General features: G+C 60.3%; 52 protein-coding genes and 3 pseudogenes (1 of these 55 running past the window's edge). 33 read left to right on the top strand and 22 right to left on the bottom strand.

Annotation, left to right across the window (positions count from 1 at the left end; translation table 11 throughout):
- The 5 genes from KHO31_RS16470 to KHO31_RS16450 all read left to right on the top strand — a co-directional run.
- On the top strand, positions 1-283 hold the final stretch of the coding sequence (locus KHO31_RS16470) for a sugar ABC transporter ATP-binding protein (protein ID WP_201121747.1). The gene continues 1,388 nt to the left of window position 1, outside the view; only the last 283 of its 1,671 coding nucleotides appear in the window; the start codon falls outside the window, past its left edge; it ends in the stop codon at positions 281-283.
- Positions 284-286: 3 nt separating this feature from the next.
- Positions 287-1,288 (top strand): ABC transporter permease, encoded by a 1,002-nt coding sequence (locus tag KHO31_RS16465; RefSeq protein WP_201076019.1) that lies wholly within the window; start codon positions 287-289, stop codon positions 1,286-1,288.
- Between the two features lie 46 nt (positions 1,289-1,334).
- Positions 1,335-2,267 carry a ribokinase gene (gene rbsK, locus KHO31_RS16460; RefSeq protein ID WP_407945941.1) on the top strand — a complete coding sequence of 311 codons (933 nt, stop codon included), beginning with the start codon at positions 1,335-1,337 and terminating at the stop codon, positions 2,265-2,267.
- Between the two features lie 133 nt (positions 2,268-2,400).
- Positions 2,401-3,504 carry a nucleoside hydrolase gene (locus KHO31_RS16455; protein WP_211623726.1) on the top strand — a complete coding sequence of 368 codons (1,104 nt, stop codon included), beginning with the start codon at positions 2,401-2,403 and terminating at the stop codon, positions 3,502-3,504.
- A gap of 316 nt (positions 3,505-3,820) precedes the next feature.
- Positions 3,821-4,024 (top strand): hypothetical protein, encoded by a 204-nt coding sequence (locus KHO31_RS16450; RefSeq protein WP_201076022.1) that lies wholly within the window; start codon positions 3,821-3,823, stop codon positions 4,022-4,024.
- Positions 4,025-4,082: 58 nt separating this feature from the next.
- On the opposite strand, the gene KHO31_RS16445 is transcribed toward KHO31_RS16450, so the two are convergent.
- The gene (locus KHO31_RS16445) at positions 4,083-5,213 is read right to left on the bottom strand and encodes a hypothetical protein (protein WP_211623724.1); all 1,131 of its coding nucleotides are present in this window, start codon (positions 5,211-5,213) and stop codon (positions 4,083-4,085) included.
- Positions 5,214-5,244: 31 nt separating this feature from the next.
- Entirely contained in the window at positions 5,245-5,982 is a 738-nt protein-coding gene (locus tag KHO31_RS16440; protein WP_211623722.1) for an HAD family hydrolase, read from the bottom strand.
- Between the two features lie 236 nt (positions 5,983-6,218).
- Here KHO31_RS16440 and KHO31_RS16435 point away from each other — a divergent pair, with 236 nt between their 5' ends.
- The 4 genes from KHO31_RS16435 (at position 6,219) to KHO31_RS16420 (ending at position 10,250) form a co-directional block, all read left to right on the top strand.
- Complete coding sequence (locus KHO31_RS16435; protein WP_211623720.1) at positions 6,219-7,463, top strand: Crp/Fnr family transcriptional regulator; 1,245 nt, start codon at positions 6,219-6,221, stop codon at positions 7,461-7,463.
- Positions 7,464-7,533: 70 nt separating this feature from the next.
- Entirely contained in the window at positions 7,534-8,298 is a 765-nt protein-coding gene (locus KHO31_RS16430) for a flagellar motor protein (protein ID WP_201076028.1), read from the top strand.
- A gap of 84 nt (positions 8,299-8,382) precedes the next feature.
- Positions 8,383-9,081, top strand: coding sequence for an OmpA family protein (locus tag KHO31_RS16425; protein ID WP_201076031.1), 699 nt, complete (start codon positions 8,383-8,385; stop codon positions 9,079-9,081).
- 275 nt (positions 9,082-9,356) lie between these two features.
- The gene (locus KHO31_RS16420; protein ID WP_201076033.1) at positions 9,357-10,250 is read left to right on the top strand and encodes a sterol desaturase family protein; all 894 of its coding nucleotides are present in this window, start codon (positions 9,357-9,359) and stop codon (positions 10,248-10,250) included.
- On the opposite strand, the gene KHO31_RS16415 is transcribed toward KHO31_RS16420, so the two are convergent.
- The 6 genes from KHO31_RS16415 to KHO31_RS16390 all read right to left on the bottom strand — a co-directional run bounded on the left by KHO31_RS16415 (position 10,173) and on the right by KHO31_RS16390 (position 17,376).
- Positions 10,173-11,354 carry an MFS transporter gene (locus KHO31_RS16415; protein WP_211623718.1) on the bottom strand — a complete coding sequence of 394 codons (1,182 nt, stop codon included), beginning with the start codon at positions 11,352-11,354 and terminating at the stop codon, positions 10,173-10,175. The genes KHO31_RS16420 and KHO31_RS16415 overlap by 78 nt on opposite strands.
- Positions 11,351-12,121, bottom strand: a complete 771-nt coding sequence (locus KHO31_RS16410) for a DeoR/GlpR family DNA-binding transcription regulator (protein ID WP_236071278.1) — start codon at positions 12,119-12,121, stop codon at positions 11,351-11,353. The genes KHO31_RS16415 and KHO31_RS16410 overlap by 4 nt, the downstream gene beginning before the upstream one ends.
- A 270-nt stretch (positions 12,122-12,391) precedes the next feature.
- On the bottom strand, positions 12,392-12,841 hold the full coding sequence (locus KHO31_RS16405) for a copper chaperone PCu(A)C (RefSeq protein ID WP_201076039.1): 450 nt from the start codon (positions 12,839-12,841) through the stop codon (positions 12,392-12,394).
- Between the two features lie 36 nt (positions 12,842-12,877).
- Positions 12,878-14,389, bottom strand: coding sequence for a PepSY-associated TM helix domain-containing protein (locus KHO31_RS16400; RefSeq protein WP_211623714.1), 1,512 nt, complete (start codon positions 14,387-14,389; stop codon positions 12,878-12,880).
- Positions 14,390-14,512: 123 nt separating this feature from the next.
- A complete protein-coding gene (locus tag KHO31_RS16395; protein ID WP_211623712.1) occupies positions 14,513-16,891 on the bottom strand; it encodes a TonB-dependent receptor in 2,379 nt (792 codons plus the stop codon).
- Between the two features lie 83 nt (positions 16,892-16,974).
- Positions 16,975-17,376, bottom strand: a complete 402-nt coding sequence (locus tag KHO31_RS16390) for a DUF2946 domain-containing protein (RefSeq protein WP_201076043.1) — start codon at positions 17,374-17,376, stop codon at positions 16,975-16,977.
- Between the two features lie 275 nt (positions 17,377-17,651).
- On the opposite strand from KHO31_RS16390, the gene KHO31_RS16385 reads away from it, so the two are divergent.
- A complete protein-coding gene (locus KHO31_RS16385) occupies positions 17,652-19,823 on the top strand; it encodes a tetratricopeptide repeat protein (RefSeq protein ID WP_201085719.1) in 2,172 nt (723 codons plus the stop codon).
- On the opposite strand, the gene KHO31_RS16380 is transcribed toward KHO31_RS16385, so the two are convergent.
- Both KHO31_RS16380 and KHO31_RS16375 read right to left on the bottom strand, forming a co-directional pair.
- Positions 19,813-20,271 carry a GNAT family N-acetyltransferase gene (locus KHO31_RS16380; RefSeq protein WP_201076047.1) on the bottom strand — a complete coding sequence of 153 codons (459 nt, stop codon included), beginning with the start codon at positions 20,269-20,271 and terminating at the stop codon, positions 19,813-19,815. The genes KHO31_RS16385 and KHO31_RS16380 overlap by 11 nt on opposite strands.
- Positions 20,272-20,369: 98 nt before the next feature.
- A complete protein-coding gene (locus tag KHO31_RS16375; RefSeq protein ID WP_201076050.1) occupies positions 20,370-21,326 on the bottom strand; it encodes a LysR family transcriptional regulator in 957 nt (318 codons plus the stop codon).
- Between the two features lie 104 nt (positions 21,327-21,430).
- On the opposite strand from KHO31_RS16375, the gene KHO31_RS16370 reads away from it, so the two are divergent.
- From KHO31_RS16370 to KHO31_RS16320, 11 genes and pseudogenes are all read left to right on the top strand, one after another.
- Positions 21,431-22,546, top strand: coding sequence for an aryl-sulfate sulfotransferase (locus tag KHO31_RS16370; RefSeq protein WP_201076051.1), 1,116 nt, complete (start codon positions 21,431-21,433; stop codon positions 22,544-22,546).
- 31 nt (positions 22,547-22,577) lie between these two features.
- The gene (locus KHO31_RS16365; RefSeq protein WP_201076052.1) at positions 22,578-23,906 is read left to right on the top strand and encodes a uracil-xanthine permease family protein; all 1,329 of its coding nucleotides are present in this window, start codon (positions 22,578-22,580) and stop codon (positions 23,904-23,906) included.
- Between the two features lie 66 nt (positions 23,907-23,972).
- Positions 23,973-25,079, top strand: coding sequence for a porin (locus tag KHO31_RS16360; protein WP_211623711.1), 1,107 nt, complete (start codon positions 23,973-23,975; stop codon positions 25,077-25,079).
- Between the two features lie 546 nt (positions 25,080-25,625).
- Positions 25,626-25,823, top strand: a complete 198-nt coding sequence (locus KHO31_RS16355; protein ID WP_201076054.1) for a hypothetical protein — start codon at positions 25,626-25,628, stop codon at positions 25,821-25,823.
- Between the two features lie 104 nt (positions 25,824-25,927).
- Positions 25,928-26,488 (top strand): TIGR01841 family phasin, encoded by a 561-nt coding sequence (gene phaP, locus KHO31_RS16350; protein ID WP_201076056.1) that lies wholly within the window; start codon positions 25,928-25,930, stop codon positions 26,486-26,488.
- Positions 26,489-26,643: 155 nt separating this feature from the next.
- Positions 26,644-27,387 (top strand): acetoacetyl-CoA reductase, encoded by a 744-nt coding sequence (gene phbB / locus KHO31_RS16345; RefSeq protein WP_201076057.1) that lies wholly within the window; start codon positions 26,644-26,646, stop codon positions 27,385-27,387.
- A gap of 29 nt (positions 27,388-27,416) precedes the next feature.
- Positions 27,417-27,575 carry a hypothetical protein gene (locus KHO31_RS16340; protein ID WP_201076058.1) on the top strand — a complete coding sequence of 53 codons (159 nt, stop codon included), beginning with the start codon at positions 27,417-27,419 and terminating at the stop codon, positions 27,573-27,575.
- Positions 27,576-28,014: 439 nt separating this feature from the next.
- Positions 28,015-29,010, top strand: coding sequence for an ABC transporter substrate-binding protein (locus KHO31_RS16335; protein WP_407945943.1), 996 nt, complete (start codon positions 28,015-28,017; stop codon positions 29,008-29,010).
- 83 nt (positions 29,011-29,093) lie between these two features.
- Positions 29,094-29,201: pseudogene (locus KHO31_RS16330) on the top strand (DNA-binding response regulator); the annotation flags it as partial.
- 192 nt (positions 29,202-29,393) lie between these two features.
- Complete coding sequence (locus KHO31_RS16325; protein ID WP_201076062.1) at positions 29,394-30,521, top strand: porin; 1,128 nt, start codon at positions 29,394-29,396, stop codon at positions 30,519-30,521.
- A gap of 110 nt (positions 30,522-30,631) precedes the next feature.
- Entirely contained in the window at positions 30,632-32,278 is a 1,647-nt protein-coding gene (locus KHO31_RS16320) for a methyl-accepting chemotaxis protein (protein WP_201085716.1), read from the top strand.
- Between the two features lie 282 nt (positions 32,279-32,560).
- Here the strand turns inward: KHO31_RS16320 and KHO31_RS16315 are convergent, their stop codons facing one another.
- Together KHO31_RS16315 and KHO31_RS16310 are read right to left on the bottom strand one after the other, a co-directional pair.
- On the bottom strand, positions 32,561-32,866 hold the full coding sequence (locus KHO31_RS16315) for a hypothetical protein (protein ID WP_201076106.1): 306 nt from the start codon (positions 32,864-32,866) through the stop codon (positions 32,561-32,563).
- Between the two features lie 263 nt (positions 32,867-33,129).
- Positions 33,130-34,377: a LysR family transcriptional regulator gene (locus KHO31_RS16310; protein WP_201076065.1), complete on the bottom strand. Its 1,248-nt coding sequence runs from the start codon at positions 34,375-34,377 to the stop codon at positions 33,130-33,132.
- A gap of 449 nt (positions 34,378-34,826) precedes the next feature.
- Between KHO31_RS16310 and KHO31_RS16305 the strand changes: the two genes are divergently transcribed.
- The 4 genes from KHO31_RS16305 (at position 34,827) to KHO31_RS16290 (ending at position 37,744) form a co-directional block, all read left to right on the top strand.
- On the top strand, positions 34,827-35,672 hold the full coding sequence (locus tag KHO31_RS16305; RefSeq protein ID WP_201076067.1) for a gallate dioxygenase: 846 nt from the start codon (positions 34,827-34,829) through the stop codon (positions 35,670-35,672).
- Positions 35,669-36,028, top strand: a complete 360-nt coding sequence (locus KHO31_RS16300) for a protocatechuate 3,4-dioxygenase (RefSeq protein ID WP_201076070.1) — start codon at positions 35,669-35,671, stop codon at positions 36,026-36,028. The genes KHO31_RS16305 and KHO31_RS16300 overlap by 4 nt, the downstream gene beginning before the upstream one ends.
- Before the next feature lie 163 nt (positions 36,029-36,191).
- On the top strand, positions 36,192-36,740 hold the full coding sequence (locus KHO31_RS16295; RefSeq protein WP_201076072.1) for a carboxymuconolactone decarboxylase family protein: 549 nt from the start codon (positions 36,192-36,194) through the stop codon (positions 36,738-36,740).
- Positions 36,741-36,883: 143 nt separating this feature from the next.
- Entirely contained in the window at positions 36,884-37,744 is an 861-nt protein-coding gene (locus tag KHO31_RS16290) for a helix-turn-helix domain-containing protein (protein WP_201076074.1), read from the top strand.
- A gap of 150 nt (positions 37,745-37,894) precedes the next feature.
- On the opposite strand, the gene KHO31_RS16285 is transcribed toward KHO31_RS16290, so the two are convergent.
- The 4 genes from KHO31_RS16285 to KHO31_RS16270 form a co-directional block, all read right to left on the bottom strand.
- Positions 37,895-39,088, bottom strand: a complete 1,194-nt coding sequence (locus KHO31_RS16285) for a porin (protein ID WP_201076075.1) — start codon at positions 39,086-39,088, stop codon at positions 37,895-37,897.
- A gap of 181 nt (positions 39,089-39,269) precedes the next feature.
- Positions 39,270-40,637: a c-type cytochrome gene (locus KHO31_RS16280; protein WP_201076076.1), complete on the bottom strand. Its 1,368-nt coding sequence runs from the start codon at positions 40,635-40,637 to the stop codon at positions 39,270-39,272.
- A complete protein-coding gene (locus tag KHO31_RS16275) occupies positions 40,634-42,412 on the bottom strand; it encodes a GMC family oxidoreductase (RefSeq protein WP_201076077.1) in 1,779 nt (592 codons plus the stop codon). Before KHO31_RS16275 ends, KHO31_RS16280 begins: the two co-directional genes overlap by 4 nt.
- The gene (locus tag KHO31_RS16270; protein WP_211623709.1) at positions 42,412-43,143 is read right to left on the bottom strand and encodes a gluconate 2-dehydrogenase subunit 3 family protein; all 732 of its coding nucleotides are present in this window, start codon (positions 43,141-43,143) and stop codon (positions 42,412-42,414) included. The genes KHO31_RS16275 and KHO31_RS16270 overlap by 1 nt, the downstream gene beginning before the upstream one ends.
- A gap of 668 nt (positions 43,144-43,811) precedes the next feature.
- On the opposite strand from KHO31_RS16270, the gene KHO31_RS16265 reads away from it, so the two are divergent.
- The 6 genes and pseudogenes from KHO31_RS16265 to KHO31_RS16240 all read left to right on the top strand — a co-directional run bounded on the left by KHO31_RS16265 (position 43,812) and on the right by KHO31_RS16240 (position 51,748).
- A complete protein-coding gene (locus KHO31_RS16265; protein WP_201076079.1) occupies positions 43,812-45,053 on the top strand; it encodes an ammonium transporter in 1,242 nt (413 codons plus the stop codon).
- Positions 45,054-45,230: 177 nt separating this feature from the next.
- Positions 45,231-46,133, top strand: a complete 903-nt coding sequence (locus tag KHO31_RS16260) for a LysR family transcriptional regulator (RefSeq protein WP_201076080.1) — start codon at positions 45,231-45,233, stop codon at positions 46,131-46,133.
- A gap of 106 nt (positions 46,134-46,239) precedes the next feature.
- Positions 46,240-48,216 carry an aconitase family protein gene (locus tag KHO31_RS16255; RefSeq protein WP_201076082.1) on the top strand — a complete coding sequence of 659 codons (1,977 nt, stop codon included), beginning with the start codon at positions 46,240-46,242 and terminating at the stop codon, positions 48,214-48,216.
- A gap of 136 nt (positions 48,217-48,352) precedes the next feature.
- Positions 48,353-48,826 (top strand): annotated as a pseudogene (locus tag KHO31_RS16250) (MFS transporter); the annotation flags it as partial.
- 261 nt (positions 48,827-49,087) lie between these two features.
- A complete protein-coding gene (locus tag KHO31_RS16245; protein WP_201076084.1) occupies positions 49,088-50,494 on the top strand; it encodes an MFS transporter in 1,407 nt (468 codons plus the stop codon).
- 930 nt (positions 50,495-51,424) lie between these two features.
- On the top strand, positions 51,425-51,748 hold the full coding sequence (locus KHO31_RS16240) for a hypothetical protein (RefSeq protein WP_201108374.1): 324 nt from the start codon (positions 51,425-51,427) through the stop codon (positions 51,746-51,748).
- A gap of 90 nt (positions 51,749-51,838) precedes the next feature.
- Here KHO31_RS16240 and KHO31_RS39705 read toward each other — a convergent pair whose 3' ends face one another.
- The 5 genes and pseudogenes from KHO31_RS39705 to KHO31_RS16220 all read right to left on the bottom strand — a co-directional run bounded on the left by KHO31_RS39705 (position 51,839) and on the right by KHO31_RS16220 (position 53,963).
- A complete protein-coding gene (locus KHO31_RS39705) occupies positions 51,839-51,967 on the bottom strand; it encodes a hypothetical protein (protein WP_268962505.1) in 129 nt (42 codons plus the stop codon).
- 50 nt (positions 51,968-52,017) lie between these two features.
- Positions 52,018-52,155: a hypothetical protein gene (locus KHO31_RS16235; protein ID WP_201108373.1), complete on the bottom strand. Its 138-nt coding sequence runs from the start codon at positions 52,153-52,155 to the stop codon at positions 52,018-52,020.
- Between the two features lie 214 nt (positions 52,156-52,369).
- A pseudogene (locus KHO31_RS16230) lies at positions 52,370-52,498 on the bottom strand (DUF3455 domain-containing protein); the annotation flags it as partial.
- Positions 52,499-52,521: 23 nt separating this feature from the next.
- Positions 52,522-52,923, bottom strand: coding sequence for a hypothetical protein (locus KHO31_RS16225; protein WP_201084409.1), 402 nt, complete (start codon positions 52,921-52,923; stop codon positions 52,522-52,524).
- An 809-nt stretch (positions 52,924-53,732) separates the two neighbouring features.
- Positions 53,733-53,963, bottom strand: a complete 231-nt coding sequence (locus KHO31_RS16220) for a tautomerase family protein (protein WP_201084408.1) — start codon at positions 53,961-53,963, stop codon at positions 53,733-53,735.
- 74 nt (positions 53,964-54,037) lie between these two features.
- Here KHO31_RS16220 and KHO31_RS40020 point away from each other — a divergent pair, with 74 nt between their 5' ends.
- Positions 54,038-54,517, top strand: a complete 480-nt coding sequence (locus KHO31_RS40020; protein WP_201139253.1) for a winged helix-turn-helix transcriptional regulator — start codon at positions 54,038-54,040, stop codon at positions 54,515-54,517.
- Positions 54,518-54,722: 205 nt separating this feature from the next.
- Positions 54,723-55,193: a hypothetical protein gene (locus KHO31_RS16210; RefSeq protein WP_201108371.1), complete on the top strand. Its 471-nt coding sequence runs from the start codon at positions 54,723-54,725 to the stop codon at positions 55,191-55,193.
- 864 nt (positions 55,194-56,057) lie between these two features.
- Here the strand turns inward: KHO31_RS16210 and KHO31_RS16205 are convergent.
- Entirely contained in the window at positions 56,058-57,125 is a 1,068-nt protein-coding gene (locus KHO31_RS16205; RefSeq protein WP_201084405.1) for a hypothetical protein, read from the bottom strand.
- Positions 57,126-57,671: the final 546 nt, after the last annotated feature.

Raw genomic sequence — 57,671 nt, 5'->3', positions numbered from 1 at the left:
GTTGGTGGTGGTGTCGAGCGATCTGCGCGAATTAATGTCGATTTGCGACCGGATCGGCGTGATGTCGGCAGGACAGATGACGGGCATGTTCGAGCGCGGAAGCTGGACCCAGGACACGCTGCTCGCAGCGGCGTTCGCAGGCTACACGAAACGCGACGCGCTGTTGCACGATCCGATCGAACCCGACGCAGGGGCGCCCCACGCGAAAGCGCCCGACGCACCGGCGCCCGACGCACCGGCGCCCGACGCAAGGGCACCCCAGAAAAAATCTGTGGAGTATTGAAGCATGACCGGACCAACCAGCCTGCCTACGTTGCAGAACGAACCGCCCAAAGACGCGAAGCCGATCGGCACGCGCCTTGGATTGTCGAATTACCTCGGCCTGCTCGGCGCGTTGCTCGGGATGATTGTGCTGTTCTCGCTGCTGAGTTCGCACTTCCTGAGCTATGACACCTTCAGCACGATCGCGAACCAGATTCCCGATCTTGTCGTGATGTCGATCGGCATGACCTTTGTCCTCATCATCGCCGGGATCGATCTGTCGGTCGGCTCCGTGCTGGCGCTCGGCGCGGCGCTCACGAGTGTCGCGGCCTTGCAGTGGCATTGGCCGGCGTTGCCCGCCGCCTTGCTCGGCATGGCGGGGGCGGCCTTGACGGGCTGCCTGACCGGCGCGATTACCGTGGCGTGGCGGATTCCGTCGTTCATCGTGTCGCTCGGCGTGCTCGAGGCAGCGCGCGGCCTCGCGTATCAGTTGACCAACTCCCGCACGGCCTATATCGGCGATGCGTTCGATTTCCTGTCGAACCCGATTGCGTTCGGCATTTCTCCCGCGTTCCTGATTGCCATCGTCGTGATGGTCGCGGCGCAGTTGGTACTGACTCGCACGGTGTTCGGGCGCTATCTGGTTGGCATCGGCACGAACGAGGAGGCGGTGCGCCTCGCGGGCGTCAATCCGCGTCCCTACAAGATTGCAGTCTTCGCGCTGATGGGCCTGCTGGCCGGCCTGGCGTCCCTGTTCCAGATCTCGCGCCTTGAGGCCGCGGACCCGAACGCCGGCCAGGGCATCGAATTGCAGGTGATCGCGGCCGTCGTGATCGGTGGAACGAGTTTGATGGGTGGTCGCGGCTCGGTAATCAGCACGTTCTTTGGCGTGTTGATCATCTCGGTGCTGGCCGCGGGCCTTGCCCAGATCGGGGCGACCGAGCCGACCAAGCGCATTATCACGGGGGCTGTGATTGTCGTGGCCGTCGTGCTGGATACTTATAGAAGCCGGCGTCGCGCCGCATAAATTGACCATTAGCGACCCATCGTGGATGGTCAGCAGGAGAGTGAACGTGTCAAAAGAAGCGAAGCAGGGCCGTGTGCTCGTGGTGGGCAGCATCAATACCGACCTGGTCGCCCGCGCACCGCATTTGCCGCGGCCCGGCGAGACGATTGGCGGACATGAGTTCTCGCAGGTTGCCGGCGGCAAGGGCGGCAACCAGGCAGTGGCGGCCGCCCGGATCGGCGCGCGCGTGGCGATGATCGGACGCGTGGGGACGGATGCGAACGGGGCCCAGCGGGTCAAGGATCTGGAAGCGGAGGGTATCGACTGCGCGGGTATCGAGGTCGACCCGGCACAGCCCACCGGCGTTGCAATGGTGACCGTGTCGGACGACGGACAGAACACGATCGTGGTGGTCGCGGGCAGTAACGGCGAACTCACGCCTGAGAACGTCGCGCGTCACGAAGCGGCGATCAAGGCTAGCGACGTCGTGGTCTGCCAACTGGAAACGCCTTGGGATTCCGTTCACGCAACGCTCGCTCTCGCCCGGCGAATGGGCAAGATCACCGTGCTGAACCCGGCTCCGGCAACCGGTCCGCTACCCGCGGAATGGCTGCCGCTCGTCGACTACCTCGTGCCGAACGAGGTCGAGGCCGCGATACTCGCTGGCCTGCCGGTCGAGTCGCAAAGCGGCGCGAGAAGGGCGGCGCTGGAGTTGCAACGTGGCGGCGCTCGCAATGTGATCGTCACGCTCGGCTCGCAAGGGGCTTATCTGTTGCCGGAAGGCGGCGAAGGCATGCATTTTCCCGCGCCGCAGGTCCGGGCGGTCGATACGACCGCGGCTGGCGATACCTTTATCGGCGTCTTTGCCGCGCAACTCGCCGCCCGGCAGCCGCTCGAAGGGGCGATCAGCCTCGCGCAACGCGCGGCTTCGATTTCCGTTACACGCGCCGGTGCGCAGCCGTCGATCCCGACTCGCGCGGAAGTCGAAAGCGCAGCCTGAAACGGATGCCTGTTGTGACATGAGGCAGTTCGACCTGCAACTCTGGGTAGCTTGACGTTGAATGACCGGCACCGTCTCCGGACGGTGTTCCTTTGGTTTAGTCGCGATCTCTACTGGAAGGAATGGACGAAACATGAAATTACAATATATAGGCATCCTTATTATATCGATGCTTCTTGCCGCTTGTGGGGGCAGCGTGACGGCAACCGATCCGCTAGCTAATGCGCCGAAGGTCATCATCGATTCAGACTTCAACACGATGGGCGACGACGGCCAGCTGTTCGCCATGACCACGCAGTTGATGGGGCAGGGTAAGGTCAACCTGCTAGGGCTGACCGTCGTGACCGGCAACGACTGGTTGCTCCAGGAAGAATCGGATGCGTTGAAGGCCGTGGAGCGCATGGGCGTGCAGAACGTGGTGGGTGTCTACGGCGGCGCCGACTATCCACTGCAATACGATGTGGCGAGCATTCGTGCACAGCAGGCCGCCAATCCGCAAGGCTATTTCGGTGCGTGGAGCCGGCCGGAACCGACCCAACAGTCCCAGCTTGTCGCGCCGCCTGATGGCTTCGCGGTGTCGACGAAACTGCAGGCACAAAGCGCTGCGGATTTCATGATTCAGACCATCAAGCGCTATCCGAATCAGGTCACCATTCTCGAGGTTGGGCCGCCCACCAATCTCGCCACGGCCATCATGAAGGCGCCGGAGATCGTGCCGCTGATCAAACAGATCGTCTACATGGGCGGTGCGATGGCCGTGCCGGGCAATGCGAATGCAGTGGGGGAGCTCAACTGGTGGTTTGATCCGCTTGCCGTACGTACGATTCTTCAAACGACGATTCCCCAAGCCGTCATTCCGCTCGACGTCACGGATACGGTGCCGCTCACCCAGAGCATCTTCGATCAGATCGTGGGCAACCCGAACAAGCAGACCGCGGTGACCAAGGCGTATGGCATCGTCAACGCCGGCGCGTTCGGTGATAACACTAACCTGTACGACACGCTGACGATCGCTTACTTCATGGACCCGACCTACGCCACGCAAACAAAGAGCGCTTACCTCGATATCGATACGACGAGCGGCGAGGACCAGGGGCACGTGATGGTCTACCCCGATCAACCAGCACCTGGCGCGTCACCGCAGAAGATCACGTACGTCACGCAGTTCGACAACAATCGTTTCTTCAATCTCTACGTCTATCTGCTGACGCGTCCCGTGCCGATCACGTTGCCTTGAAGGCGTCATGCGGAAGGAGGAGGGCGCTGTACGCTTAAGCGGATTTGTAAAACCGAATGATGGCATGACCGGCGACAGACTCGACCCGCCGGTCCCTCGACCGATACGCAGACCCCAATTACGGACCGTGCGGAAAGTCTTGCGCCTCTTTGCGCACTCACGTCGCGCACCGCCTCTGCCGCAACGCGCAGCAGCGGTTTGCCGCGCATGCTTACAGCGCTGCAGGTAATCCACGGAAACACAACCGTAGCCAAACTGTAGTGTTGCGTCTCTAGGATATCCCCATCGCCCATGTATCGATTAATGGAGGTGCCGGATGCTCAGTCATCACGAACTCGCGACGCTTATGCTGCTTGGCGACACGGACAAGCGGTTGGAGACTCTCGATCCGGACGTACTGGCGTTACGCCGCTACGAGCTCGTTGAAATACTGCAGCGTGATCCGCAAGGATCGACGCTGCAACTGACCCGTCAGGGCCGTGAATTGCTGCAGCGTCTGCGCACGGGCGCAGGGGGATGAGCGGGGGCGCAGGATTGAAGGCCGCTTCGCCAGATTCTCGATAGCAGCCTCCACGTGATCACTGCTGTGTGCTAGCAATGCCCATTGGAAAACCCATGACGAGAACGGCAACGCCTCTATCGGCCGCCATCATTTCCTTTACGACTTCAGCCGGCTCCTGGCTTGGAGGCACATAGGAGGGACCGGAAACCAGCCGCACCATCTCGGGTTGGGTTGATTGAGGCTGCGCGTCCGATTCCTGTCTGGCGTCGAGGCAACGCTCCACGGTGCTCACGCGGGCCCGTGCCAAACCGGCATTCGACTCGAATTGCTTACGTAGTTCCCGCGATAGTGGTGTGCGATCCGTGCTGCCAATCAAAAATACGACCACGCGAAGTTTGAGTTTTTGCGCGTCATGAATTGCCGCACGGAGTTGATTGAGTTTGTCGGCATTGTCGTGCTCGTCGCATTCAAGCAAATTTAATCCCTTCTCGAAACCCGTGAACTTGACCGATGAAACAAGCGTGGCTTGAGGGACCACCTGAGGGGGCGGTGGCGCAGGCGCAATGGGCGGCCAAGTGAATCCAATATGACATGCTGGGTTGCATGACGAGTCAGTGCAACAGCCGGTTGGCGTATTCTTAACAACTTCAGAGAAGGTCGTTGCTTTGACGAAAACGATGGCGAAAAATATCGCGAACATCAACGCGACGGCAGGCATGAGGTGGCGATGCTTTCCTTCGACGATCCCAGCCACGCCAGCCCAGGTTATAAGCAAGCGACGTTTCCACCAGGGTTTTATTTCATTGAGCTCATTGAGTAGCTTGACGCGTTGATATATTCCATACGTAACGATTTTTTTGTCCCGGTTTTTGAGTGTCCTTCCTTGACCAAAAATCACCTTGTCTTCAAGGTCGATCAGTATGTCGCCCGCGTAGTCGTACAAAGTTCGATTGCGTCCATCCAGACGCCAGAACACGAGTGCGATTACGAAGCCAAGCCCACACGCAAAGCGCGCGACCAGCACGAGATGGTCGTTGATGGCGGTGACAACGACGGTGGCCAGCGCGCCCAAACCGACCAACATGAAGTTGAACATCTTGGTGCGTTGTTCCGCATGGAAACTGAACCATTTCCATGCGTAGTCGAAGCGTAGCTTATCGAGTTCGGACGGCTCGTTTCTTCTCACCCGTGGTTTCCATGGCAGCATTTTGTTTACCTGCCCGAATGGTAGGTGGAAATTAATGTCGGCTGGACTGGGTGGCTGTCAACGCATTGAAGATGGCCGACGGACTGTCGACCGTAAACGTTCGTGGGTCGTCCGGCGAAAACCCCCAGCCGTACGATACGCCCAGAAATTCAAAACCAGCCGAGTGCGCCGCGACTTGGTCCGCCGGCTGATCGCCGATGTAGCAGCAATCGGAGGGGCTGACATTCAGTACGCGTGTCCCTTCTATCAGGCATGCATTCTTGCTCTTCGCAACAGGGAAACTGTCGAAGTAGAACAGGCAACGTGGATCAAAGTACTGCATGAATCTGCCGAGCGCCGGCTCGACGTTCGCTCGTGTGTTGGACGTGACAAGTCCCAGTGTGAGGCCCGCATCACGCAGGGCGTGGAGCAGATTCCCCGCCCCAGGGAACAGGTCCGGCCGATAGTCCGGCATGAACTGTTCTTCGTAGTCGCGCGTGCCCCGTTCGGCCAAGGCAGGCGGGAACCCGAGCGCGCGGAAAAATTCGACCATCGGGCTGACCCGTACGCCTTCGGCAATCATGCGTTTGAAGTCGTGAACGGTGGGTATGGCCAAATGCTTCAACCCATACTCGTGTGCCTTGTCTGCGCAAAACTTGAGGTGTTGCGGAAGCGAATCGAGCAGCACGCCGTCAACGTCAAAGAACACCGCCTTTAAGGCGCCAAATTGCATTGCCATGCCAACCCCGCTAGTTTTCTTGCCTGTCCTTTTTGGGTCCGTCAAAAGCACCCGGTTTCAACGATGAGAGTACCACGCGAGTGCGGCGGCGGAGCGAGGCGGTGGTCGGGACTAAAGCTGTGGCAAACGTTTGCGCTATTGCAGCGTTTAAGTCTGACGAATCGGACGGTTAAAGATTTGCGTTTTGCATGTCGTTATCCAGTCAAATAAGTCAGGACCATCGGACATGCCCGTGGCTCATGAAGGCACGGAATGCACGAGGAAATAGCTCTTCGGGGGAATGAATCTTGAATCACCAACGATCGCCATGGTCGCGCGCAGCGGCTCCAGGCGAAGTCATCTATGCCGAAGGCTTCGCAGGCGACGCCGTCATCTACGTGATCGCGGACGGCAAAGTCGAAATCTCCACCCAATGCGACGAAAAAAAGGTCATCCTCGCAACGCTCGGCAAGGGCGAGTTTTTTGGCGAAGCGTCGTTGCTGCCGGCCGAGCCGCGCGCACACACCGCGAAAGCCCTTAGCTTCTGTCAATTGACCGTCATTGCAGCAAACGTCGTGGAAGAAGAGCTCGAGCGCGTATCGCCGCTGCTTCGCCATATCGTGCGCACCATGATTCGACGGGTGAAGAAGAAGGACGACGTCCTTGCCACCAATACCCATGCTGATTTTCTGCCAGGTGTTCTCTCGTACGCGCACGTTCTGTCGCTGATGGCGGGTACCGAGAGCGCGGATCGGGTGGACGGACGCGCGCGCCGCGCTCAGGGGGAGGAGTTCTCGGTGCCCCTGCCTGAAGTCATCAAGAAGTGCCACGCGATTGCCGGTCATTCCCGTCCGCATGTGATGGCGATGCTCAAGCGCATGGAAAAACTCAACCTCGTGACGCTCGAACCGGGCCGCTCCGATCGCGTGAGCACCATGTCGGCGCGATATTCAGCGCAAGACGGTGCAACCGGTCGGCAGCTCGTGACCTTCGATCCCGTGCGGATCACGGAACGGGCTCAACAGGTGGCGGACCACGATCTCGACATTTCGATTAATAGCGAACTGGAACTGATCGAGTTGGCCGACCTGGAAGCCCTGATCGGCGTCGAGAAGACTCTGATTCTCAACAAGCTCTCGAATGCGGAAATCGCGGAGGATATCTTCGCGTTCCGCAAGACCAAGGTATTGAACTACGTCGAGGAAAAGGGCATCACGTATTTTTCCCGGCGCAATCCCCGTGGCGCAAGCGAGCTGAAGTCTCTGGCCGATCTGGAGTTCGTCGACCAGCGAACCCTGTTCGAAGCCGTGAGCGCTTTCGACACCTATGACCTCGCGAAACTGCTTTCCGCCGTGACGGGCGAGCCGGTCTGCGATCGCTTGTTCTCGGTGATGACCGAGGCGCGAAAGAAGGAGGTGTCGTGGGTCATGCGGCGTGAAATCAAGATCGATCCGCTCGAGATTGCCGAGATCGAGGAGCGATTCATCGAGACCGTACGCACGATCAAATCTCCGGCAGCCGCGGCAGCGTCGCTTTCCAATCTGGATGCCTGAGGCCAGGTGAACGGGCAATAGGCCGCCTTCACATCAGGTTGGATGGTCAGGCGGCCGTTCGAGAGGATGTATGGATCTTTTGACGCTATTCGGCGCGCTATTCGGCGTGACGGCCATCGTGGCCGGCTTCTCGCTCGAGGGTGGGCACTTCACCTCGCTATTTCAGCTGGAGGCATTCGTCATCGTCGTGGGCGGTACCTTCGGCGCGGTGATGATCCAGAACACGTGGGCCAGGTTTTACGACGGCATGAAGCAACTGCGCCTCGCTTTTGTGAGAGCGCGGCAGGTCGACCGGGAAAGCTTGTCCGTCCTGCTCGAGTGGGGCGATCAGGCGAAGCTGAACGGCATGCTCGTGTTCGAGTCGATTGAGGCGGGCGGGATCAATCCGTTTGCCAAACGCGGCCTGGAGCTTCTGGCCAACGGTGTATCCACTGCCGTGCTGGAAGACGCCTTGCAGCGCGAACTGGATGCCTATGAACGCAATCACATGGCGGCCGCGCGGATATGGCAGCAGGCGGGCGGCTATGCGCCGACGTTCGGCATCCTGGGGGCTGTGCTCGGCCTGATTCAGGTCACAGGTCATATGCTCGAACCGGCGCAACTCGGGCAAGGTATTGCCGTTGCTTTTGTGGCAACGCTGTACGGTCTCGCATTGGCGAACCTGGTGTTTCTGCCGTTGTACGGAAAGATCAGGGCGCAGGTGGATAGCGAATTGCGTTTCAGGCGTTTGTATCTCGATGGCCTGCTTGCGATATCGCGCAAGGAGTCGCCCCACACGATCGAAACGCGGCTCGCGGGCGACGTCCGGGAAAGATCGGCTGAGTTGCTCGGCTAATCGGTCTCGGAGCCGGCCTCGATCGGTTGATTAAAACACGCGAGACGCCCATTCAAACGCAATTCGAAAAAAGACGTTTCGAGCATGAACACCTCCTCGGGTAACAGGCGCCTTACGGCGGACAAATCCGGCTATCGGCACTACGACGACGACGGCGACGGCGAGGCGCAGTCCGGGCGCTGGTTGATTTCCTATGCGGACCTCGTCACCACGCTGATGGTATTGTTCCTTGCGCTTTATGCGCTGCAGTTGGCGAAAAACCGGGAGCTCGAAATAAAGGCGCTTGCGCGCCATGAGGTGAAAGCGGAGACGGCCACCGTCAGCACGCATGCTCCCGGCGTACCCGATGCCGCGAGGCGGCAACTGCTTTCGTTGCTGGCGCCGCTTCAGGACAACCGGCAGATTACGATTTCGAATGCCTCACAGGGCGTGGAAATCGCCATCAACGCGAAAGTTCTCTTCAACTCGGGCGACGCGCGTTTGTTGCCAGAATCGTTCGAGGTGTTGGATCAGATCGCCAAGCTACTGCGCGACCGATCAAAGAACAACATCCTCGTCGAGGGACACACGGATAGTGTGCCGATATCGACCGCGAAGTACGAATCGAACTGGGAGCTGTCGTCGGCGCGGGCCGGTGCCGTGGTTCGATTTTTTGCCGACAAAGGAATCGAACCTCACAGAATGGCCGCAATCGGCAGGGCGGACAACTTCCCCCTGATCATCGGTGACGATGCGGCAGCGCGAGCCGCGAATCGTCGCGTCACTATCCTCGTGGAATATTGAGCGACACGATAAGTGAGCACGTAGCAAACCACTCCATGTTGGTCGCTACGTGTTTATACCGAGAACCTGCGCACCAAACGACGCTTGCGTGCCGCGGAACAGACTGCCAAGATCGCGTTAAAGCCGCTCTTTCTCTGACGTGTTTCATTCTCCCGACGCATCCGGCCGTGTTGATCGGGCCGCCGGCGATCCATGCCGTGGGCTGACTGTTCCCGATCATGGCCGCCAGGTCGGCTGGCAGAGCAATTGAGCGCATCGTATTTACCGGGGATCCCATGTTTGCGTCGAGCCCGTTTGCCGAACTGTTGAGCCATGCGAGCCACTGGCTGCACGGCTACGCGCTCGCTCTGGTGATGCTGGCCGTGGGCGCGGTGCTGGAGCGACGCTGGCCGGCCGACTTATTGCAATCGCGCGCCGCGATGCGCTTTAACGTCGTCTATGCGGCGCTCTATCTGGCGCTCGCGGAAGCCATGCGGCCCCTGATGGCGGTGGCCAGCGTCGCGATCGTCAATGCGCTCGGCGGCGGCTGCGTCGTACTGGCCTCGCGGGGATGGGGCGCGCTGGCCTCCATCGTGATCGTGCTAATGACGTTCGATCTGCTCGAATATGCGTTTCACCGTTTGCAACATGCGTGGCCCGTGCTGTGGAAGCTGCATTCGCTGCACCACAGTGCCGCCGAGTTCAATATCACGGTGACGTTCCGGCATCACTGGTTCGAAGTGCTCATCAAGGGTTGCCTGCTTTATCCGGTGGTGGGTGTGCTGTTCAAGGTCGAGCCCTGGATCGTCGGCGTGACCACGATCATTTTCATGTTCGGCAATTACTTCGCGCATATGAACCTGCGCGTCGACCTGGGTCGCTTCACGATGTGGATCAACAATCCGCAATACCACCGCCTGCATCACTCAAACCGCTCCGAGCATTTCGACCACAACTTCACGCAATTGCTGCCACTGTGGGACCACCTGTTCGGCACGTTGTGGGTGCCGGCGAAGCACGAATGGCCGGCCACGGGCCTGGACGACGGCGCGCAACCGCGGTCGCTGCTCGGCGCGCTGAGCTGGCCGCTGCGCTCGCATGCCGATCGTGTTCTAGGCCAGCCTCGCGCTGCGCACCGCTTTGCCGCCCAGCAGGCAGACGATCGAGGTAGCCACGACGAGCACGCATAACGCAAGGCGCAAGCCGAGCAAGCCCGCGCCGAGTCCGATCAGGGGCGGCCCGACGAGGAAGCCGGCGTAGCCCGCCGTGGCCGCCATCGACACGCCGATAGCCGGCGTGGAAGTCGAGCGGCCCGCGGCACTGAAAATGACCGGAACGATGTTCGCAAGGCCGACGCCGACCATCGCGAAACCCGCGCAAGCCGTGAACACGGTCGGCAGGCTCAACACCAGCGCGAGCCCCGCCACCGCCAACAGACCGCCGAAGCCGATCACCTTGCTCGAACCGAAGCGTCGCACGGAGACGTCGCCGACAATGCGGCAAGCGGCCATCGAGAATGCAAACGCGGAATAACCGACTGCGGCGACACTGGCTTCTTCGTTCAAGGCCGAGCGCAGGTACACCGCGCTCCAGTCGGCGACCGCGCCTTCCACCAGCATGCAAAGGAAGGCGAGCATCGCAAGTTTCATCACACCGGCATTGGGCAGCGCAAAACCATTGGAGGAGGTGGCCGCCCGGGGGCCGAGATCGCGCAACGCGAGTAGCGCGGCGGCGACCATGAGGACGGCGATGAACAGGTCTGGCAGGACGAGACCGCCCATCACGCCGACGCCGCCTTTCTGGAGCATGGCGCCCGTTGCCGCGCCGAGCAGTCCGCCGGCACTCCAGGATGCGTGAAATGACGACATGATCGGCGACTTCCATTGCGTTTCGATCGTGCTGGCGTGGCCGTTCATCGACACGTCGAGCGCGCCGTTCGCCGCGCCAAGCGCGAGGAGCACGATGCACAGTGTTGCCAGGTTCGGCGCGAAGGCGGGTAGCGGCAGCGCCACGACAAACGCCGCGCCGAGCAGCGCGGTGGCCCGGCCGCTGCCGAAGCGCGGCGCCAACTGTCCCGCCAGCGGCATCGCGACGATGGCCCCCAGCGCAAAGGCGAACAACGCGATGCCCAACGAGGCGTCGCTGAGGGACAGGCTTTCCTTGATGCGCGGCACTTCGACCGCCCAGGCGCCGATCCCGAATCCGTTGGCGAGAAACACACCGAGGGTGGCCACACGCTCTTTGAGCGGCTTCATGAGCGGCGTACTGACCGGTGGTTGAGCGAGTGCCTTCATGAGCGCGCCACCATCACGTTGTCGCAGACCGCTTCGAGTAGGGCGCGCCGCTCGGCCGTCACGTCCGCTTCGACGAACAGATAGTCCACGGCGCATGCCGGCGCAACGGAAAACGGCGCCGCGGTCATCAGCTTTTCCGACGTCATGGCGATGGCCACCTGGCTGCTCGCTTTGACCATCGCCCGTTTCAATTCGGCGTCTTCGGCCTCGAACGCGGCGACCCCTTCGTCTGGATCGAACGCGCACGCGCCCAGGAAGCACAGGTCGGGTTTGATCTGCTGGATCTGCAGCAAGGCCGTGGCGCCGGTCGAGCCGGCCGCGTTCTGGGTAATGCGCCCGCCGATGAGAATGATGTCGAACCCCGGCCGGTTCAGGAGGCGTGCGCAGGCTTCTGGCGAGTTCGTCACGACGGTTAGATCCGCGTTGTCCGGGAGCGCCGTGGCGATGGCGACGTTGGTCGACCCGGCGTCCAGCAAAATGATCTGCCTCGGCCGGACGATCGATGCAGCGGCGACGGCGAGACAGGCCTTGCGGTCCACGGCTTCGCCCATGCGGACCGACGCGCTCTTGCCGGAAGGCGAGATCAGCAGCGCGCCGCCGTAGACGCGTTTGCAATGGCCCTGATCGGCCAGCTCGCGCAAGTGACGGCGGACCGTGTGTTCGGATGTCTGGAGTTCAGCTGCGAGTTCGGACGCCAATACGCGGCCGTGCGCCCGCAGCCGTTCCAGAATCAGCCGCGCCCGCTCCTCGGGGAGAAGCCCGTCCATTGCATCTTGTCGCGTTCGTTGCATGACTTCACCTTGTCTCATTGCGGAACGATCATAATCGAGCAAAATGTATCGTAAACGAGAAAGCCATGCAACGGTCGGCTGTGCGGACCGTTTGTGCGGGGCTTTGGCACGTTCAAGGCCTGCCGAAAATGCCTGTGGTTGGTCTTTTCGCGGTCAGTCGCGGCGCAATGGGGATTGCTCGCACCGCGCGCTCTGCGATCGGGACGCACCGAACGGCCTTGCAGCCGTCCAATGCGTCCCGGGACATCAGGGCGCCATCGTGCCGGCGCTCTTTACCATGCAAGCGGCGGTGACTTTCTCGCCGTCGCTGAACGAGAACGTCAGCGGGACCGTCGTGCCGATCTTGAGCGGCTGTTTCGGCTGTTCCAGCATCACGTGATAGTTGCCAGGTGCAAAGACGAGCGAACCATGCGCGGGCACCGCCACCTGATCGACCATCGCCATCGACGACGTGCTGCCCTGGCTTTGCGTCTGATGCAGCATGGCCATGCCGAAAGCGCCGGAGCTGACCCCGACGAGATTGACCGGTTGGTCACCGGCATTGCTCGCCTTGAAATACCCGCCCGATGGCAGATTGCCCGGCAGAGCGCGGATCCAGCAGTCCGATACGCTTGTGGTTGCCGCGGCGCCGGCGAACGCCTGAATGGACGATCCGGACAGCAAGGCGGCGAGTAGAAGTTTGTGCGATGTCTTCATGATGTGCTCCTGGGTTTCGACAGCGGAAATGAGTGTTTAAGCAGGTTGCCGCATGGCGCGGCCAAAAATCGTGCGATCGGCGAGCCACACCGCGAGCAGCGTGGCGCCCATCAATGGGAAGACGATGCCGAGCAGAACGAGGCCGGTTTTCCAGCCACGCATCGGCGGCGCGGCGCGCTCGCGCGAGGGTGCGCCGAGCGAGCGCTGCGGCCGCCGTTTCCACCACATCACACAGCCGGTCGCGGCCATTCCCGCTAGCCCAAGCGAAATCGCGGCGCAGAGAATCTGATTGGCGAGGCCGAAATAGCGGCCCATATGCAAGGACGTGCCGTACGACACGGCCTTCGACACAGCGCCGTAGTCGCCGTAGCGGATGTCTTTCAGCACCGCGCCGCTGTATTGGTCGATGTACAGCGTGCGCTCGTCCTTCGGGTCGGCGGGAAAGTACGAGACGGTGTAGACGCCCGAAGCAGAGGCGGGCAACACGATGTCGTAACCGCTCGAGACACCGAGCGAGGCCACGAGAGCAACGACGCGTCCGAGCGGCAGCGCTTGCGCCGGATGTGCATCGGCGGATTGCGGCACGAGCGTGTTGCCGACCGCCCATGGCGTGAGCGGCAATGGCAGGTCGTCCATGACCATGCCCGGCATCGAGTCCATGTTCGCTGCGTGTGCGCTGTGCTCGTCGTGTTCATCGATTGATGCGTGCGCTGGCTGCGTTTTCGCTGGCGTATCCGTGGTGCCCGCATGCTCATCGGCGCGCGCGCCTGGCAGTGCGGAGCGCAACGGCAGGCCGCCCCACGATCCCGGCGGCGCGCCAAGATTGGCGGCGGTCGCGAGCGCCTTGAACTGCTTACCCCATGAACCCGTCCACGGCAGGCCGCTCAGCACGAATACGAGCGCGCCAAGGGCAAGCCAGATCCCCATCACGGCGTGAAGGTTCTTCCAAAGCGCACGCCCTTGTAGCGAGAGCCGTGGCACTAGCGCGGCGCGTGCGGTGGTTTTCTCGCGCGGCCACCAGAGTGCGACGCCGGTGCCGATCATCACCAGCGTCCAGCACGCGGCCAGCTCCATCAGCAACTCGCCCGGTTTGCCGAGCAGCAGCTTGCGATGAAGCATGCGGTCCACCTGCATGAAACGGCGCTCGACGCTCAGCGTGCCCAATACTTCGCCGCTGTACGGGTTCAGATAGACGCTCTGTTTTTCGCCGTCTGCGAGGCGAAAGATGAACTCGGTGCTGCGATCCGCTGCGCTCGCGATGGGGGCCGTGACCGCGCGCGCATCGGCCGGCATCGCCGCGCGGGCTTTGGCAAGCAATGCATCTTCAGTCAGCCTGGGCGTGGCTTGCGGTTCGACGATCAGGCGGTGCGGGTAAAGTAGCGGCTCGATTTGCGGCTGGAAGCAATACAGCGTGCCGGTGATCGCAAGCACGACCAGAAACGGCATCACAAAGAGACCCGCGTAGAAGTGCCAGCGCCAGAGCGTGCGGTAGCCGGCACTCGCCGTGCCGGTTGTCGAGGTCGCGCGTTGAGCAGTGGTGGTGGACATTCAATCCTCCTGAAGCAAAAATGGGTCGATCGATTTGTTCGTGCAGCGAGGCATGCGCTGATTTGCAACTCGCGAGTGCATCGACTACAAGGCGAGTGCAAATGGCGCATGCCGATCGCGTGTTCACATGCGCAGCTTCGCTTCCACGTAGAACGTGCGGCCCGGATACGGGTGATAGACGAAGTAGCGCGCGTCGAACAGGTTGTCCACGCCGATACCGACTTCACTCAGCTTGGTCGGCTTGAACGTAAATTTCGCGTCCGCTACCGTGTACGAACTGGTGCCGCCGAATACATTGGGATTCGTGTCGGTATTGGTGAGCGTGTTGTATTCGCGGCCGGAGTAGCGCGCGGCGAGCGTAACCGCCGCGCGTTCGTCGATGTGATAAGTCGCGGCGAGATTGGCGCGCCACAGCGGGATCCGATAGAAGTACTTGCCCACGGTCGCCGGGTTCTGCGCATTCGCGATGATCTTCGACTGCGTGTAGGCCACGCTTGCCAGCAGATCCAGGCCGCGTACGAACACGTCCTGTCCCGAGTAACTCGTTTCCACGCCACGCGAGCGCACCTTGCCGATGTTCTGGAAGTTCGTCACGCTCGGAATCACGGTCGTATCGGTCTGACTGAAGATCGTGTTCTTCACATCGTCCTGAAACAGCGAGAAGCGGAACACGCCGTTCCAGTGCGCCCATTCGGCGGTCAACTCTTTCGAGAGATCGTCTTCGGGCTTCAGGTTCGGGTTGTTGTTGATGATCGACGAGCCGTTGATTTGCCCCTGGAACATCTCGCCCACGGTCGGAAACCGATAGGCGCGGCCAATGGAAGCGCGCAAGGTCAGATCGTCGGTGATATCGAACGACAACGAGGCTTTCGGCGAGAAGTGATGCTGGTTCACGTCGCTGTACGGAAAAGATTTACCGGGCAGCGCCTGCGAGCCGCCATAGGCTTGCCAGTCCTCATACCGTACGCCGTAGACCAGCTTCCAGCGCGGCAGAAAGTGCCATGCATCCTGTGCGTACAGCGCCTGAGTCTGCGTCTTACCCGCGAACGCATTGGCAAACGACGTGGCCGCACCGTCGCGCCAGTTCAGTGTGTTGTAGCTCTCGTTGTCGAGGAAGTAGTTGTCGTAGTGATAGCCGAAGCTCAGCGCGTGATTCGTCAACCCCGCTTGCGGCGTGACAGGTGTGTAAGTGGTGCGCAGATCGAGCGTTTTCCAGCCGGTACCGTCGCCGAAAATCACCGTGCCGGGACCGTTGCCCGGCGCACCTGAATTCGCGGTGCGCGCCACACTATTGCCAATGTCGTAGTACGAAGCGATCGCTTCACCGTTCCAGCCGGTGGCGTTGCGGGTCTTCAGCGTGAGCCCGTATAACCAGTTCTCGCTGTGGCCGAGACTCGGGGCGAGGGCAGCGGCCGGAATCGTGTACTCGTAGCCGCCGATCGCGACCTTGCCGCTGTATACGGGGTTGCCGTTCGCGTCACGCAGGAAACTCGACGTCGCGCTGTTATAGGTCTGGTGCCAGTAGCCGAGCGTGAAGGCGGCCTGCAGCGTCGGCGTGAAGTCGTACTGCATTTTCAGCTTGAACTGGTCCTGCACAGTGTGTTCGATCCCTTCGCCGTTCACGCCGAGCACCGCGGTCGGCGTATTGGTCTGGTTGTTGTAGAAGTACGCGCCGGTAACCGTTGTGTCGCCGGGTTTCGCGGGCGTGCTGGACTTGGCGAGCGTGGCGAATTGCAACGGCTGGCTCGTGTTTTCCAGGTGATTCACGCCCAGAAAATACGAGAACTTGCCGATCCGGTCGCCGATCGACGCGCTCGCTTCGCTGCCGTTGAAATTCTGATTTACGCCGAACAGACTGAAATGCTGGGTGAAGGCTTTGACGTCGGCGCTCGCTTCGAACTTCTTCGGCATGCGGGTGCTGATGAGTACCGTGGCGCCCAGCGAATTGCCCGGATAGAGCGCGGAAAACGGCCCGTAAATCACGTCGACCTGCTGGATTTCGTCGGGAAACACCATCGACCAGCGCGGCGGGAACGAATAACTGTTGCCGAGCAGATTGCTGAGCAGCAAACCGTCTGCATAGACGAGACCGCGCGCGCTTTGCGTATTGCTGGTGCCGCGTACGGCGATGATCGAATTCAGATCGCCGATAAAGCGCTTGCGCACGGCAAGATTCGGCATGTACTTCAACACGTCTTCGGTGTTGACGACATTCCAGTTGTCGAACTGTTCACGAGTCACGGTCTCGACTGAGGCCGGCAGATTAGGGTCGATGGCGCGCGGCGTGGCGACGGCGCTCGCGCTGACGCTCACAGCGGGCAGGGTGGCATCGGCGGGCACACTATCCGCGTGAGCGGGGGCGGTGAAAAATGCCGGCACGAACGCCGGAACGATGGCGGGTAGACAGGCCGGAAAATACGACAGCGGTCGCCGACCGGATGCAATGCGCCGGGCGCCGGCGCGGGCGCAAAAGGGCAGCCTTCGCAGAGCGAAGTTGAACATGAACATTTCCTTGATGCATTGAACAGGCGATCGCGCGCCCCCTCAACGGGTGCGACGAAATGCGCGATCAGGAACAACAGCGATCAGGAAACGGCGGGTGGGTCTCTCGGGCGTCCGGACGGGAACGCGCCAAGCGGCGTGAAGCGGGTGGAAAGGGCGGGCGGCGCGGTGCCGGCCAGCGCGAGTACGGCCGGCGGTTCGACGGCCGCGACGCTCGGCATCGCGACGTGATGTTGGAGCAGGTGGCAGTAGCCGCATGCGCCGAAGGCGTCGTCGTGGCTTAGATTGAGCGGCGCCGGGCTGGCATGGGTGGACTGGCTCGCGAGGCTCTGGTTGCGCGGCTGGAGCGCCGAACAGAGCGCGGCGAAGGGCTCGTGCGCACGGTTCGAGACCAGCATCTGACTCACGACCGGCGCGAACACGACGAGCCACATGGCGATCAGGCCAAGCCATGCGGTCATGCGGTTGCGAGAGTGTAGAGTCATGATGGTGAGCGTAAAGACGCGGGCGATTCTAGCATTGCCGCGCGTTCTTTTCTCGTGTGATTCCGTTTATAGCGGTGGATTAGAAGGCCGAAACCCGCTCATTTCCGGGCGTTACGGGTCAGCCGTTTCCCGTAAGCTGCGTGGTGCATGTTCCGCTTTTCGCGTCGGCGCTTCGCGATCCCTACGCAGATGCGCGGATACGTAAAGCGCCGGACAGGGCGCGAAACCCGCGATTGCCCCGGCCTGAATGCCGCCGACCCCAGCTACCACGACTCATGACATCCACGCCGACGCGCGCATCCTCGATAGCCGACATCAACCAGCAGGCGGCGTCGCTTTGCTCAGCCGGGCAATTCGCCGAGGCCTGGTCGTTGGTGAAGCCGATCCTCGAACCGCGCGCCGACGTAGCGGAAGACTCGCGGGCGGACGCGTTGAATATTGCGGGGGCCTGTTCGTACGGCTTGGGCAGTCTCACGGACGCGGAAAACTATTGGCGCCAGTGTCTGCGCGCAAAACCCGGCTACGCCGAGGTGTACAGCAGTCTCGGCATGCTGCTCAAATCGGTCGGGCGCCTGTCGGCGGCTAAAGCGGTCTATCGGCAACTGGTTGCGCTGCGGCCTGCTCAGGCCGACGCGCACAACAATCTGGGCGCCGTGCTTTACGGAATGGGATACAAGGACGAGGCGGAGGCATCGTATCGTCAGGCAGTCGCGCTTCGTCCCGACTACGCCCACGCGCACTACAACCGGGCCATCGTGCTGCACGAACTGCGCCGCCCGCAAGAAGCAGAAGTGGCCTATCGCCACGCGCTGATAGGGCTGCCCAGCCATGCCGAGGCGCACAACAACCTGGGCAACGTGCTCATGGAACTCGGCCGTGTTGACGAGGCGGACGCCGCGTACCGGCAGGCGCTGACCATCAAGCCTCAGTACCCCGAGGCGCTCAATAACCTCGGCGGCGCGCTGAAGGCCGCGCACCGCCTGCCCGAGGCCGAACTGGCTTGCCGGCTCGCGTTGGCCATTCGCCCGGATTACGCGGAGGCGCACCTCAACCTCGGTGCCGTGCTGGCTGATCTCAAGCGTCTGCCCGAGGCTGAAGCGGCTTACCGGGCGGCGATCTCGCATCGTCCGGACTATGCGGAGGCGCACTACAACCTCGGTCTCGCGCTGTCCAACCTCGAGCGTTTGCCCGAGGCCGAAATGGCTTACCGGGAGGCGGTTCGCTTGCGGCCCGACATCGTCCATGCACACAACAATCTTGGCGGCGTGCTCCGTGTGCTCGACCGTTTGCCGGAAGCCCTCGAGGCCTTCGCGCAAGCGCTCGCGCTTCGTCCGGATCTGGCTGAGGCTCACTACAACCTCGGGACTGCGCTGGCTCAACTCATGCGGCTGCCTGAAGCCGAAGCCGCCTACCTTCGGGCGCTCGCGTTACGTGCCGATTACGGCGAGGCCCGCTTCGGTCTGGCCGTGCTGATGCTCGGCATGGGCCGGTTCGACGAGGGCTGGCGGCTGTATGAGTGCCGTTACGAACTGCCGGGTTTCGTGCATCACAAGACGCGCTCCATGGTGAACTGTCCGCAGTGGCAAGGCGACACGCTCGCCGGCAAGTCCCTGCTGATCTGGCAGGAAGACGGGCTCGGCGATATGGTTCAATTCAGCCGCTATGTCGCCTTGCTCAAGGCACAAGGGGCCGCGCATATCGCCTTTGCGTGCGTGCCTGCTCTACACAGGTTGATGGCTTCGGTGGACGGCGTGGACGCCGTGCTCGATCACGACACGGCACTGGCTCGCGTGGCCGCATCCACCTACGACTGCTGGACGAGCCTGTTGAGCGCGCCGCTGCATTTGCGCACGACGGTGGACACGATTCCGCGCGCGGTTCGCCTCGCGGCCGAGCCGTCGCTCGTCGAAAAGTGGCGGCCGATGCTCGAAGGTATGCCGCCCGGCCGCAAGATCGGGCTGGTCTGGAAGGGCAACGCGAAACACCATAACGATGCGAACCGGTCGATACCCACACTGGCTACGCTCGCGCCGCTCTGGAACGTGCCGGGTCTGAGCTTTGTGAGCCTGCAAAAAGGCCAGGGCGAGGATGAGGCGCAAAACCCGCCCGCCGGTCAGCCGCTGCTCGAACTCGGTTCGGCAGTGAACGATTTCGCGGACAGTGCCGCGATCATCGAGCAACTCGATCTGGTGATTTGCGTGGACACGTCCATGGCGCATCTGGCCGCATCGCTGGGCAAACCGTGCTGGGTGATGCTGCCGGAGAAAGACGTCGACTGGCGCTGGATGCACGAGCGAAGCGATTCGCCGTGGTATCCGCACACGCTGCGGCTGTTTCGCCGGGCGGCGGGCGAAAGCTGGTCCGCGGCCGTTGAGAGAGTGAGGCAGGCGTGTGTGGAGCGATTCTCCACTGAGGAAGCTGCCGAGCTCTGCAGCGTTAAAAAATAATCTTGTAACCCTCGTGGCTCGCAACGAAGCCGAGTTTTTCGTAGAACCGGTGCGCGTCCGGGCGGCCTTTGTCGGTTGTAAGTTGCACGATTGCGCAGCCGCGTGATTTGCACTCAGCGATTGCCCATTCGAACATATGCTGGCCGATGCCCGTGCTGCGGTACGCGGCGGCGATTCGCACGGCTTCGATCTGCCCGCGCCATGCGCCGCGTCGAGCGATGCCGGGGATGAATGACAGTTGCAGTGTGCCAATCACGGTTTCTCCGTCGACGGCAACGACGAGCTGCTGATTCGAGTCCGCTTCGATGGCCTTGAACGCCGCAACATATCGTTCGTCCGGCGGGGTGCTGACTGTTTCGCGCTGGCTGCCGAGCTTGTCGTCCGCCAACAGGTCGATGATGGCAGGAAGGTCAGCGAGTACTGCGGTCCGGAAGGTGACGTTTTCCATGGTGGAGTCGTGGGTCATGTCGCTACGAGGGAAGCAGAAGTATAGCGCTGCGCCATGGGACCGAACGGGCAGAACCGAATTTATTGCATTCGGATTCCTTACTTAATGCGCTGTGCACGCTTGCGCCCCGATTGCCCCGAGGTGTGAAACTGGCTCTCGGTCGCTTCGATCGCGTGGCCGAGGAACTGCAGGAACATGCTCATCGCGACGGTCGTGGTCAGATCCGAGCGTTGATAAAGGCAACTGAACGACTTCGCGCCGGCATCGGCGAGCGGCGTCCACGCGAGCTTGCGCTGCGTCACGTCCTCCGCCACGTTCTCGGCGATCAGAAAGCCGATACCGACACCGTCCGCAACGAGCCGGCGCACCATCGAAACCGAACTCGTCTCCACCAGCGGGCGCGCCTTGCGTTGTTCGCGGTGATCGATCTGATCGACCATTGCACGCAACTCCGTATCCGGCGTCATGAGGATGAGCGGGTAGTCGAGACAGTCGCGCAGCCGGGGCCGCTTGCCGAGCTTCGTCAGCGGATGTAGAGGCGGCGTGACGAGCCCGAGATGCTGCGAGAAGGCACGCACTTCCACGACGCCAGGGGGTGGCTTGCGGCGCAGACCATAGCCGATGTCGGCTTCGCCGGTCCCCACCCATTTGAGGATGCTCTCGCCGTTGCCCGAGCGCACGCTGTACGTCACCCCCGGATAGCTTTTCATGGCCGCCTGAATGGCTTCAGGCACCAATTGCTCGGCTGATGAATGCGACACCGCCAGATTGATATGCCCGCGACGCAGCGAGCGCAGATCTTCCACCTGAGTCATCGCGTTATCGAAATCGCGTTGCCCGCGCCGCACCGCAGCAACGATGATCTCCCCGGCCGTGGTGAGTTGCATGCCGCGCGGCAAACGATCGAAGAGCGGCGCGCCGACCTGCTCTTCCAGATTGAGGATTTGCTGGTGCACCGCGGCAGCGGTCAGGTGCAGCGATTCGGCCGCTTTGCGGATCGAACCGCGCCTGACTACTTCGTCGAAACAACGGAATGTCTGCGATATTGGACGCATAAATTGACCGTATAGTTTTTCCATACGGGCCGTAAAGAATAATCAGATTTTATTGACGGGCCGGATAGCCTAGATTTCACTTCATCATCTTAACGGAGCGAATCGTGACTACGACAGTCGATCAAATTACCCAACGGCGCCGCGGCGTCGGTCTCATTGCTCACGACCCCAGGGCTTCCGCTGGCGGGTATACGCTTATCGCTCCGCAAACAGCGGGCGGCCATGTCTATCTCGTCGACATGGAAGGCGAAGTCGTTCACGAGTGGAAGATGCCCGTGCGGCCCGGACGTCATGCGGTGATTCTGCCGAACGGCAATCTCGGCTACAACGGCAGCCACGCAAAGTCGGAAAACCGCTACGCGCCGTGGTCGATGTGGCATGGCGGCGATTTCTCCGAAGTCACGCCTGAGGGCGAAGTAGTCTGGCACTACGAAGATCCTGCACATCACCATGACGCGCAGTGGCTCGCCAACGGCAATCTGCTTTACGCCGCGTGTGCGCCGGTGCCGGCGGGCTTTGCCGAACGCGTGCCGGGCGGCACCGCGCATGGCCCTGAAGAAGTCATGTATGCCGACGTAATCCGCGAAGTGAATCGCGCGGGCGAACTGGTGTGGGAATGGAAAGCGTGGGAGCACCTCAAGCCCGCGGACTTTCCGATCGCACCCGGTTTCGGCCGGTATCACTGGCCGCTCGTGAACGGGCTCGGCGTGAATGCGCGGGGCGAGGTGCTGATGAGTTTGCGCACCACGTCGGGCATCATTGCCGTCGACCGCAAGACCGGCGGTGTCACGATGCACATCCCGCCGAGCGTGGTGTCCCACCAGCATGCACCGGTGGCGCTTGCCAACGGCAACATTCTCACGTTCGACAACGGCAATTTCCGCACCGGCGCGCACGTGGCTTTCTCACGCGTGCTGGAGATCGATCCCTCGAACAACGAGGTGGTGTGGTCGTACGCCGACGATATGGTGAATGCGTTCTACAGCGCTTTCATGGGCAACGCGCAGCGACTCGCGAATGGCAACACGCACATCACCGAGTCGGCGACGGGCCGCCTCTTCGAAGTGACGCCCGCAGGCGAGGTGGTGTGGGAATACGTGATTCCCTGGTTCGGCGAGTACCCGGACGAAGCGGCGCGCAAAACCGGCCCCGGCCAGTTGAACAGCGTCTTCCAGACCTTCCGCTACAGCCGCGAGCAATTGCCGTGGTTGCGCGCCTGAACGCAGCGCTTTCGATCCCCCGGGGGGTAACGTGAATTCAGACCCAGCCACACATAGCGTCGACACGCGCTTGCCCGCGTGGCAACTCGTGCTGTTCGGCTTGCAGCATGTCCTGTCGATGGCGGCTTCGCCCGTCACCGCGGTTTTTCTGGTGTCGAGGATGTTGTCGCTCTCATCGGACTTGACCGTGCAACTGATCGGCGCGACTTTCTTTGTCTGCGGCGCAGGCACGCTGCTGCAATCGCTCGGGGCGGGGTCGATCGGTGCACGGCTGCCCTTCGTCATGGTGCCGGGCGGCGCGCCCGCCATGCTCTTCGCCGTCATCGCCACGCAGACGGATTTGCGCACCGCCACGGGCGCGGCGATTCTCACCAGCCTGTTCTACTGGCTCGTACTGCCGGTATTCGCGCGCTGCCTGCGGTTTTTCCCGCGTGTGGTGGTGGGAACGATGCTGTTGCTCGTGTCGGTGAGTCTCATCAAGATTTACGCCGGTATCGTCGTTGGTCAGCCGGGAACGCCTGGCTTCGCGCGCCCGCAGTCGCTTGGCCTCGCGCTGCTCACGATCGTGGCCACGCTGGCGGTGGCACGCCTGTTCAAGGGCGCGGCGGGGCGGCTTGCCGTGTTGATCGGCCTCGCGATCGGCACGGGCGCAGGGTGGGCATTCGGGCTGATGCCCGCAGGCGGCATGTGGGGCGGTCCGCTCTTCATGCTGCCGACGCTGCTGCCGTTCGGCATGCCGCGCTTCGACGTGCTCGCCGCGCTGCCGCTGCTGATCTTCAGTGCCATCTCGATGGCCGAGGCAACGGGGCAGACGGTCGCCGTCGGCGAAATCACCGGCAAGAAGATCGACATGCACCGCGATGTGCCGAGGACCATTCGCGGCGATGCGGTGGCGTCGCTGCTCGGTTCGCTGCTGGGCACCTCGCTCATCATCACCAGTGCGGAGAATATCGGCGTCGTGCAGACCACCGGCGTGCGCTCGCGCTATGTGACCGCAACGGCCGGTGCGATGCTGATGGTCATCGCGCTGTTTGCGCCGCTCGGGCGCTTCGCCTACGCGATTCCCGCACCGGTGGTGGGCGGCACGGCGTTGATCGTGTTCGCGATGATCGGTGTGATGGGCGTCAACCTGCTCGGCAAGGTCGATCTGCATGAACGCGGCAACCAGTACACGCTTGCCGCCGCGCTCGTGGTGGGGCTGATACCGATTCTGGTCCCCAATGTGTATGCATCGTTCCCCGGCTATCTGCAGATCGTATTGGGCAACGGCATGGCGGCGGGGACGCTCGCTGCAATCGTCGTCAATCTGGTTTTCGGCGCGTGGCGTCTCAGACCGGCAGAAAAGATCCAGACAACCTGATCCCGGGCTTTAACGCTTTCACGCACGCCCTCGCAGTCCTTCCTCGAACGCTTCAACCCACATTCCATGAAAACCAATTTCGCTTTCCGCGCGACGGACGTCGCGTGCCTGGTCGCGCTCGCCGTTTCTACAACGGCCTATGCCCAGAGCAGTGTCACGCTGTATGGAAGTCTCGACGCAGGCCTCGGCTACGTGAGCAACCTGCACGGCGCCCATGCTTATATCGCCGAGCAGGGTACTTTCCAGGCCGACCGTTTCGGCTTTCAGGGCGTCGAAGATATCGGTGCGGGCCGGTCGGTTGTGTTCAGGCTCGAGAGCGGCTTTGTTACGACGACCGGTGCATCTGCCAGCAGCAGTACCTTCTTTAATCGTCAGGCCTACGTAGGGATGTCCGATCCGGTGTTCGGCACCATGACGCTTGGCCGTCAGACCGACTGGAATTTCGATTGGCTCGGCTCGGTGTCGACCGGTCAACTGCTCGGGGACTTCTCCGCGTTTCATCCCGGCAACCTCGATGGCCTTGGAAGCACCTTGCCGGTGCAGTTGTCGAGCACGGTGAAATGGAAGAGCGCGAACTACAGCGGATTGAGTTTCGGCGCGCTCTACGGATTTCCCGGCGCGTCGGCCAGCAACACCAATGGGCGGACCATCAGTTTCGGCGCTAACTATACAAACGGGCCGCTCAAGCTGGTGGCGGTGTATTCCGAGTACCGCGATCGTTTGCTGCCGCTTTCCAACGGGCTCGGCTTGACGTCGTTCGAAGGGCAGACAATCGCGCCCGGCGCAACCTTCAATGCAAAACAGGTGCGCGACATGGGCATCGGCGGATCGTATCGCTTTGAACGCGTGACGCTGCATGCGCTTGCCACGGATGTGCGGATCCAGTCGGACGGTGGCAGCGAGCACTTTCGTACCGTCGACGGCGGCGTCAACGTGCGCCTGACGCCTGCGGAGGAAATCGCGGCGGGGGCGTGGACCGCGACGCTCGCCGGGCATCGCTGGACTCAGTTCACCGTGGCCAACGTGTATTCGCTGTCGAAAGCGACGCAGGTCTACGCGGATCTGATGTTCGAGACCGCGGGTGGTGGGGCGGTGGCGAATACGCTTGGGATCGGCGCGGCGTCAGGCGGAAGGCAGGCGGTGTTTCTGAGCGGGATACATCACCTGTTCTGATTCGATACGGTCGACGGTATCGATGCGCCGTGCATCCGATAAACGGGTCAGAAGCCCTTTGTGTCGATCGGAATACCGACTATTTTTTAAACTCATGCGAGCTGTAATAAATAGTTCGCAATATCGTAGTATGGGCGCCGCGATACAGTGCCAGTCTATAAATAGAATATTCAAATATAAACAAGCCCAATGAAATCAAAGTGAATTGATTTCGTTAATTAAGCATCTATCCAGACATTGGCGCGTGGCCTGACCGACCTGCCAGCCATGCCAGGCAGGCATCCGATGGGGGCGAGCCGGCGCCGAGCGTGGCCGGCGCGACGCCGGAATATTCATCAGACAAAAAAATTCAGCAGACGAAACGGCCGTGTTAATAAAACGCATCCCGCATATTGCAATTGAAAATTTAACAGTTATGATGGCGTCTCCGTAACGTGATTTCTCGACTGATCACTCTACGGAGGCGGCAGAAATATTTGCCGGGCATTCAGGCTGGAGGGGGTAATTAATGCTCCCCACGCAGATAGACTAAATCGAGGAGACGATATGCTGAGTCCCCATGAGTTCGCTACCTTAATGCTCATCAAGAACGCGCCGGACCAGATAGAACTAGGCCGCGCCGAGCTCGACGCCCTGTTCGAGCGGCAACTCATATCACTGGAAAACCTCGCTTCAGGACGCTCACGTCCTCAGATCACAAGCGAAGGCGATTCCATTCTCAAGGCGGTTGCCCGGCTGCGCTAGGCATCTGCGGCATCCGCTTCGATTTACCCACCACTACGATCCGCCGCAACACACCCGTCCAATCGGGGCTTCGCGTGCCGGACCGAATTTTGAGGAATTCAACCATGACTCTATTGAGTCCCGAGCACGTTGCTAACGCGAAGGCCAACGTCGACGCGTTTTTTGGGGTGGCCGGAAAGGCCTTTGAAGTTGTCGAAAAACTGGTCGCTCTGAACCTGCAGACCGTCAAGGCCACGCTGGCCGAGACCCAGGAGAACCTGACGAAGGTGTCCGGCACGGAGCCGCAGCAATGGTTCACGCTGCAAGCGGGTTTCATCGGACCCAGCGCGGAAAAATCGCTTTCATACGGCCGGCAAGTGTTCGACATCACATCGACCACTCAGGCTGAACTCACGCAACTCGCACTGACACACTACGAGCGGTATAACGATCGCATGCAGGCACTCGTCGAGGAAGCGGCGAAGCACACGCCCGCAGGTTCCGAAGCCGCGATCGCTGCGTGGAAATCCGCGATTGCCGCCACCACGACCTTGTGTGAAACGCTGCAGAAAACGGGGCAACAGGCCCTGCAGTTTGCCGGCAGCAATCTTGATGCAGTCACAGCGTCAAAGGCTGTGCGAAGCAACGGCGAACAGGCTCCCGTAGCCACGGGCGCGAAGCGATAGAACTAACGCGGGCAGCGATGCCCGTGGTGAAGGTTTATGTAATATATAAAGGATTCCTGATGGATAAGGAATCCAGGATTCCAGCATCCAGTTCATGTACTGAAAGTCGTGTTGCTCGGGATGGGCATGACGCCAGCTTTTATGAGGACGATTCAATGGCAAAGCAGATCGCAGTGGTGACGGGTGGAATGGGCGGACTTGGCGAAGCGATCAGCATCAAGCTGCATGACGCCGGGTATGCGGTCGTGGTCACCTGTTCGCCGGGCAACACCGGTGCGAACGAGTGGCTCGGCCGGATGGAGGCGCAAGGACGTCAGTTCCTCGCATACACGGTCGACGTCGCCGACTACGACTCGTGCGAAAGATGCGTGGCGCAAATCAGAAAGGAGGTCGGAGCGGTCGACATTCTGATCAACAACGCCGGCATCACGCGAGACGCCAGCTTCAAGAAACTCGACAAGGTCAATTGGGACGCGGTCATCCGGACCAACCTCGATTCGGTGTTCAACATGACGAAGCCGGTGTGCGACAGCATGGTCGAGCGTAGCTGGGGTCGCATCATCAACGTATCGTCGATCATCGGTTCCAAGGGAGGCTTCGGCCAGACCAACTATGCGGCGGCCAAGGCCGGCGTGCATGGCTTCACGAAATCGCTGGCGCTTGAGGTGGCGAAGAAAGGTGTCACCGTGAACACGATCTCGCCCGGCTATATCGCGACGAAGATGGTGATGGCGGTGCCTGAGGACATCCGCGAGACGAAGATCATTCCGCAGATTCCGGTCGGCCGGCTCGGAGAGCCCGACGAAGTCGCCGCACTCGTGCTGTACCTGTGCTCGCGCGAAGCGGGTTTTGTGACCGGAGCCAACATTGCAATCAACGGGGGGCAGCACCTGCAGTGAAGGCCGATCGTTCTGCAATGGAGGTTGCGATGAGTGAAGCAGTGGGAATCGTTGTGGGTTCGTTCGTGCTGGCGATGGCACCCGTGTTCGTCGCCGCTCATTATTACCGGGAACAACTGCGTCGAAGGCGCCTTGGGCAGCTGGATCACCGTCACTACTGGCCGCACTGGCGTAACGCCAGGCATTGAGCTCCTGCGTTCGCCAGGTTGTTGTTGCGGAACCTGGCCGCCTGCTGCGTTCCAAGGCGCAGTAGGCGCCTTCAGATTCTGCTGGATCTCTCAACCAGCAGAATCCTCCAAGCCAAGGCTTCGCCGCCTTGGCTTTTTTGTGCGCCCAGCATAGGCCCTCTCTTTACCCCGTCGCTCGGTAACGTTCCGACCATCCTGTCTCACCGTGCAAAAGACCGGATGTAAACACATTCTTCAAATATAAGCCGAACCTCGACATTCGTACTCAGGTTTTGCCTCACCGCGTGCTCGCTTCTCATGGAAATCCCGTATGGAACCTGAGTCTCCGTGTAAGCCGAGGGAAGGATTCGCTCCCCTAGAATCGCCCAATCGATGCAGATGGGCGGCATTCCGCCGCGCCAGACAATAACGGAGACTATCGATGACCCCTCGCTTTCGCATGCTGCGCCATATCGCCATTGCTTCCGGCCTGCTGTTCAGCCTTGCCTCGCAGCAAGCGACAGCCGCCGACGGCGAGAAGATCACGATCATGGTCGGCGGTATCACGAAGCTGATCTATTTGCCGGCGCGCCTGACCGAACAGCTCGGCTATTTCAAAGATGAAGGGCTCGATGTCGAACTTCTGTCGCAGCCGGCCGGCGTCGACGCTGAAAACGAACTGCTGGCCGGCGCCGTTCAGGCTGTCGTCGGTTTCTACGACCATACGATCGATCTGCAAACCAAAGGCAAGGACGTCAAGGCGATCGTCGTATTCGGGCAAGTGCCGGGCGAAGTCGAAATGGTGTCGACCAAAGCGGCCGAAACGGTCAAATCGATGGCTGACGTGAAGGGCAAGACGCTTGGTGTGACTGGCCTTGGTTCTTCGACAAGCTTCCTTACGCAATACCTTGCCGGACAACACGGCATCCAGTCCACGGAATACACGATGCTGCCGGTGGGCGCTGACGCCAGCTTCATCGCGGCGATCAAACAAGGTCGCATCGACGCCGGCATGACGACCGAGCCGACCGTCTCTGCATTGCAGAAGTCCGGCGACGCGAAGGTGCTCGTCGACATGCGCTCGGTCGAGGGCACGAAGGCGGCGTTGGGCGGTACCTACCCGGCGTCGAGCCTCTACGTCCAGGCGGCATGGGCTGATTCCCACAAGGCTGAAGCAGCAAAGCTCGCGCACGCGTTCGTTCGCACGATGCAATTCATCCACACGCATAGCGCGGAAGAAATTGCAGCCAAGATGCCTGACGACTATCAGAAAGACAAGCCGCTTTACGTGAGCGCGTTGAAAGCGTCGCTTCCGATGTTTACCAAGGACGGCAAGATGCCTGCTGACGGTCCGGAGACTGTGCTGAAGGTGCTGTCGGCGTTCAACCCGTCGGTCAAAGGCAAGCATATCGAGCTGGCGAAAACCTACACCAACGAGTTCATCGGTTCGAAGTAAACCGGCGGATTTCGATAGCGCGTCGCTGGCAAATGTTGAAACGATCGCACACCGATCGGCTGCGCCAGCGGCGTGCACTGAACATCGGCATGGGGTTTCACCGTTTGCGCAAGCACCTATGCCTGTCGAGCGCGCAGATCACGACGTTGCGTGGCCTCGGCCACATTCTGCGCAGCAACGATCCCGCATAAGTAACGCCGATTTCCGATCGTATATCAGTAAATGCACTTAGTTGTACAAATAATACGGGAAAGCGGCGTGAAGGATTGGGAAAACTAGGATTACGGTCATCGGTTGATGGGGCAGCTGTCCCGATCTCCGGGCAGCAGTCGCAGCAGACGGCGAAAACGAAAACTTTAACGTAGTAATCTGAGGAGACGATCTTGAAGAAAAAGTATCTGACTTTGGCCGTTACGGCAGGCGCCTTTGCTGCAACCGGCGCGCACGCCCAATCGAGTGTTCAGCTGTACGGCTTGATGGATCTGAGCGTACCGACCTATCAGTCGCATGCGAATGCGAACGGCGATCATGTGATCGGCATGGGTATCGGCGGCGAACCGTGGTTCAGCGGCAGCCGCTGGGGCCTGAAGGGCGCCGAAGATATCGGCGCAGGTTCGAAGATCATCTTCCGGCTTGAAAGCGAATACGTTGTCGCCAACGGTCAGATGGAAGATCCGGGCCAGATCTTCGACCGTGACGCATGGGTGGGCATCGAGAACGACACGTTCGGCAAGATCACGGCTGGCTTCCAGAACACGATCGCGCGCGACGCATCGGCGATCTACGGCGACCCGTACGGCACCGCGCGCCTGACGACGGAAGAGGGCGGCTGGACCAATTCGAATAACTTCAAGCAGATGATTTTCTATGCGGCCAGCGCAACCGGCACACGTTATAACAATGGCGTGGCATGGAAGAAGCTGTTCGACAATGGCATTTTCGCCAGCGCAGGCTACGCATTCGGTAACTCAACGAGTTTCGGTTCGAATGCCAACTACCAGGCAGCGCTCGGGTACAACGGCGGACCGTTCAACCTGTCGGGCTACTATAGCCACGTGAATCGTGTTGGCTTTACAAACCAGTCGTTCTCGGTGGGTGGCAACTACACGTTCGGCATTCTGCGCGCCAATGCGGGTTACTTCCGTTACCTGGGCAATCAGGGCGCGCTCGGTCAGCGTCAGGACAACGCGTGGACGGTGTCGCTCAAACTGTCGCCGAAGGGGGCGTTCGACTACGAACTCGGTTATCAGCAGATGCGTGTGAAGAACGCCGCCTACAACAGTGACGGCGATATCCCGAACGCGAACATCGGCGCTTTCGATCCGACGTCGGGCCTCCACAACGGTTACAAGGAAACGCTGTACTGGTCGGCGTTCTATCACCTGTCCAAGCGTACTGAAGTGTATCTGGCCGGCGACTACATGAAGCTGCATGGCGGCTACACCGTCGGAACCACTTTCGGCTCGAACAACCAGGTCGAACTGACAACGGGCGTGCGCACTCGCTTCTGATCCGGGAATCGGATTCGCACTGATCCATTCATCGATGCTCCTACTGGCGGCGGCGGACTTGTCCGTTCGCCGCTTCTTTTTTTCTGCTCAGCGGGTCGAGGAAGACAGCTATGTTCAGAAATACCACTATCCGGACCGCTCTAACCATCACGATTGCCGGCTATACGGCGGCGCTGATGCTTGTGATCGCGATGTCGATTGCGGGCCTGGAAGCGGCCAACACGGCACTCGACAGGATGTACACCGACGAGACCGCAGCGCTGCGGCACCTTGGCGCCAGCAGTGAAGCGCTTCTGCAGGTGCGGGTCGATCTCGGTGCGTACGAAACGCTCGTCGCGCAAGGAAAGCCAACCGATGCGGTGCTCGCGCGAGTGCATGCCGAGCAGACGGCTAGTGATCGCGAACTGGCGGCCTATGCCTCGCAACCACCGTCGAATGAGGTTGAGAGAAAGCTGACCGATGCACTGCGTGCAAAGCGCGAGCTATTGATGAAGCAGGCACTGACCCCTGAAATCGCGGCACTCGACCAGAACGATTTCATGTCGTTTCGGACAACGCAACGACAGGCGCCTGACACACTATTTAGTGCCTACCGGAATGCCGCGCTCGCGCTCGAAGATTTTCAGGCAGAGCAGCAAAAATCGCGCTTTGCAGCGGCGCAACAGCATTTTCATAAGTTGCTCTGGCTCTTCGGCGCGATCGGGGCCGCCGCCATGACCCTCGGTCTCTTCGCGCGATCCGCGTTGACGAATTCGATCGTGCGGCCTATCGATGCCACTATTCGTCATTTCGAGCGCATTGCTGCGGGTGATCTGGCAAGCGAGGTCGCAACGCTGCGCGTCAACGAAATGGGACGATTGACGGCTGCACTCGGCCGGATGCAGGCGGGACTCGTTGCTGCCGTGAGTCAGGTGCGTGAGGGAACGGCGGCGATCACGCACGGCGTAGGCGAGATCGCGAGCGGTAATGCCGACCTGTCGGCGCGTACAGAGTTGCAGGCGGCGACCCTGGAAGAGACCGCATCGAGCATGGAGGAGCTGACGGCGACGGTTCGGCAGAATGCCGATAGCGCGCGGCAGGCCAGTGCGCTCGCGGAAAATGCGTCGAAGATCGCGGCCCGCGGCGGCGACGTTGTCGGGCAGGTTGTCGACCTGATCGCGGACATGTCGTCGAGTTCAAAGCGGATCGTCGATATCATCGGCGCGATCGAGGGCATCGCGTTCCAGACCAACATACTCGCTTTGAATGCGGCCGTCGAAGCGGCCCGTGCCGGCGAAGAGGGACGCGGATTCGCGGTGGTCGCGGGCGAAGTGCGCGCGCTCGCGCAGCGTTCGGCCGCTGCGGCGAAGGAGATCAGGGAGCTGATTGGCGATTCGGTGGCGAAGGTGAGGAACGGCACCGAACTCGCGACTCGCGCCGGCGAGACAATGGCCGAAATCGTCACGGCGGCCCGCAACGTGACTGGCATCGTCAGCGAGATCAGCGCAGCTTCCGAAGGGCAGTCGCGCGGTATTGATCAGATCAATGCCGCAATGACGCAGATGGACAACGCGACGCAACAGAACGCCGCGCTAGTCGAGCAAGCCGCCGCTGCTGCGGCATCGCTGGAAAATCAGGCGCGGGCGCTCGTCGATGCGGTGGCCGTGTTCCGGCTGCAAGAAACGGACAAACCGTCCGCAGGGGAACCCAGCGGACAGAAGCGGAATCAGATCGCACCGTATTTGTATGACGCCGCTCGCAGCAGCCCGGCTATATGACGGTCGAACCGGCGCAAGTGCAACCTGCCACACCGATTGGAGGTCCAAGAAGTAGTGTATGCACCAGATGCAAGGAGGTGTGCGATGAATGCTCGAACAGCAATCTGGTGCATTTGCGCCGCTTTGCTCACGTGCAGCTTTCTGACGACGCTAGCCGGCTGCGATGCGCTAAGCGGTCCACCGGCGGCGGAATGGCCAGGGCCTCACGCCCCGTATCCTTTTCCTGACGATGTTCCGCATCGCACCGAATAAGCAGCACGAGTGCCGTCATGCCGTTCAACGTCAACCGGTTGCCCCGCACGTGACGTTGGGCGCGGTGTACGGTGATGGGTACTCAGACGTGGGGCCGCTGAGCAGGCGCAATCGGGAAGTCGCCAATACGTCGGCTTCCGTTGTTTCGCGTCGGGTGAGCGTCGTGCTGGAGTCGCGCACGGCGGTCAGGGGCTCGTTCACCGCGCAGTCCAGCGTTTTGCCGTCGGAAAGACGCACCGTCGTCGAATAGGCGTAGTCCGGCTGCGCGGCCTGGCAATTGACATTCCAGAGCGCGGCGACCGCGAACAGGGCGAACAAAAGTGGTTGGCTCTTCATAATCTGCTTCCGTTGTATTGATCGTCACTATTCGACCAAGGCGGCAGCAGCATATTCTGGCCATCTTTGTAATTCAGAATTCCAGTTTCCAGTGGTTTTGCCGCGCTAAAGCTAGCGATACGGCAGATGCCCCGGTATGTGCGAGGGTTATGAGAGAGCGCGAAAGCAGCGCGGCGCCGGTCCCGGGACTCGCCTCATTAGCCAGGAGTTTGTGCGTGCGACTTGCCGCAATCACCGATGTGAAAGCCCCGCCGGCGCAGCGACTATTTAGCGGTGGTACTGATCGTCCGCGTGGCATCGACAACCGACAGGCGGATCGCGTCGATCAACGCACGCGCGGCAGGTGAGGGCGTGCCTGCCGCGCGCACGGTCAATCCTATGTCGCGCCGGGTGTTGTGCAACTGCACGCCGAGCACCGCTAGCTGGGCAGATTGAACCTCATAGTGCAACTGCTGCGCCGACAGCGCCGCGACCATGTCCGTGCCGACCAGCAGCCCGCGAATCACCGCAAGGTCGGCCGTCTCGACGGTGGGCATGGGCGGCTTCACTTTCATTCGCTTGAACTGCGCTTCGAATAGCGCGCGAGCCGGCGCATTGCTGCGCGGCAAGACCCACTGCGCGTCGCGCAGATCCATGATGGTCAGATCGCGCGCGTGAGTGAGCGGGTGATCGTGGCGCACGAGAAGCACCATGTCCTCCGACATCAGGCGCTCGTTCTTCAGGCCGCTGCTGGCGTCGTTGTCGCGCAGTGCGCCGAGAATGAAGTCGATATCGCCCGCACGCAAGCCCGCGACCAACGCCTCGTAAGCGCTTTCGTCAGTAACGACCGTCACGCCTGGATGCTCCGCGGTCATTCGCGCGATCGCCTTGGGCAGAAGCAGCGTGCGCCCGAGCGGCAACGCGCCCACAGTCACCGCACCCTGAATCTTGCCGTGCAGAGCGGCAATATCGTCGGGTACATGCCGTAATTCGTTCAGCGCGCGGCGCACGTGAAGCAGAAACGTCTCCCCCTCCGTTGTGAGCAGGATCCCGCGCGGGCCGCGATGAAACAGACTCAAACCGGAGCCGCTTTCCAGCACCCGAATCGCGGTGCTCACTGCCGGCTGACTGATGCCGAAGGTCTTCGCCGTACTCGGCATATGCCGATGCCGCGCCAACGCGGTGAAAAGCTGAAGCCGCCGGGTGTTGAGCAGATAAGCCGGCAGCGCACCTTCCGCGGTCGGCCGCCGACGTGCCTGCCTCGCCAGGCACCACTGCGCGAGTTCTTCCAGCTCGGCGAAGATGCGCTCGCAACGCTGCAGCACGGCGCGGCCAACCGGCGTCGGGAGCATGCCCGAGGGACCGCGATCGAAGAGGGGCTCGCCGAGCACCGACTCCAGTTCCTGAACCGAACGAGTCACCGCCGACTGGGCGCGAAACAAGGCCGCTGCTGCACGCGTTGCGCTACCCATATCGGCAACGAGTCGAAATGCGCGCAGTTGCGCCAGGTTGAGAAGTTCTTTGTTGCTCACGGATGGTGTCGCGCTGGTTCGCGGATGTTTAACGCGCTCGCGATCGTGTGCAGGGTGATCTCGTTCATGGGTCTCGACTCATTTGACGCCATCAAGTATAGCGACGCATCAGGTCTCGCACCACGCTTGGCAAGCGGCTTGCGACTTCGTTTCATGGGCATCTGTTTTGTTTATCGCGGGCAGATAGCGAGGAAGATGTGCCGGGACGCGATACGCTCACCCGGGATACCCAAAATCCTATATCCGGTGCGGCTTCCGGCGCTTATCCGACCACCGGCCACTGGCATTCAGGGCGCTTGCGGGCAATTTAATCGGTGTGAATGTGGTTTACCCGCACTTTCAGCAAACCTGCATGATCCATATTGTTGTATCCCACGATGGTTGCAATCGCGACCTATCCGATTGACGCGCGCTTGCGCACAGCACGAAGCACTGAAAGGCAGCGAGATATGGCAAGGATCATTGGTGGAATCGGCACGTCGCATGTGCCCACGATCGGCATGGCATACGACAAGGGTAAGCAGAACGATCCCGCATGGGCGCCGCTCTTCAAAGGCTACGAACCGGTGGCCAGTTGGCTCGCCGAGCGTAAGCCGGACGTGATGGTCATGTTCTACAACGACCACGCCAATAGCTTCTTCTTCGATTGCTATCCGACTTTCGCGCTAGGCGTGTCGGCCAATCATGAGTTCGCGGACGAGGGCGCGGGCAAGCGCCCGCTGCCGGACATCGCGGGCCATCCCGACCTGGCTATCCACATTGCGGAACAGCTCGTCAACGACGAGTTCGATCTGACGATTTTTCAGGACCGTGCGCTCGATCACGGATGCAATTCGCCGCTCTCGCTGATGGTGCCGCATGACGGCGGCTGGCCGATGTCGCTCGTGCCGATGGAAGTCAACGTGCTGCAATATCCACTGCCCACGGCGAACCGCTGCTACCGTCTCGGTCAGGCGCTGCGCCGCGCGATCGAGTCGTTCGAGCAGGATCTGAGTGTCGTGGTGGTCGGCACCGGCGGCCTGTCTCACCAGGTCCACGGCGAGCGCAGCGGTTTCAACAATACCGATTGGGACATGGAGTTCCTCGATCTGATCGTCCATGACCCGCAGCGTCTTGCCGCGATGAAACATGTCGACTACGTGCGCCTCGGCGGCGCGGAAAGTGTGGAGACGATCATGTGGCTGGCGATGCGCGGCGCGCTGGGGCCGAAGGTTCGTGAGCTGCATCGCAACTATTACCTTGCGACGAGTACCGCGATGGCCGTGACGCTCTATGAAGATGAGGTGGCGCAATGAACCCGCAACTGATCGGCGTCGAAGAATTGACGGGTACGTATCCGTTCGATATCCGCCAGAGTATGAAAGCAATGCGCCTGAACCGCTTCTTCTGGCAGATGCGCGAAGCACCGGCGCGCACGCTCTGGCTGGAGAACCGGACTGCCGCCTACGATGCCGCCGGCCTGACGGCGGAAGAACGCGGGCTCGTCGACAACGCGGACTGGATCGGCCTGATTCGGTATGGCGTGTGTTTCTTCGTGCTCGAGAAATTCGCGCGCGTGGTGAAGATCACGAATCTCGGCATGTACGCCAGCATGCGAGGCGAAACACTCGAAGCGTTTCTGAAATCGCGCAGGGTGCCGGAAGCGGTGTAAGACGGCTCGCCTCGGCGCTGCATCCTCCTGGCGGCTTTTCATTTCGATACCGGGAAGACGCAAACCTATTACATCCGAGGTAATTGGCGAGCCGCTCGCATCCACCTAATCTTCGGTCATCGCACAGCTCATCCCGAGCAGCGTTCATGATCGAGGACACACCATGTCGACGTTTCACATTCATACGATTGAATCCGCACCCGAACAATCCAAGCCGGTGCTGCGGCAACTCGAGCAAAACTTCGGCCTTATCCCCAACATCGCGGGAGCCATGGCTGAATCGCCGGTGCTGATCAGCGGCTTCATCGGTATTTTCCAGAAGGTTCATTCGGGCACCTTTACGGAAGCGCAGATACAGACGCTGTTGCTGACTAACGCGGTGACCAACGCCTGTTCATGGGCGGCTGCATTTCACACCGCGCTTGCACTGAAAGAGGGACTTTCACCCGCCGACGTCGAAGCGATTCGCGACGGCCGTGCGCCTGCCGATCGCAAGCATGCGGCACTCTCGACCTTGACGAAAACAGCGATCGAGAAGCGCGGACACCTGAGTGACCATGACGTGAACCAGTTTCTCGAGGCCGGCTTCCGTCAGGACCAGGTGCTCGAAGTTCTCACGGTAGTGGCCGCCTCGACGATTACGAACTACGCGGGCAACATCACCAAGCCTCCTCTGGAGGCACCGTTCCAGGAATACGTCTGGAACGCGTAGATCCCGTCTGGAAAGACCCGGTCAGCGCGAGGGAGTATGCTGACCGGCGCGGTTCGATCGACCGGTTGGTGCCGGGAATAGATGATTCTCCGGCGCCGCCGATCGCCAGACCTGATCCATACCGACTTGCGGATAAGAGAGCGATGAATCCTGCGAATCCCGAAAGGAAGACGCCGCCGAATGACCTCGGCGCGTTGTTGCGTCACTGGAGAGACATGCGCGGCATCAGCCAGTTGGACTTGTCGTTCAATGCGGGTGTCTCGCAGCGGCACATCAGTTTTATCGAAAGCGGCCGCAGCGTGCCGAGCCGCCAGATGCTGATGGATATCGCTCAGACGCTCGACATTCCTCTGCGCGAACGCAACACGCTGCTACTGGCAGCGGGCTATGCGCCGACGTATGCCGATAGCGCCTGGAACGCACAGGAAATGCAGAGCGTCACCCACGCGCTCGGGCGCATGTTGCGCCAACACGAGCCGTTTCCGGCGCTCGTCATGGATCGCTACTGGAACGTGCTGTTGACCAACGATTCCGCGCCGCGCTTTTTCAATTGCTTCATCGACATGGCTGCGCGCAAAGGGCCACGCAACATGCTGCATCTGATTTTCGATCCAGATGGGATGCGTCCGTTCGTTGCCGATTGGCAAGCGGTGGCGAATAGCCTGATTCAACGCGTCTATCGGGAGTCGGTCGGTCGCGTGGTCGACGATCAGACGCAGGAGTTGCTTGAATCGCTACGTGCATATCCGGATGTGCAAGCTGATTTGAAGCCGTCCCAGCGTACCGCGGGGAGCGGGTCCGCTACTACAGCAGCCATGCCGGTGATACCCATTGGCTTCGTCAAGGACGGCAAGGTCCTGAACTACTTTTCAATGGTCGCAACCGTAGGCACACCGCAAACCGTCGCGGCGCAGGAGCTGCGCATCGAATGCATGTTTCCCGCAGACGACGAGACAGAGGCGCGACATCTTGAGATGATCAGCGCAGTGCAGCAACAGCAATGAGCGCGAGAGGCAAGCCGATCACTACGGCTGCTTTCTCACCAATCCACTGCCGGAAAGTCGCTGCAATCGCTCCTGGACAGTGGTGACGCATTCCAGCGCGGTGGGCAAAGCAGCGGCGCCGGCCAACCGCTCCGGCGCCGCACAAGCTCATCAGAACCGGTGCCGCAAACCAATACTCACGATCGCCTGCGACTGCGTGTCCGACGAGTGGCCGTTGCCCTTGTCGCTGACCGACGCCGTCGCCGCGACCGGATTGCCGAGCGCATCCAGCGTGATACCGGACGCGTGCTGATAACCGCCCATCAGATAGACCGTTGAACGTTTCGAGAGGTTGTACTGCGCACCGAGCGTCACGTTGTGATACTGCGCGCGCTCATCCACACCTTCCACTTCGCCGCCGCGCGTATAGCTATAGCCTGCGAACAGTTGCACGGCCGGGCGGATCGTCCACTGCCCGAACACGCCCGCGATGTTGAACGTCGCATGCCCGTTGAACAACGAATCGGCGCCCGAGCGGTATTGCACGTTGCTGTAGTTGACACCGACGATGGCCGGGCCGAAATCATACGTGGCGCCTGCAGCCATGATCTGTTGCGATTGCGCGCTCGCGTAACCTTCATTGATCGACGAATTGAAAAGGCCGTCGTCCGTGCCACTCCATTTGCCGTACGTCGAGTCCTTCGGCCCGTTCTTGCTGTTATCCGAACGCTCGTAGCCGACACCTACATGCAGTGGGCCATTGTCGTACCCGGCACCCACGCTCCATGTATTCTGCTGCTTCAGGCTGCCCGGCTGACCGCCGAAGCCATACAGCGCACCGAACGTAAAGCCCGAGTAGTTCGCGCTCGTGTACTTGATCGAGTTGTTGACGCGCGCGGTCTGATCGAGATCGTCGATGTCGCCCGGATGCGCGCCGTAGCCGCCGACCATGGCCACCGGCGCGACAGGCGCGACGAAGTCGTTCAGCGAGGTGTACTGACGACCGAGCGTGACTGTGCCGTATTGCTGGCTGCCGATGCCGACGAACGCCTGGCGGCCGAACAGCCCACCGTTCTGACCGGTTTTGCCGTTCGTGACGTCGAAGCCGTCTTCAAGCAGGAACAGCGCTTTCCAGCCGCCGCCGAGATCTTCCTGGCCCTTGATACCAAAGCGGCTGCCGGAGAGGTTGCCGCTCGTTACCGCAACGTTCGAGTGTCCCGTGTAAGCGCCGGTGGAGCCGATGCGCTCGTTGCTGCGATACGTGATACCCGCATCGACGATGCCGTACAGCATGACGGAACTCTGCGCGGACGCAATGCCGGCGAAAGACAGCAGCAGGGGTGCAGCAATCAATTGCTTTTTCATCTTGGTTATAGCTCGGTTGGATCGTCTATCTCAAGTCGCCTGAATGGCGATCTCTCTTTTTTCCGCACGCACGCGGTCCGCTCCTGAACAACGGAGCAGATTGCGTGAAGCGGGGGAAGCGGCTTGCGCGGCTCTTGCAACGCGTCCTGACCGCGGACGTGTTGCAAGAGCGGGCGCGATACTAATGGCTTAGCGCAGCGCCGGGTGGCATGTCGGGCGCATGCACGGTGACGGTCTTGCGGACCTTCGCGACATCCGTCGCGCTGACCGTCGAACCGGTGTTGCCCCAACTGTTGCGCACGAAGTTCGTGACGTCGGCGACTTCCTGATCGTTCAGGCGCCAGCCGAACGCCGGCATGGTGAACGAGGACGGCGCGGTCTTCGTGCCTTCGAGCGTGTTGCCGGCCAGCAGCACATGAATCAGCGAGGTCGCGTCCTTACCCTGCACGACCGGATTGCCGCCCAGTGCCGGGAACACGCGCGTGTAGCCACGGCCGTCGCTGCGGTGGCAGGCGGTGCAGTTGTCGCGGTACACGGCGGCGCCCTGCGCCGTGGCGTTGCCTGTACGCAGGGCGTGAGCCGCCGTATCGTCGTACGCGTACGGCGTTTCCTTCGGATCGGTCGACGGCAGTGTCTTCAGGTAGCGCGCGATCGCGGTGAGATCGGCATCGCTCATGTGCTGCATGCTGTGCTGCACGACGTCCGTCATGCCGCCGAATGCCGCGCTGTGCTGCGTGCGTCCGGTCTTCAGGAATTGCACGAGGTCGGCTTCGCTCCATGCGCCGATGCCGGTGCGCGGATTGCCGCGCAGGTTCGACGGAACCCAGCCGTCGATCGCCGCACCGCCCGCGAGAAACACCGAGCCGTCGAGATCGCTCAATGCGCGTTCCTGCATCGTGATTGCGCGGGGCGTGTGGCAGGCGCCGCAGTGGCCGAGGCCTTGCACGAGGTAAGCTCCGCGTGCGATCACTGGATCGGCATAGTGCTTCGCGTCGAACGCGACGGGATCAGGCGCGAACAGATAACGCCAGATGCCGAGCGGCCAGCGCATCGACAGCGGCCAGACGATATCCACCGCGCGGTTCGCCTGGTTCACCGGCGCGACCCCTTGCGTGAAGTACGCATACAGCGCGTGCATGTCGTCTTCGCTCAAACGCTCATACGAGGGGTACGGCATCGCCGGATACAGCGTGTCGCCGTTCGGCCGTACACCTGCACGCACCGCGCGATCGAACTGCGCGAAGGTCCATGAGCCGATGCCTGTATTGCGATCGGGCGTGATATTGGTCGAGTAGATCGCGCCGATCGGCGTGTCGAACTTCAGGCCGCCCGCGAAGGGCTTGCCCGATTGCGCCGTGTGACACGCAATGCAGTCGCCCGCACGCGCGAGGTATTCGCCGTGCGCGATCAACGCCGCGTCGGCTTGAGGTTGGGGCGTTGCTGCTTGCGCGGCGAGCGGAGCGGACAAGATAGCCGCCGCGCAGAAAGACGCTGCGCCCGCGCGTTTGAATGCCCGCCCCAGGCGTTTGATATCGATGTTTTTCTTCATACGCTCACCAGCGGCCCGGGATTCTTCAGATACTGCGTGCGAATCGCCCGCGCCGACCAATAGGCGAGCGCGGCGACGAGGCCGGTAGGGTTATAGCCGATGCCTTGCGGGAACGCTGAGGCGCCCATCACGAACACGTTGTGCACGTCCCAGCTTTGCAGGTAACGGTTCAGCACGCTCGTCTTCGGATCGGTGCCCATAATCGCGCCACCGACGAGGTGAGTCGTCTGGTAGCGGCGCGAATCGAAGTGCGCGCCGAATTCGCGCGTATAGACGTTAATGGCCTTCGGTCCCATCTGTTGCGCGATCTTGTGCATCTGTCCGGTCACGTATCGCGCCATCTTGATGTCGTTGTCCTTCCAGTCGAAGGTCATGCGCAACAGCGGCTGGCCGTATGAATCGCGATAGGTCGGATCGAGGTCGAGGAACACGTCGCGATACGACATGTTGGAGCCGTGTGCATCCATCGAAATCGTGTGCGCGTAGTGGTCCTTTACCGATTTCTTCCAGTCCGTGCCCCAGTTCGGCGTGCCGGCCGGTGTCGCGATGCCGCTGATAGGTTTGGTGCCGGCCTGATTCACCCACAAGGGCGAGCCGCCGACAAAGCCGAGCGGGCCGTGATCGAAGTTGTCGGCATTGAAGTCGTCCACGGCGACGCCGTTGCCGCCCGCGCCGATGAACGGATTGGTGAAGGTGTCCTTGTCGAAGAACGCGGTGATCGTCGACAGGTTCTGATACGCGAAATTGCGGCCGACTACGCCTTCGCCCGAGATCGGGTCATACGGCTTGCCGATGCCCGACAACAGAAGCAGATGAACGTTGTGATACTGGAACGCCGCGACGATCACGAGATCGGCCGGCTGAAACACTTCGCTGCCTGCCGGATCGACGTACGTCACGCCCTTGGCGCGTTTTTTCGTGTCGTCGAGTTCGACGCGCAGCACATGGCAACGCGAGCGCAGTTCGAAGTTAGGCGACTGCTTCAGCGCCGGCAGGATGTTCAGATTCGGCGATGCCTTCGAATACATGTAGCACGCGTAGCCGCTGCAGAATCCGCAGAAGTTGCACGGTCCCATCTGCACGCCGTACGGGTTCGTGTACGGACCCGACGTATTCGCGGAAGGCAGGCGGTACGGGTTCAATCCGAGTTCGCGCGCGGCCTTGCCGAAGCGCTCGGCCGAATATGTGTTCAACTGCGCGGCGAGCGGGAAGTTGTCGCTGCGCGCCGCTTCGAACACGTTGCCGTCGCCGACCACCTTGCCGTTGACCTTATAAGCCTGGCCCGAGGTGCCGAACACTTTCTCGGCGAAGTCGAAATGCGGTTCGAGTTCGTCGTAGCTGACGCCGTAATCCTGGATCGTCATTCCTTCGGGAATGAAGCGCTTGCCGTAGCGTTCTTCGTAGTGGCTCTTCAGACGCAGCTCTTCCGGCGTGATGCGGAAATGCACGCCCGACCAATGCAGCCCCGCGCCGCCGACGCCTTCGCCCGGCAGAAACGCGGCAAGCTGCCGATAGGGCAGGGCCGTATCGCCGACGTTATGACGGATCGACACGGTGGTCTTGGAGAGATCGAGGAAGAGCTTCTTGCGGACGTTGTAGGTCAGTTCGTCGATCGTGTTCGGATACGCGCCGTCCGGATAGGTGTCGCGATATTCGCCGCGTTCGAGCGCCACCACTTTGAGGCCCGCCTCGGTCAGTTCCTTGGCGAGGATCGCGCCGGTCCAGCCGAAGCCGATGATCACCGCGTCGACGTGCGGTTTGGTTTGTGTAGTCATCAGGTGCGCTTTCCTTCAATCGACACGGGGCCATACGGATAGGCCTGGCCGTTCTGGTTGACGAAGTCCATGAAATCGGCGCGCGCGCCGGGGAAACCGATCATCTTCCAGCCGCCCATGTCGCGATTGCCGCCGTGGATCGGATCGCAGAAGTAGCCTTCGCGGGTGTTTTGCAGCAGCTGGCCGAAGAAGACGCCAGCCGGGACTTCCGCGAGATCGATCGATTCTTTCTCCAGCGCGGCGAGCACGGTGTCGCGCGTGGGCGCGTCGAGGGCGTCGAACGGATGCGAGTAGGTCTTCGTGCAGTAGGCGTTCACCGCAGCGATGCCGAGCCGGTACAGATCGCGCGGCACGAGCTTCAACTGATAGCCGAGTTCCGGCACGCCTTGCGCGAACGGCCCTTGCATGTACCAGAGCGCGCCGTGCGCGTACGGCGTATCCATCTGCCGGTCGATGAATTCGGGTACGCCGGCTTCGACCGCACCCGGGCCTTCGCTGTCCGATGGAATCAGGCGATCGACGGCCGCATGGATGAACGCCCATTCCTTCGCGTCGAAGAAATGCGGCTTGTAGTCGGCGCCGGAGGCCTGGCCCGCGGAGGCGGCACCGTTCGAGCCCTGAACGGTTGTGGCGGATTGCTTGACTTCACAGCCGGCGAGGGTCCCGGCGGGAACCAGCGCAATGGCCGTGCGTAAGAAGCCGCGGCGGGAACTGAGAGGAGATTGAGCCATATTGTTCTTTATCACGAGATGGGAGCGCGCCATGACGCCCCACGGACAGTCGTCGGATTTCGGCGCCATGGTAAATGGAACCGGTTCCAAAGTCTTTTTACTTTTTTACAATAAGCTGTTTCGCGAAGTGATGAAATGTCGCTTCGTAAGAAATATCTCTTTCAAATCATAGGAGTTTTTGGGTCGGGATGGCGGACGCGGTGATTGCTGTGGGTTCGTGAAGATTGACGCGAAAAAGCGACGCTTTTGCGGACGCATGGCAATCAGAGGCCGGTCGACCTCGCATGACGGCGACGCGCAGACTCAAACGCATCGCGCCCGGTTCGTTGCCGAACGCCGCGTAGGTTCGATGGGGTACCCGATGTTGCGCCAGGCTCAATCGAGCCGGTCGAATGGACGTGGTTTACCCGCGCTTACAGCGCGCTAACGGTGGCGAACGGTCGCCAGCAGTGGCCTGCAGTGGCCATATGGCTAAGGTGAATCCCACTATATTGGCCAGCCGTATTGCGCCGCATCCGGCGCGGGACTACTTTTCGGCTGCCACAAGCGCGCGAAAACAGATGAACCCTACAAATTGCAAGCAAGTTCCGCACTGAAGGGCTCTTTTTCGACGCCAGTGCCTCGCGCTGCCGGGGCACATGTCACGACGATAATCAAGGAGACAAGCTGTGCTTCCTGCAACCATGCCGATCAACGTCGGCAATACCGCTTTCATGCTGCTCTGCGCGAGCCTCGTCATGTTGATGACGCCGGGTCTCGCGTTCTTCTACGGCGGCCTTGTCGAGCGCAAGAACGTGCTGGCGATCATGATGCAGAGCTTCATTTCGCTCGCATGGACCACTGTGCTGTGGTTCGCGTTTGGCTACTCGATGTGCTTCGGCCCAAGCTGGCACGGCATCATCGGTGACCCGACCTACTATGCGTTCCTGCGCGGCATTACGCTGCAAAGCATGTACACGGGCAACGATGCGGGCATTCCGCTGGTGGTCCACGTCGCCTATCAGATGATGTTTGCGATCATCACGCCGGCGCTGATCACGGGTGCGTTCACCAATCGCGTGACGTTCAAGGCGTACTTCCTGTTCCTGACCGGCTGGCTGGTACTGGTGTATTTTCCGTTCGTGCACATGGTATGGAGTCCGGATGGTCTGTTCGCGAAGTGGGGCGTGCTGGATTATGCGGGCGGAATTGTGGTCCACAATACGGCCGGATTTGCCGCGCTAGCGTCGGTGTTGTATGTGGGGCGGCGTCAGACTGTCACGCACAAGCCGCATAACGTGCCGTTGATCGCGCTCGGCACGGGCCTGCTGTGGTTCGGCTGGTACGGCTTTAACGCCGGCTCCGAGTTGCGCGTCGACGCCATCACGGCTTCGTCTTTCCTTAACACCGACGTCGCCGCTTCCTTCGCTGCCATTACGTGGCTGCTGATCGAATGGGCCAACGCACGGCAACCGAAATTCATCGGCTTGCTGACCGGGTCGGTCGCCGGCCTCGCGACCATCACACCTGCAGCCGGCTATGTGTCGTTGAGCACCGCCGCCGTGATCGGGATTTCTGCGGGGGTGATCTGTTACTACGCTGTTGCGCTGAAAAACCGGCTCGGCCTTGACGACGCGCTCGACGTTTGGGGCGTGCATGGCGTGGGTGGCCTGGTCGGCACCGTTCTGCTCGGCGTGTTCGCGTCGAAGGCGTGGAATCCGAATGGCGCGGACGGCCTGTTGCTGGGTGGCGGCGCTTTCTTCGTCAAGCAATGCGTGGCGGTGCTCGTGTCCGGCGTCTGGGCGTTCGTGTTCACGTGGGGCATGTTATGGCTGATCAACCGCGTGACACCCGTTAAGGTGGGTGACGCGGCCGCGCAGCACGGGCTCGATACTGAGTTGCATGGCGAAGTGGCTTATCTGGACGCGTAAGCATCAGCACCAGGTGAGAAGAGAGCGGGACGCTTGCGTCCCGCTTTTTTTCGTCCCTATTGGAACGCGAGGGACGCGACGCGCGCTATCAACCGAATCAATCCGGAAGCGGGTATGAGGCCAATGAGCGCCTCTATGCTAGCGTTGGGTCTGTGCCCAATGTGAAGCGCAACATCCATGGAAAATCTCCTCAAGAAGCTCGACCTCACCTCGTTGCGCCTGTTCGTCGCCGTCTGTCAGGAGCAGAACATCGCGCGCGCGGCTGAGCGCGAGTTCATCGCGTCTTCCGCGGTGAGCCGGCGTATCGCCGAGATCGAAGCAATGATCGGCTTGCCGGTGATTCAGCGGCAGTCGCGCGGTATTACGGTGACGCCGGTCGGCGAGACCGTGCTTCGTTATGCGCAGGCGATCATCGGCAACATCGAACAGATGAGCGCCGAGTTGTCGCGCTTTTCGTCGGGAGCGAAGGGGCGGGTGCGGCTGGTGGCGAATCTCTCGTCGATCGTGCAGTTTTTGCCGGAGGACGTGGCGGCGTTCGGGCGCGTGTTTCCGGAAGTGTCGATCGAACTGGAAGAGGAGAACAGCGCGGACGTGCTGCGTATCGTCGGCGAGCATGGCGCGGATTTCGGCATCTGCAACCCGGTGGCGGGCAGCGAAGCCTTCCAGCAGGTGCCGTATCGGGAAGACCGGCTGGTGGTTCTGGTGCCGGGCGGTCATCGTCTCGCTGACGTGCCGCGCGTGGCGTTCGAGGCGTTGCTTGCCGACAGCTTTGTCGGCCTGCGCAGCGAGAGCGCGCTCACGCAGCTTCTCGCGCAGCAGGCGGCCAGCGCGGGCCGGCAGCTCGACGTAAAAATCCGCGTCGGCAGCCTCGATGCGCTGTGCCGGATGGTCCATGCCGGCCTTGGCATAGCCGTCGTGCCCGAGCAGGTCGGGCTGCTCTACGTGAATGCGCTCGACGTGCGGTTGCTGTCCTTGAGCGACGCCTGGGCGGTGCGGCATCTCATCATGATCTTCAAGTCGCGTGATCAGTTAAGCGCGAGCGCAGCGGCGCTGGTGGGCTTTCTCGGCAGCAAGCCCTAGCCCGCGGGACGCCCCGCATCATTCTCCAAACGAGACGTCTGCCTTGCTGGACCGGCACTTCGGCATCGCTGACGCGCGCCGTATAGTGAGCGCAAGGAGAATGCATATGAGCGACACGATTCGTCTGGACGGCCGCGTGCTGTACCTGTCCCAGGACCCCGCGGTGATCGAGGCACAACTCGCCGGCAAAAATTTCACGCGCGCTACCGCAGGCGCGCTGCGCGATAACGTGTCTACCGACGAAATCACGCCAGTCACCGTCATGCTGACTTATGACGAGCGCCTCGGCCAGTATCCATACGTCGGCTTCAAGGCGGGCGAGCGCCTGCCGATCGGCCGCCATGCGGTCAGGGACGGCGGCTTCCAGGTGACCGTGGCGGGTAAGCGCTACGGCAAGGGTTCGTCGCGCGAATCGAGCCCGCTGGCGGAGTTGTCGGCGGGCATTCGTTTGATCGTCGCCGAGAGTTTCGAGCGTATCTACCAGCAGAATTGCGACAATATCGGCATCCTCACGACCACCGATTTCTCCGTGCTCGATCGTCTGATCGCGGGCGAGGCGGTGCCGATCGACGAGTTTCTCAAAGGCCGCGATGCGCTCACGCAGCAGATCATTCGCAGCGGTGGCCTGCTTGCGTACAGCAAGTTCGCGAACTGGCCCGCGCCGCGCGTGCGGGAGATGGCCAACGCGGCAAATGCCACCAGCGCCACCAGCGCCGCAAACGCCGCTGAGCCGAAGACGCTGGTCGAGAAGATCATCGAGCGCCATCTTCATCCTGGCATTGAAAGCGCGCGGCGCGGCGATGGCGTGTTCATTGCCGCCGACTGGCGCTTCAGCCACGACTACTTCACCGGCATGTGCGCGCATCTGATGCATCGCGCGTTCGGCAAGCCCGCGCCGCTGCATGCGCCGGATCACATCATCGCGTTCCAGGATCATCTGGTGCTTGCCTCGCAAAGCATTCCGCACGTCCGCGATGGATTGCTGCCGGGCGTCGCCAATCTGATGGAAGGGCACACGTCGTTTTCGCGCGATTATCCGGTGCGCTCGCACGGCGCGCTCGATAACTCGCCCGGTTCTGAAGGCATCTGCCATGCGCTGATGGCCGAGCAGTACGCGTTGCCGGGACAGGTCGCGTGCGGCACTGACTCGCACACGCCGCATTCGGGCTCGCTCGGCTGCCTTGCATTCGGTGCAGGCGCAACGGAAATTGCCAATAGCTGGGTGACGGGCTACGTGCGCTGCAAAGTGCCGGAGACGCTGCGCATTGAAATCGACGGCGCCTTGCGCGACGGCGTCACCGCGAAGGACGTCGTGCTGCATCTGTTGCAGATGGACGCGATCCGCTCGGGCGATGCGATCGGTCTCGTGTTCGAATACGGCGGCGCGGCGGTACGCGCAATGTCGATCGACGAGCGCGCGACGCTGACCAACATGGTCGCCGAGCTGGGCGGCTTCACGGGCATCGTGGAACCGGACGAACGCACGGTGGCGTTTCTGAAGGCGCGCCGCGGCGTCGATTTCACCCTTGAGAACTGGATGAAAAGCGATCCAGGCGCCACGTATCGCGACACGATCCGCATCGACGCCACCGCGATCGAACCGATGCTCGCGCGTCCCGGCGATCCGGGCAACGGCGTGCCGGCGCCGCAGCTGGAGCAGGACGTCGCGATCGATATCGCGTATGGCGGCTCATGCACGGCGGGCAAGCGCGAAGACTTCGACTTCTATCACGAGGTATTGCGCTGGGGCGTGGAGCGGGGCATGCGCGTGCCCGAAGGCACGCGTCTCTTCCTGCAATTCGGCACCATGGCAGTGCGCGCGTATTGTGAGAGCCAAGGCTATTTGCCGGTTTTCGAGCGTGCGGGCGTGACGCTCGTGATGCCGGGCTGCGGGTCGTGCGCGAATTGCGGACCGGGGCAGTCGGCCAATGCGAACGAGGTGACGATCAGCGCGATCAACCGCAATTTCCCTGGCCGTTCCGGGCCGGGCAATGTGTGGCTCGCGAGTCCGTACACCGTCGCCGCGAGCGCGCTGGCCGGAAAAATCACCACCTTCGAACAATTGAAGCACGCACGCGGCTAGAATGCTGGCCGGACCTTGTGGCCCGGCATCGTGGTGCGCGTGACACGCGAAAGTACGACAGCCCGGCACAAGACCGGGGCCGGCGAGCATCATCGTGCATCGCCAGCATGACCCGTATCACCAGGAGACAGACTATATGGCATCCCCCGATCACGCCGGGTCCGTCGCGCGCAGCGCCGGCGGCGCGGCGTCTTCCGCAAACGCGACTGTGCGGGTGGCCGAGATGACGCTCGACGCCGGCAGCATCTCCGCGCGCCTCGACCGGCTGCCCGCCACGCGTTCCATCTGGAAGCTGGTGGTGCTGCTGAGCCTCGGCTTCTTCTTCGAACTGTACGACCTGCTGTATTCGGGCTATGTCGCGCCTGGCCTCGTCAAAAGCGGCCTGCTGACCGCGACGACGCACGGTCTGTTCGGCTCGACCGGTGTTGCGAGTCTCATCGCCGCGTTGTTCAGCGGGTTGTTCATCGGCACGATCGCATGCGGTTTTCTGGCGGATCGCTTCGGACGCCGCGCCGTTTTCACGTATTCGCTGCTGTGGTACACGGCGGCCAACGTCGTGATGGCCTTTCAGGACACGGCGACGGGTTTGAATTTCTGGCGCTTCGTGGCCTGTGAGTGTGGAATTAAGGGGGTTAAGAATGGATCCTCTGGCTTTGCTGTCGGCCTCGTCGGGCGATAAATCTGAATTTTTAACCCCTCGTTGTTGCCGGCAAATCAAGCTTTTTGATTTCATAGTGTGAAATCCAGTGCTTTGCTGCACCGCACTTTTAAATGAAAGTCGAAGACGAGCGGCATTGATTCCCCGCGCTCAATCGCAGTTCTCAAGCAGTGAATAGCGTCGGACATCCGACTATCTGGAAACTGATCAATTATGAGCACAACAAATTTGGACCCAAGCACCTGCATCGTCGATGCAGGTGCAATTTCGGCACGGTTAGATAGATTGCCGCCTACCCGGACCATTTGGAAGTTAGTTATCCTGTTGAGTCTGGGGTTTTTCTTTGAACTCTACGATCTTCTGTACACCGGTTACGTCGCGCCTGGGCTGGTGAAGAGTGGCCTCCTGACGTCGTCGACTCACGGCCTCTTTGGTTCTACCGGAATCGCGAGCTTTATTGCTGCACTGTTTGCGGGCTTATTCGTTGGCACTATTGCGTGCGGATTTCTTGCCGACAGATTTGGAAGGCGGTCAGTCTTTACGTATTCTTTGCTTTGGTACGTTGCAGCCAACGTCATCATGGCCTTTCAACAATCGGCTACCGGTTTGAATTTTTGGCGCTTCGTTGCGGGGATCGGCATTGGCGTCGAGCTGGTGACGATCGGCACGTATATTTCCGAACTGGTGCCCAAGCAGATCCGAGGGCGCGCGTTCGCATGCGAGCAGGCAGTCGGCTTTACGGCGGTGCCGGTGGTGGCGTTCCTGTCGTATCTGCTGGTGCCGCGCACATTGCTCGGCTTGGACGGCTGGCGCTGGGTCGTGCTGATCGGCGCGCACGGTGCAGTGTTTGTCTGGTGGATTCGTCGCGCGTTACCGGAAAGCCCGCGCTGGCTCGCACAACAAGGGCGTCTAGCGGAAGCGGATCGCGTAATGACCGAGCTAGAAGCGAAAGTGCGCGCAGAGTATGGCCGCGAATTGCCGCCGCCCGCGCCGCCGATGCCGGTTGCACCGCGTGGTAGCTTCCGCGACATGTGGGTGCCCCCTTACCGCAGCCGCACGCTGATGATGACGATCTTCAACATCTTCCAGACGGTGGGCTTCTACGGCTTTGCGAACTGGGTACCGACGCTGCTCATCAAGCAGGGCATCACGATCACCACAAGCCTGATGTACTCGAGCGTGATCGCTTTGGCTGCGCCAGTAGGTCCGGTTATCGGGCTTTTCATCGGCGACCGGTTCGAGCGCAAGACTGTGATTGTGGTGATGGCTGCCGTGAATATTGTCTGCGGGCTGTGGTTCAGCCAGGCATCGGGCGCGGTGCTGCTGGTGAGCCTCGGGGTGTGTCTGACGCTTGCCGGCAATATCATTTCCTACAGCTTCCATGCCTACCAGACCGAACTCTTTCCAACCAGCATTCGCGCGCGCGCGGTAGGGTTCGTCTATTCATGGAGCCGTTTTTCAGCGATCTTCACAGCGTTTTTGATTGCCGCCGTGTTGAAGCAGTTTGGCACGACCGGCGTGTTCGTGTTCATCGCCGGTGCGATGCTGATTGTAATGCTCGCCATTGGGTTGATGGGGCCGCGTACGAAGGGTATTGAGCTGGAGAAAATTTCTCAATAGCCTGCAGGAGCGAAGCGGTGGAAGGGCTGCTGGCAGCGGCCGCAAAGATCGATCCCGTTAATTGACAACGCAGTCTTCGCGAACCAGATGAACTATAGCTTTTTCATGCCAAACGAAGTTGTACGTCGTGATGTCGGTTTCGTCCGGCGGACTGATATCACGATGGTGAATATGGCGAGAAAGGGTACGCGGGTATTGCTTGATTGTTACCTTCCATTCTGTCCAGGCTCTCGTTTCGATGTTTGGCTTGGGTGACGAGAATCTTCAAGTTAATTCCGAGCTTTTCTTCGCGAACCGTCGATCACGGTTGCTGCAAAACAAAGACACATCGTTCGAGGTGGGCCGCTACCTCATCGGACCATCAAAAAAAGTGCGCTGAATCAGCTGGCTTAGCACAGCCCTGATAATGGCTGGAACCTTTTAAGATGAAGTGGCCACGCGTTATTTTCTTGGGTGCTGGTATGGGCGCACAACAAAGTCTGCACCAATCGCTAACGACGCGTTAACAGACAACAAAGTCTGCTCCAACGGCAAAATACGCGTTGCGGTGCAACATTTGAGATAGGAAAGAACTATAAGGGTGCCAGATGTTCCCTGCATAAGGACGCAACGCAGGGTGCGTCGGACGACAGTGGGCGCTGCTTTGAAAACTCTGCAGGCGGCGGATCGCTTCGTCCAGTTTTCTCGAATATGGGGGAAATGCCACGACGCCCGTGATGGTCATGCGGTAGGTCGCGCCATTCCTTTTACACCTGGCGTAATCTTGACTCTGGACTGGCAGAAGAGGGCTGCTGCGAGCGTCCGGCAGCATTGCCCAGCAGGGCCAGATTCATACCGTATATTCCGGGTTTCCACGTTCGAGCTTGATAGGGATCTTGAACGTATCGACCGCGTCCTACAAATCACCACCTCGTGTTTTTTGAGGCGAAAATGATGAGGGCACCTGACGACTTTCCGCGTGATGCCGCGCCTGCCGCGCTCGCTGGCGCACAGCCGAAGCTGGCGGCGCGCATGATCAACGGCCGGTTTGTCGTCGGACTGACCGAAGAAGAGCGAATGGAGCGATGGCAGATATGCGAGGACCTGGCGCAGCAACTGGTTGTGCCCGCCCGAAAGGGCGCGGCAAAGTACCCGCAGAATTCTCACGATGTGGTGCTGCAGCGCATCTGGGAAGCTATCGCCGGCAAGGACTGGTGCAGCGTAGTCGAAATGAACTGGATAATTGCCCGGTTGCGCGAGCTGCTCAGATGGTGATCCCTCATCGGGTAACTATGGGTCGCCAATCGTGCGAGGCATTCATTACGTGTGCATGGAGCGTCTCGGTACGCGCTAAAGTTTGCGGAATCACTGCCGACATTCCGGGACGAAGGCGTCTATGACTCTGACCGGGTTGTCCTGTCCGATGTAGTCATCGACACATTCGGGAAGTAGTGCGACCTGCTTGCGGTCATCGCCTTCGACGAATTGCTTCATGAGTCACTCGGTCTCAGTGCGTTGATTCAGCTTAGGCGATCAATGCGTTTTCACATCCATCTGAGGCGCGTGCCGCCGATCGGCGACAGGCAATGAGCGGCCAGCAACGGACGTTCATTCGGGCCATTGCGTGGACGTTTGAATGTCGGCTTCGCCGCTGACAGCGGGCCTTGGTCGGACGATGCCATCTGGAGCTCGTTCGGCTGAAGCCGATATCGGGAGATCGGCGTTGGTGAGGCCGCTACGAGTTCGCATTTTGACATTCGCACGTTAACAACCGCGAATGGGAGCCCTCGCACCAAACGGTTTGACCGCGCGGTGGAAGTGCCGGGCAAGACAGGCACCATTCGGACCAATATCGATCCCCTGTGCAAGCACCTTCAGTCGAAGGCGCGGCGCCTATTATCGATAGAAAACGTAATCCGCAAGATAGGGTGAGCTACCGATTTCGTGTTCTGCCGGACACGGTGCGGTCGGCATCAGCCCTCCGACGGTATGCACTCGCTGCACATACCAGACCACCGACAACGTGCCGACGCCGGACGTGCCTCGAGTTAAGGCGCTTGTGGAGGTGGGGGATCCCCTGACGAGGGCTTGCTGGAGTCGGACGAGGGATCCCGCGAAGAGGCATTTTGGGAAGCCTCCGGACTAGTTGGTGCTAAGACAAACTTCCGTGCAATTATCATCCCCTCCAAATTGGCCTGGATGAGTGGAACGTTGAGTTCAATTGCAAGTTCCTGAATTTTTTCATCCGGAACTCCGTTCTTCTTCAAGACTGTTAAGGTCTTGGATACCCCGTCAAGGTATTTGATCATGTTCTCAATCTTCTTGGCCTCGCGGGTTTCTGCGAGCAAAGAGACCCGATAGACAAATCCGGAGATAAGTTTCCAATAACGCTTCAATCCAGCGATTCGCAGCGCTGCAGCCTTAATCAGCGCGGGCCAATTATGCTCCATGATCCGCTCCTATCCGGCATTTCCATCTGCATAGTGATTGGCGTCCGTCGCTGCAGAAGCAGCGTCCGCCGCTGCAGAAGCAGCCGCTGCTGGACTTGTTGCTGCTGCCGGCTCTGACACTGGAAATCCAAGCTGACTTAGTACGTCAGGATGATCGAACGACACGCCTATAGCCGGCGCCAATTTCCGAAGGAGGCGGGACAGCAAGGTCGCGGCCTCCGTTTCGTCCAGTCCACCAATCTCAGCTGCGATATTTGACTCGGGCAGCTCTTCCGCCAAGCTGCTGAGTCGTTGAAATTGGTCCTCAGGTATGCCGTTCTGGATTAGGAACTGCCGAAGGTGGGCGATCCTCACGATAGACCTCGCGCATAAGCTAAATCTGAAGCAGTTATACCCGAAATCCGAGAAGTTGAGGAACGGATTTCGCCTCTGTATCGAGCTGGAGCGACTTTGCGCCGTGGCCATCCCAGCCGAGCGCCTTGACTGCGAAAACATTAGCGTTCGTTCGCCTTCGAGTAGGCTTTAATAGCCAGAAAACTGCGGAGGAAGCCACTAAGTCAGCCCCGGCACACCATCGTGGTATCGCGTGGTACCGTGTACTTGCGATCATGGTGTTTGGCGGCCAGACGATGCTTCGTCCTACTCCACATAATTCGATGGCCGGATACCTCCGGACGAAAGGGGCGGCGACAGACAAACCGAACCTAATGCTACGGCGCCACAACTCGACTCTACCGTCTTGAGTCGGTCGTCGTCGGGCTCAGTGCGGCCATGAACGGTCATTCGAGGTCAAGGCGAAAAGCAGTCCTCTATGCGATTGGAGGGAACTTTGACGCGATCATTCCGGGCGTAGGAATCACGCCCCCAATGCTCCATTGCGAGGGTACATGCTCGTCGAGCTTTACCCACACTGACGAGCGAAATGACGGATCTCCATGCCCCTCGATTTCGACCATCAAATCAGTGATTCGCCTGAGCATCTCGGCTTTCTGGTCATCCGAGAGAATGCCGGTGATCGTGTGCACGTGGACAAAAGGCATACACCACTCCAAAGAAATTGAGTAAAATATCTAAGTCTGATTTTCAGACTTAGATTAGCACTGGAGGACGGAGTGTGTCAAAGGAAGCATCACTAAACGCTGGGAGACAGCGAAATCGCCCGCTCGTTGCGATAAACGAATGCGGTCTTGCACATGCGGCCGGCCTACTCGGCGATCGTTGGGTCTTGCTGATTCTTCGCGAGGCGTTCTATGGCGTGACACGCTTCGACGCGATACGCGAAGACATTGGAGCGTCAAAACATGCGCTGAGCAGTCGGCTTGATTTGCTCACGAATGCTGGCATTTTGATTTCGCGCCCGTATCGGGAGCCGGGGGAGCGAGAACGGAACGAATACGTTCTTACAGAGAAGGGCCAAAGCCTTGGGCCAGTGTTGCTCATGCTCCTGGACTGGGGGCAAACATATCTTCAGTCGTCGGGCAGGCGTGTCTCCCTCATCGAGCGGTCTACAGGGCAGACGGTGAAAAATGCATTTGCGACTGAAGATGGTCGCATTGTTGTCGGGGCAGATATCACATTGCAGATTTGCTCATAGTTATGTCCTTCGAATGGCCGCTTTACGCAACGGCGACCGTCCCTTCAGGGTCGTCCTGAGCCGGTCGTCGTCGGACTCAGTGCGGCCAGGAGCGGTCGATCGACAGCCTAGGCTATATCGAAGACAATGGCCCGCGAATCGCACTCTGAACTTGGCGTGACGGCATCGGCTGGGACAGACGGAACCACACATAAAGATAGCGACGATGAAAATACTGGGGACAATTTTGTATCTGTTCGGGATATTGGGCGGCGTGACTGCGCTTTCAATCACGATCGGTTTATGGCAGGAAAAACCTGTTGGCCTGCCATGCCATGTGGTTGGCCGGGATGGGACGCTGTATGTCCGTGAGGGATTCGGCGGAGTGAGAACATTCCTGGTCAACGAAGGCAATTCGTTTCTGTTAGCGGCGCAAGGCGCACATACTCACGGCCCGCTCCCAGTGGAGATTCTGCAAGGTCTGTCGTCCGGCTCTGTCTTGCATGTGGAGTTTTGTGGCCCTCAACCGGTCCGTTTAACTTCGAACGGCGGCGAAGTCTACAAACTTACACAAGAGCGAGCGGAAGAGAACGTTACACACGGCGTGATATCGACGGCACGCGTCACCGCGTTCTGTTTCGTAATCGCCATATTGGGCTTCTTGATGGGACGACGAGCTTCGACGTCTGACGTGTAATTGCGCTGTTTGGCGCAGCGGCAACTTTATTTGCTGTCGGTAAGGTTGTACTTCCGGCGAAAATGGCGGCCTGCTGCGAACCAGTACGTTAGGCCTGCGATGGCACCCGCAACTGCGAATACGTTTGCGATTGAATGGAATTCCTGCCAAAACGTCGGGGGCGGTGGAGGGTTTGGGGGATCTGTGTACCACGTCCAACCAGATGTTGCCGAGATTACGGGAGTGACAGCGAGAACCGCTAAACCACATCCCACAAAGACATAAAAGAAAGGGTTTCGAATACGGTACCGGGAAGCTAGGAGGTTGAGCAGAACGCACGGCAAAGCGGAAAAGAACGCCGCTGGTAACCAAATGACGCCGATAAGACCGCAGTCTGAAAGAAGAACTAAAAGTGTTTGCCAGAGGGGGTAAAGCAGCCCACCCAAAGCTCGCTGTACGATTACATGCGGAAATCTTGAGGCGATGATATAGGTAGTGGCTGCCGTCACACTGAGCAGATAGGCCACTGTGGCGCGCACGGCCGATGGATGCGGAAATACGCTGTCTTGGTTCATCGCGGCTGATGGTTCGATCATGGCTGAGATGATAAATCGAATGTCCGTTATGCGGACAATCGGATGACCCTTGTGGGTCGTCTGCGGAAGTTCGGCTTTCAACCAGGGATCGCGGTGTTCGAGGCGACCTCGTATTTCCGGGTTCGGCCAATTTCGGCCGGTCGACAGCAAGGGCTGGATCGTTGGCAATCGAGCGCTGCGTGCTACCCCGGCCATCTGCTGAATCAGGCCGCTAAAGGAAACATACCTTCACGAATCTCTCGCACACATTCGATCGTAATGTGTCGGAAAGCGCCCAATTTCGGCATTCCTATCGGACCGGGTGACTCTCCGTTTCGATCGCGTCGGACCGGTAGTAAGCGCGGCCGCGTACAGGCCTACTACCTAATACATCCGACACCGCGAATTCCATCGAGAAAGAGTTCGTACCCATCAGGACATCGCGTTCCATTTCGCGAAGATCGTAAAGCTGCAACCAATGCCGCCGCAAGTGCGATGCCATTTTGCGTGTCGCCCGAGCCGTTCCGCCTCCGACCAGTAGCGCGACTCGCTCCCCGGGCAAAGAAAGTCGGGCAATCAAACCAAAGCTGCCACGCTGAGCTCCACTCGAGACGGAACTCTCCTCAGCGCCCCATCTCCGGAGCTGCTCGGGAGACGTGTTTTCCATGGGGGCGATTTCGACGTGCCTGTCGCCTTTGTTTGCATCTTCTAAGGTTGATAGCCTAAAGGACCGGTCCGCATCTAATGATTTATTTAACTCAGTGGAAATCGCGTTAGAAAATAGTCCGACCACGATGAATGTCTTGCATTCGCGAATTTCCTTGTGCCGATCGTCGTCCGTATTCGTTTTTCCGAAAACAACTTCCCACACGTCATCATCAAAAAATATCCTTGGCACAGGCATCTGATGTTCGGCAAACATTGCCGAAATATGCCGCGCCGCGACAAGATCGTCGATTGATACACAAGCCCGATCCAGTTCTTTTACTTCCTTCAGGCATAGGCTATTAACGCCGGTGTCTTGCGAGACGCCGGTCGAATTTTCAATTTTGAATCGCGGAAGAACGATGATGGCTTTTCGACTTGGGGGCAGAAAAAAGAAGCCAGTGAATTTTGCCTTCGTTTTCTTTCGTACCAAATCACTATAGAAGTGAATGGAAAGTGGCACAAGAGCCGCCGCCAGAATTGAGCCGAAAACTGCAAAAAAAGCATTAGCTAATCCTCTCGCACTATTTAGCCACTGGGGGGAATGGATCCATTGCGGTAAAAATTCGTAAACGACAGCTGATGCGCCTACAAGGATCATCAGTATTGTTACCACATACACACGTTTTCGCAGGTCTCGAGGGTGTAGTTCTAGGATCTCATTGTAAGCCATCAGCATTATCTCGCAAGAAATAAAGAGGCCGTTTGAAAGCAAAATGTGAAGCCGCTTTGTGGCGCACTCACGAAGATCGCATTTGGAGCGATTTCACGTAAATGAATTATCAGCAACAGTCCGAGCAGCATAGATGCTGCACAAGGTTTGTTCCATCGCTCTGTGTGCGCTGGAACACATTCGATTAGATACACAGTGTGAAATTGGTCGGGCGGGCGATGGATCTCACGAAGCGACCAAGTCAAGGTTCCCGGTTTGCGCATAGTCCGGGTGCAGATGCAGTGAAATATGCAAACAGACCATTCTGCGTTGTAACAATAGGTCCTTGTTTCACGGTCACGGCCATAAGCTACTTGACGGCCGAGTTGGTCAATCGTCCTGAAAAGCGCGGGCGTGAACGTCCGCTGTGCAGCGTGAAAATTGTCCGCTCAGGGTCGAGCTTGTGTGAAAACGCGCTGATCGCCTAAACTGGATTAACGCATTCAGCATGGGTGACCGGATGAAGCGATTCATAGAAGGTGAAGATCGCAAGCAGGTGACGCTGCT

Origin of the sequence: Paraburkholderia domus, from assembly GCF_905220705.1 — a bacterium.
Lineage (GTDB): Bacteria > Pseudomonadota > Gammaproteobacteria > Burkholderiales > Burkholderiaceae > Paraburkholderia > Paraburkholderia domus.
This window is presented reverse-complemented; position numbering and strand designations above follow the sequence as displayed.

What these genes read in the sequence shown, in the direction of transcription:
- KHO31_RS16465 (WP_201076019.1), top strand. Translation starts at nt 287, where the DNA reads ATGACCGGACCAACCAGCCTGCCTACGTTGCAGAACGAACCGCCCAAA.
- KHO31_RS16455 (WP_211623726.1), top strand. Translation starts at nt 2,401, where the DNA reads ATGAAATTACAATATATAGGCATCCTTATTATATCGATGCTTCTTGCC.
- KHO31_RS16450 (WP_201076022.1), top strand. Translation starts at nt 3,821, where the DNA reads ATGCTCAGTCATCACGAACTCGCGACGCTTATGCTGCTTGGCGACACG.
- KHO31_RS16445 (WP_211623724.1), bottom strand. Translation starts at nt 5,213, where the DNA reads ATGCTGCCATGGAAACCACGGGTGAGAAGAAACGAGCCGTCCGAACTC.
- KHO31_RS16430 (WP_201076028.1), top strand. Translation starts at nt 7,534, where the DNA reads ATGGATCTTTTGACGCTATTCGGCGCGCTATTCGGCGTGACGGCCATC.
- KHO31_RS16425 (WP_201076031.1), top strand. Translation starts at nt 8,383, where the DNA reads ATGAACACCTCCTCGGGTAACAGGCGCCTTACGGCGGACAAATCCGGC.
- KHO31_RS16420 (WP_201076033.1), top strand. Translation starts at nt 9,357, where the DNA reads ATGTTTGCGTCGAGCCCGTTTGCCGAACTGTTGAGCCATGCGAGCCAC.
- KHO31_RS16415 (WP_211623718.1), bottom strand. Translation starts at nt 11,354, where the DNA reads ATGAAGGCACTCGCTCAACCACCGGTCAGTACGCCGCTCATGAAGCCG.
- KHO31_RS16410 (WP_236071278.1), bottom strand. Translation starts at nt 12,121, where the DNA reads ATGGACGGGCTTCTCCCCGAGGAGCGGGCGCGGCTGATTCTGGAACGG.
- KHO31_RS16405 (WP_201076039.1), bottom strand. Translation starts at nt 12,841, where the DNA reads ATGAAGACATCGCACAAACTTCTACTCGCCGCCTTGCTGTCCGGATCG.
- KHO31_RS16400 (WP_211623714.1), bottom strand. Translation starts at nt 14,389, where the DNA reads ATGTCCACCACCACTGCTCAACGCGCGACCTCGACAACCGGCACGGCG.
- KHO31_RS16395 (WP_211623712.1), bottom strand. Translation starts at nt 16,891, where the DNA reads ATGTTCAACTTCGCTCTGCGAAGGCTGCCCTTTTGCGCCCGCGCCGGC.
- KHO31_RS16390 (WP_201076043.1), bottom strand. Translation starts at nt 17,376, where the DNA reads ATGACTCTACACTCTCGCAACCGCATGACCGCATGGCTTGGCCTGATC.
- KHO31_RS16385 (WP_201085719.1), top strand. Translation starts at nt 17,652, where the DNA reads ATGACATCCACGCCGACGCGCGCATCCTCGATAGCCGACATCAACCAG.
- KHO31_RS16380 (WP_201076047.1), bottom strand. Translation starts at nt 20,271, where the DNA reads ATGGAAAACGTCACCTTCCGGACCGCAGTACTCGCTGACCTTCCTGCC.
- KHO31_RS16375 (WP_201076050.1), bottom strand. Translation starts at nt 21,326, where the DNA reads ATGCGTCCAATATCGCAGACATTCCGTTGTTTCGACGAAGTAGTCAGG.
- KHO31_RS16360 (WP_211623711.1), top strand. Translation starts at nt 23,973, where the DNA reads ATGAAAACCAATTTCGCTTTCCGCGCGACGGACGTCGCGTGCCTGGTC.
- KHO31_RS16355 (WP_201076054.1), top strand. Translation starts at nt 25,626, where the DNA reads ATGCTGAGTCCCCATGAGTTCGCTACCTTAATGCTCATCAAGAACGCG.
- phaP (WP_201076056.1), top strand. Translation starts at nt 25,928, where the DNA reads ATGACTCTATTGAGTCCCGAGCACGTTGCTAACGCGAAGGCCAACGTC.
- phbB (WP_201076057.1), top strand. Translation starts at nt 26,644, where the DNA reads ATGGCAAAGCAGATCGCAGTGGTGACGGGTGGAATGGGCGGACTTGGC.
- KHO31_RS16340 (WP_201076058.1), top strand. Translation starts at nt 27,417, where the DNA reads ATGAGTGAAGCAGTGGGAATCGTTGTGGGTTCGTTCGTGCTGGCGATG.
- KHO31_RS16335 (WP_407945943.1), top strand. Translation starts at nt 28,015, where the DNA reads ATGCTGCGCCATATCGCCATTGCTTCCGGCCTGCTGTTCAGCCTTGCC.
- KHO31_RS16320 (WP_201085716.1), top strand. Translation starts at nt 30,632, where the DNA reads ATGTTCAGAAATACCACTATCCGGACCGCTCTAACCATCACGATTGCC.
- KHO31_RS16315 (WP_201076106.1), bottom strand. Translation starts at nt 32,866, where the DNA reads ATGAAGAGCCAACCACTTTTGTTCGCCCTGTTCGCGGTCGCCGCGCTC.
- KHO31_RS16305 (WP_201076067.1), top strand. Translation starts at nt 34,827, where the DNA reads ATGGCAAGGATCATTGGTGGAATCGGCACGTCGCATGTGCCCACGATC.
- KHO31_RS16300 (WP_201076070.1), top strand. Translation starts at nt 35,669, where the DNA reads ATGAACCCGCAACTGATCGGCGTCGAAGAATTGACGGGTACGTATCCG.
- KHO31_RS16295 (WP_201076072.1), top strand. Translation starts at nt 36,192, where the DNA reads ATGTCGACGTTTCACATTCATACGATTGAATCCGCACCCGAACAATCC.
- KHO31_RS16290 (WP_201076074.1), top strand. Translation starts at nt 36,884, where the DNA reads ATGAATCCTGCGAATCCCGAAAGGAAGACGCCGCCGAATGACCTCGGC.
- KHO31_RS16285 (WP_201076075.1), bottom strand. Translation starts at nt 39,088, where the DNA reads ATGAAAAAGCAATTGATTGCTGCACCCCTGCTGCTGTCTTTCGCCGGC.
- KHO31_RS16280 (WP_201076076.1), bottom strand. Translation starts at nt 40,637, where the DNA reads ATGAAGAAAAACATCGATATCAAACGCCTGGGGCGGGCATTCAAACGC.
- KHO31_RS16275 (WP_201076077.1), bottom strand. Translation starts at nt 42,412, where the DNA reads ATGACTACACAAACCAAACCGCACGTCGACGCGGTGATCATCGGCTTC.
- KHO31_RS16270 (WP_211623709.1), bottom strand. Translation starts at nt 43,143, where the DNA reads ATGGCTCAATCTCCTCTCAGTTCCCGCCGCGGCTTCTTACGCACGGCC.
- KHO31_RS16260 (WP_201076080.1), top strand. Translation starts at nt 45,231, where the DNA reads ATGGAAAATCTCCTCAAGAAGCTCGACCTCACCTCGTTGCGCCTGTTC.
- KHO31_RS16255 (WP_201076082.1), top strand. Translation starts at nt 46,240, where the DNA reads ATGAGCGACACGATTCGTCTGGACGGCCGCGTGCTGTACCTGTCCCAG.
- KHO31_RS16245 (WP_201076084.1), top strand. Translation starts at nt 49,088, where the DNA reads ATGAGCACAACAAATTTGGACCCAAGCACCTGCATCGTCGATGCAGGT.
- KHO31_RS16240 (WP_201108374.1), top strand. Translation starts at nt 51,425, where the DNA reads ATGATGAGGGCACCTGACGACTTTCCGCGTGATGCCGCGCCTGCCGCG.
- KHO31_RS39705 (WP_268962505.1), bottom strand. Translation starts at nt 51,967, where the DNA reads ATGAAGCAATTCGTCGAAGGCGATGACCGCAAGCAGGTCGCACTACTT.
- KHO31_RS16235 (WP_201108373.1), bottom strand. Translation starts at nt 52,155, where the DNA reads ATGGCATCGTCCGACCAAGGCCCGCTGTCAGCGGCGAAGCCGACATTC.
- KHO31_RS16225 (WP_201084409.1), bottom strand. Translation starts at nt 52,923, where the DNA reads ATGGAGCATAATTGGCCCGCGCTGATTAAGGCTGCAGCGCTGCGAATC.
- KHO31_RS16220 (WP_201084408.1), bottom strand. Translation starts at nt 53,963, where the DNA reads ATGCCTTTTGTCCACGTGCACACGATCACCGGCATTCTCTCGGATGAC.
- KHO31_RS16210 (WP_201108371.1), top strand. Translation starts at nt 54,723, where the DNA reads ATGAAAATACTGGGGACAATTTTGTATCTGTTCGGGATATTGGGCGGC.
- KHO31_RS16205 (WP_201084405.1), bottom strand. Translation starts at nt 57,125, where the DNA reads ATGGCTTACAATGAGATCCTAGAACTACACCCTCGAGACCTGCGAAAA.